Raw genomic sequence first — 56,778 nt, 5'->3', positions numbered from 1 at the left:
TCCCGGCGTGATCTGCGCCGGGCAGGATTGCCGGGGCGCTCGCGCTGCTGGCAGAATGACCCGCTGTGTGCACGCCGCGCACCGCTCTGCCCCAGGGGAGCGATGCAGGAAGCGGCCGGGCAGGTCCGTCGCGTCGGAAACGCGGCCAGAGGCCCAGCACCACGGAGCGGTGCGACTCCTCGCGAGCGTCGCCGCACCGGAACGTCACGGTTCACCATGCAGGGGCTCAGGCCCCTTCGAGAACCCCGTCCGACCTGGGGCGAACGGCAGGAGAGAACGATGCAGAAGCTCGATGCGATCGATCAGGCGCAGCTGCGGGACGACATCCCCGATTTCCGCGCCGGCGACAACGTCAAGGTCCACGTGAAGGTCGTCGAGGGCAACCGCTCCCGCGTGCAGGTCTTCCAGGGCTACGTCATCGCCCGTCAGGGCGACGGCATCCGCGAGACCTTCCGCGTGCGCAAGGTGTCCTTCGGCGTCGGCGTGGAGCGCGTGTTCCCCGTCCACGCCCCTACGATCGACAAGATCGAGGTCGTCACCCGCGGTGACGTCCGCCGCGCGAAGCTGTACTACCTGCGCAACCTCACGGGCAAGAAGGCCCGCATCAAGGAGAAGCGCGACCACTCCTGAGCGTGCCCGGCACCTCGTCGACGCGGCGGCGGCCACTCCTGGTGGCCGCCGCCGCGTGCGTGGTCCTGCTGCTGGTCGTCGCGTTCGGCGTGCGCCAGTTCGTCGCCGCGCCCTTCCGCGTGCCCAGCGGCTCCATGGAGCCGACGCTGCGCTCGGGCGACGTGATCCTCGCCGACCGCACCGGCTCCGCCGCGGTGCATCGCGGCGAGCTCGTCGTCTTCGACGGCTCGGGCTACTTCCCGAAGGACGGCGCGATCTCGCGCTACTGGGTCAAGCGCGTGGTGGCCGTGGGCGGTGACAGCATCCGCTGCTGCGACGACGGCGGACACCTCGTGCTGAACGGCGAGAGACTCGAGGAGCCCTACCTCGCACCCGGCACCGACACGAGCACGGTCCGCTTCGACCTCGAGGTCCCCGAGGGGCGCATGTTCGTCCTGGGCGACAACCGGGCGGACTCCACGGATTCCCGCTTCCTGCTCGGGTCGCCCGGCGGGGGCATGATCCCGACCGATCGCGTGATCGGTGAGGCCAGTCGCATTGTCTGGCCCCTGGGAAGAGCCGGCCGACTCGACCGATAGGATCAGCGCGATGAACGAGAAGGCGCCGACCCCCGGGGACCACGATCCCGAGGACGCGACCGTCCGCGACCAGTCGTCGGAGGGCGCGAGCGCCGGCGGCACGGGGGAGCGCCCTCGCCCCGGCGGGAGCGGCGGCGCGCGCGCCGCACGGCGCCGCGGGTACCGCGGGAGCTGGCTCGACTACGCGGTGACCATGCTGGTCGCCCTGATCATCGCCGTGCTCGTCAAGACCTTCCTCATCCAGCCGTTCTTCATCCCCTCGGACTCGATGAACCCGACGCTGGTCCAGAACGACAAGATCCTGGTCTCGAAGCTGAGCCCCGGGGTCTTCGACCTCCATCGCGGCGACGTCGTCGTCTTCGAGGACACCCAGAACTGGATGGAGAGCGAGACGGGGGCGGACCAGTCCTCCCGCTATCGCCTGCTGACGGTGCTCAGCTGGGTGGGCCTGGCCCCCGATCCCTCCCAGAACCACCTGGTCAAGCGCCTGATCGGCCTGCCCGGTGATCACGTGGAGTGCGTCGAGGGCGGGGACCTCACGGTGAACGGCGAGACCCTCGACGAGCCCTACATCAACCCCCAGACCCCCGCCTGCCAGACCTCCTTCGACGTCACGGTCCCGAAGGACAAGCTCTGGGTCATGGGCGACAACCGCTTCGACTCCGCGGACTCCTCGTACCACTACTCGCAGGGCGAGGAGCCCTACGTCGACGAGGACGACGTCACCGGGCGCGCGGTCGCGATCTTCTGGCCCGTCAGCCGCTGGACCGGACTGGGCGACGGGCGCGACGCCTTCGCCTCCGTCCCCGACCCCTCCTGAGGGCGCCCGTGACCACGCTCGCGTCCTCGCCCGCGGGTCGGCGCCGCGCAGTGGCACCGACCTGGGACACCGAGATCGCCCTCGCTCTCGCGCACGCCGACGCCGCGCCCGACGCGTCGCGCGGCGCCGATTCCGCCGACCCCGCGCGCCCCGTCGTCGTCGCGGGCGTCGACGAGGTGGGCCGGGGTGCGCTCGCGGGCCCGGTGGTCGTCGGCGCCTTCGCCGTCCTCATCGGATCCGACGGTCCGGAGCGCGCGCTGCCCGAGGGCGTCCGCGACTCCAAGGCCCTCACCGCCCGACGGCGCGAAGCCCTCGTCGGCCCCCTCCGGGAGGTCGCGCACGCGCACGCGCTGGGGTGGGCGAGCCCCGAGGAGATCGACGCCCGCGGCATCCTGGCCGCGCTGACCCTCGCCGCGGGCCGCGCGATCACCGGGCTCGGCGTCGCCGCGGACATCGTGCTCATGGACGGAGACGCCGACGTCATCACCCCGGCTCTCGCCGAACGGGCCCCCGACGCGGCGGGCGAGCGGACCGAGGGGCGGACCGTTCCCTCCGTGCAGCTGCGCGTGAAGGCGGACCGCGACTGCATGAGCGTCGCCGCGGCGAGCGTGCTCGCGAAGGTCGCGCGCGACGCGCACATGGTCGAGCTCGACGCCCTCGCGCCCCACTACGGGTGGGCGGGCAACAAAGGGTACGGATCGGCGGCGCACCGCGAGGCGCTGCGCACCCGCGGAGCCCACGCCCAGCACCGCAGGTCCTGGAACCTGGGGCTCCCCGTGAGCGGGGGCGCGAACGTCCAGGAGACGCCGGGCGTCCCTGGCGTACTGTGGTCGGACGCGGGCGAGCAGCCCCGTCCCCGGATCCCGAAGGAGGCGCAGCCGTGAGCACGCAGGACCTCGAGAGCTACGAGTCCGACATGGAGCTGCAGCTCATCCGGGAGTACCGCGACGTGGTGGGGCTGTTCACCTACGTCGTCGAGACCGAGCGCCGCTTCTACCTGTGCAACCAGGTCGACATGCAGGTCCGCACCGCCGGCGGCGAGGTCTTCTACGAGCTCACCCTGGCCGACGTCTGGGTCTGGGACATCTACCGCTCGAGCCGCTTCGTCCGCTCCGTGCGCGTGGTGACCTTCAAGGACGTCAACATCGAGGAGCTCGCGAAGCCCGACATCGCGCTTCCCTGATCCCGGGGGCCGAGGCACGGCCCGCCCTCCGTTCCTCCCCAGTGCCCCGTCATCCACAACGGCGGCCCCGGCCGCGCGCGGGGCGTGCGCGAGCGCCAGGGTGAGGGCATGACACGTCGACCCGCCCCCATCCCGTTCCCCGCCGCCGTCCCTCTGGCCAGGCTCAGCGCCCTCGAGCTCGGGAGGATCGGCGAGCAGGTCGTCGCCGACCACCTCGCCGAGGCCGGCTGGCAGATCGTGGAGCGCAACGCCCGCTTCCGCGCCGGTGAGATCGACATCGTCGCCCTCGAGGGCACCACCCTCGTGTTCGTCGAGGTCAAGACGCGCCGCACCCTGGTGACGGGCGTCCCGCAGGCCGCCGTCACCCCGCTCAAGGTGCGACGCCTGCGCGCGCTCGCCGGCGCGTACCTCATGGAGCACGCCCCGCGGCACCACGAGGTGCGGATCGACGTGGTCGCCGTGCACGTGCTGGGTGCGGGAGGCTGCGAGATCGAGCACCTGCGGTCCGTGTCATGAGCGCCGGGACGACATGCCGGGGCGCGAGGACGGGCGCCGTCGGGCTGCGCGGCGTCACCGGGACACTCGTGGAGGTCGAGGCCGACGTCGCCCAGGGGCTGCCCGCGTTCTCCCTGGTCGGGCTCCCGGACTCGACCACCCTGCAGGCCCGTGAGCGCGTGCGCGCGGCGGCGGGGGCCATCGGCACCCCGCTCGCCCAGCGCCGGATCACCGTGAACCTGAGCCCCGCCTTCATCCACAAGGTGGGCTCGGGGTTCGACCTCGGCATCGCCGTCGCGATCCTCGCCGCCCAGGGCACGCTGAGCCCGGAGGCCGTGGCGGACGTCGTCCACCTCGGCGAGCTCGGTCTGGACGCGACGCTGCGCCCGGTCCCCGGCGTGCTGCCCGCGCTGATCGCCGCGCGGGCGGCGGGCGTGCGCCGCGCCGTGGTCCCCGAGGGGAACGCGCGCGAGGCGCGGCTCGTGGAGGGCATCGAGGTGTTCTCCGCCGCGGACCTGGGGCAGGTCATGCGCCATCACGGGTGCCGGGCGCCCCTGAACCGTCCCGCCCAGAAGGTCCTCACGCCGCGCAGACCGCCCGCGCCCGAGGCGGACGCCGGCGCGCGCCGCCCCGGGCTCGACTTCGCCGACGTCATCGGTCAGGCCCAGGCGCGCCGTGCCGCCGAGGTCGCCGCCGCCGGAGGGCACCACCTGATGCTGCAGGGGCCTCCGGGCACGGGGAAGACGATGATCGCCTCCCGGATCTCCGGGATCCTGCCCGCCCTCGAGGACGAGGACGCTATCGCCCTCAGCGCGATCCGCTCCCTGGACCGCACCTTCGACGCCGGAGGCGGCCTGATCCGCACCGCGCCCTTCGAGAGCCCGCACCACACCGCGAGCGCGCCGAGCGTGATCGGCGGCGGCAGCGGCATCGCCCGCCCCGGCGCGGTCTCCCGCGCCCACGCCGGCGTGCTCTTCCTCGACGAGGCGCCCGAGTTCAACTCCCGCGTGCTCGAGGCGCTGCGCGAGCCCCTCGAGACGGGCGACATCACCCTGCACCGCGCGCTGAGCGTCACCCGCTACCCCGCGCGCTTCCAGCTCGTGCTCGCCGCCAACCCCTGCCCCTGCGGGCTGTCGTGGGGGAAGGGCACCCGCTGCACGTGCACCCCCATGCAGCGCCGCAGCTATCTCCGGAAGATCTCCGGTCCGGTGCTGGACCGGATCGACATGCGCGTGGACGTGGGGCCGGTCGACCCGATGCGACGGGACGCCGGCGCCTCCGAGTCCAGCGCGGAGATCGCCCGGCGCGTCGCCCGCGCTCGCCAGAGCCAGGCGGCGCGCTTCGCCGACGAGCCCTGGCACCTGAACTCCCAGATCCCTGGGCCCGAGCTGCGACGCGCCTACAGCGCCGAGGACCGCGCCGCGGCCATGCTCCAACGCGCCCTCTCCCACGGCCGCCTGACCCTGCGCGGCCACGACCGCGTGCTGCGCGTCGCCTGGACCCTCGCCGACCTCGAGGGCAGCGCGCGTCCCGACACCGACCACGTGGGCCTCGCACTCACCCTGCGCGGGAAGGACCTGTGATGACCTCCATGAGCCCGCGGGACTCCGCGCGCGAAGGGCGCGAGCAGCCGGGCGCACGCCTCGCATCGGACGGCGCAGGCGCGGCGGACGCGTCGTCGCAGGCGGATCGCACGGCCCGCATCACCTGGTCGCTGCTCGCGGAGCCCTCCGACGACGCCGCGCACTCGACCTGCACGGTCCACGGCGTGCGCGAGGGGCTCGAGATCCTCGCGCGCGGGGATCTCGACGCGGTCGAGCACGCCCTGCGGGTCCTGCCGGTCCACGACCCCAGCGCGCCCCGTGCCCAGCGCACCGATCGCCGCGCAGCCGCCGCGGCCGCGCTCTCGCGCTGGAGGGAGCGCGACGGGAGGATCGATGCGCAGGCCGCCCTGGATCGGGCCGTCGGCCTGGGCATGCGCGTGATCGTGCCCGGGGACGACCAATGGCCCACGGGCCTCGAGGATCTCGGGCCCGCCGCCCCGTTCTGCCTGTGGGCTCACGGCCCCGGGGATCCGGGGCGGCTCGCCGACGACCGGGCGATCGCGATGGTCGGCTCGCGCGCCTCGACCCCGTACGGGGAGGACTGCGCCTCGTCGATGGCCGCACAGCTCGCCGCGGAGGGGTCGACGGTGCTCTCGGGCGGGGCCTACGGCATCGACGCCGCGGCGCACCGCGGTGCGCTCGCCGCCGGCGGGCCCACGATCGCCGTCCTCGCCGGGGGCCTCGACCGGCTGTACCCGCGGGGGAACGACCAGCTGCTGCGCGCGATCCGCGAGCGCCACGTGCTTCTCAGCGAGGCCCCGCCCGGGACAGCGCCCACGCGATGGAGGTTCCTCGCCCGCAACCGGGTGATCGCGGCGCTCGCGCGCGTCGTGGTGGTCGTCGAGGCGGCCTGGCGCTCCGGCGCGCTGTCCACCGCGCGGCATGCCGGGACGCTCGAGCCGCCGCGCACCGTCGCCGCGGTGCCCGGGCCGATCACCTCGGCCGCCTCCGCGGGCTGCCATCGGCTCGTGCGCGACGCACAGGCCGTCCTGGTCACCGAGGCGCAGGAGATCCGCGAGCTGCTGCCGGGGTCCGCCCCGGCCGGCGACTCCTCGTTCGCCCAGCAGGACGAGCTGGACTTCCTCGACCCCGCCGACCGGCGCGTGCTGGACGCCGTGCCGCCGCGCTCGCGGATCACGATCGACAGGCTCGCGAGCGAGGTCGGCCGTCGCGAGAGCGAGGTGATGGCGGCCCTGGGGAGGCTCGACGCCCTCGGTCACGTGAGCATCACCGGGCAGAGGGTGGGCAGGCGCTGAGCGATCGTGGGCCTCGGCGGAGCGCCGTCCCGGGGGCGCGCCGCCCGGTCCCGTCGACGGCGCGGTGCCACACTGGGCCCATGGCCACCGGGAGCACCGCGCGCGACGGGGGAGCGGTGCGCGCCGAGGAGGACGATGCCGTGCTCGACGCCTTCGCCGAGCACCTGCGCTTCGAGCGCGGACGCTCCGAGCACACGGTCGTCGCCTACTCCCGCGAGGCCCGCAGCCTGCTCGAGCATCTGCACGAGGTCGAGCGCATCGAGCTCGCGGATCTCGACGTGACGGCCCTGCGCTCCTGGCTCGGCGCCCGCGCCGAGGCGGGCCTCGCGTCCTCGTCCCTCGCCCGGGCGGCCGCGGCCGCCCGCACCTTCACCACCTGGCTCGCGCGCACCGGACGGATCCCGCAGGACATCGGCGGGCGGCTCAAGGCCCCCAAGCGGGGTCGCCATCTGCCCGCCGTGCTCAGCCAGGACCAGACCGAGGAGCTGCTCGAAGCGGCCGAGCACGGGACCGCAGCGCCCCGCCCGCCGGGCAGTGCGACCGACATGGAGGACGAGGAGACGAGAAGGCGGGGCACGGGGAAACAGAGCCCGGACGGGAAGGGCCACGATGGACAGGGCGCCGACGACTCCCAGTGCCTGATCGAGGCGGCGCTGCGCCTGCGCGACGCGGCCGTGCTCGAGCTGCTCTACTCCTCGGGTCTCCGGGTCTCCGAGCTCGTCGCCCTCGACCTGCGCGCGATCGACCACGCGGAGCGCACGGTCCGCGTCCTCGGCAAGGGCTCCAAGGAGCGCATCGTGCCCGTCGGCCTCCCCGCGATCCGCGCGATCGAGGAATGGACCGGCGCGGGCCGCCCCGTGCTCGCCTCCGCGCGCTCGGGCGAGGCGCTGTTCCTCGGGTCCCGCGGCGGGCGCCTCGGCGACCGCGCGGTGCGCACCCTCGTGGACCGCCACGCCCAGGAGGCGGGGATCCACCGCCACATCAGCCCGCACACGCTGCGGCACACCGCCGCCACGCACCTCGTGGAGGGCGGCGCGGACCTGCGCAGCGTCCAGGACTTCCTGGGCCACTCCTCGCTGGGCACCACCCAGATCTACACCCACGTCAGCGCCGAGCGCCTGCGCAGCACCCTGGACCAGGCGCACCCGCGCGCCTGATCCGCCGGTCCTCAGCCCGCGTGCCGGCCGAGCAGCGCGAGCGCCGTCCCCGCCGCCTCCAGGGGCAGCAGGACGCTCGGCTCCGCGCCGCGCAGCAACGGCTCGGGATCCACGTAGTCCGCGCCTCCGCGTCGAGCCCCGAGATGCAGGCACGCCTGCGCGCAGTGGCTCGCACCCTCGCCATCGCCCGGCCCGCCCTCCTGGAGCTCGCCGATCACCTGGCCGGCGCGCACCCGATCGCCCGCCCGCACGTCCGCCGTCACCGGCTCGTAGGTCGACAGCAGCCCGTCGGCGTGCAGGATCGAGACCACGCCCCGACCGGCCACGGAACCGGCGAAGCGGACCGTCCCGTCCTCGACGGCTCGCACCTCGGCACCGCTCGCGACGATGTCCACGCCCCGGTGGCCCGGCCCATAGCGGTGCTCGGGCGCGACGAACGGCGCGATGATCCGGTGCGGGGACGCCATCGGCCACTCCCATCGGGCCTGCGCCGAGGCGTCCGTGCCGGCTCCGCCGCCTCCCGCGGGGTTCCCGGCGGCCCCGGGATCGCCGTGCGCGGGCACCGTCATCTGCAGCGCGGCGACCAGCACCATGCCCATCAGCGCGACCAGGAGGCGCACCGCACCGCGTGGGGCGTGGGCGCCCTGCGGGCCGTCGGGCCGGCGCGCGGTCCGGCGCACGGGAGGCGGACGGAGCGCGGGGAGCGCGGCGCGCACGGGACGCGCGGTGCGCGCGCATCGGATCGGACGGACGGGGCGGCGGGGACGGTGGGCCGGGTGAGGAGCCATCCCCGGATCCTCGCGCCGCGCGCGCCGTCCCGTCGGCCCCGGGGCCCCGGCGGTGGACAACCGGGGGATGGGGAGGATCGGCGGGGTGAACGCCGCGCCGCGCGTGATGCACGGCGCTCCCCGGAGGGTGCCTGCGGGGAGCGCGGTCGGCTAGACTGACGACAGCGTCCGGCATGTCCGGGCGACTTCGCGTGCCCGCATGGTCCATCCGGTCGTCGGTCCTCGCGATCCGCGTCCCCGCCTCCCGGCGGGGGAGGGATCCGGGGAGGTCGGAGGGCCGGGCACCAGGCCCTGCGCCGTCCGGCGGCAGGGGAGAACCGAGAATGCAGGTCCTGCGCGAGGACCGCGGACGCCGCCACGGTGCGCCGCGCGAGCCCAGGGCCGGGAAAGAGACAGACCATGGCAGTCGTCACCATGCGCCAGCTCCTCGAGAGCGGCGTCCACTTCGGACACCAGACCCGTCGCTGGAACCCGAAGGTGAAGCGCTTCGTGTTCGCCGAGCGCAACGGCATCTACATCGTCGACCTGATGCAGACGCTCACCTACATCGACAAGGCGTACGAGTTCGTCCGCGCGACCGTCGCCCACGGCGGCACCATCCTGTTCGTCGGCACGAAGAAGCAGGCGCAGGAGTCCATCCGCGAGCAGGCCACCCGCGTGGGCATGCCCTACGTGAACCAGCGCTGGCTCGGCGGCATGCTCACCAACCTGCAGACGGTCTCGCAGCGCGTGAACCGCCTCAAGGAGCTCGAGCAGATCGACTTCGACGATGTGGCCTCCTCCGGCCGCACCAAGAAGGAGCTGCTGATGATGCGCCGCGAGAAGGACAAGCTCGAGAAGACCCTGGGCGGCATCCGCGACATGGGCCGCACCCCGAGCGCCGTCTGGATCGTGGACACCAACAAGGAGCACCTCGCCGTCGACGAGGCCCAGAAGCTCAACATCCCGGTCGTCGCGATCCTCGACACCAACTGCGACCCCGACGAGATCACCTACCCGATCCCGGGCAACGACGACGCGATCCGCTCCGTCGCCCTGCTGACCCGCGTCGTGGCCGACGCCGTCGCCGCGGGCCTCCAGGACCGCCACGCGAAGTCGGAGAAGGGCGAGAAGAACGTCTCCGCGGTCGACGCGGAGCCGCTCGCCGAGTGGGAGCAGGAGCTGCTCAAGCAGTCCGAGGTCCAGCAGGACGGCGCTCCCGCCGAGGAGTCCGTCACCGCCGAGGCCGAGGGCGTCGCCGGTGCCGAGAAGAACCTCGAGGAGCAGAAGGCCGCCGCGGCCGAGGAGAAGGCCGTCGAGGAGACCCCCGAGGTCCCCACCGCCGACGCCTCCGACGTCGAGGCCTCCGAGGTCCTCGGTGCCGAGGAGGACGCCAAGGCGTCCGCCGGCGAGACCGAGGTCCAGACCGAGCCCTCCGAGTGAGCGCGCTCCCCGGGCAGGGTGCGCCCCTCGCGGCGCACCCTGCCCGGGGGCACCTCCCCACCTCCCCGCACGACCTCTCCCACCAGGAAGAAGGAACACATGGCGAACTACACGGCTGCTGACATCAAGGAGATCCGGGAGTCCACCGGCGCCGGAATGCTCGACGTCAAGAAGGCTCTCGACGAGGCCGAGGGCGACAAGGCCAAGGCCGTCGAGCTGATCCGCGTGAAGGGTCTCAAGGGCATCGCCAAGCGCGAGGGCCGCAGCGCCTCCGAGGGCCTCATCGCCGCGGACATCCGCGACGCCGACGGCGGTCAGGAGGGCACCCTCGTGGAGCTCAACTCCGAGACCGACTTCGTCGCCAAGAACGACAAGTTCGTCGCCCTCGGCGACGAGGCCGTGGCCGCGGCCGTCGAGTCCGGCGCGACCGACCCCGAGCAGCTCGCCGAGACCTCCTTCGGCGAGGCCCTCACCAGCGCCGCCGCGACCATGGGCGAGAAGATCGTCGTGCGCCGCATCGGCCGCGTGAAGGGCGAGGTCGTCACCTCGTACATGCACCGCACCAACAAGGACCTGCCCCCGCAGGTCGGCGTCCTCGTCGCCACCGACGAGGCCGGCGCCGAGGTCGCGCGCGACGTGGCGATGCACATCGCCGCCTACTCGCCCGCGTACCTCACGCGTGACGAGGTGCCCGCGGAGATCGTCGCCGACGAGCGTCGCATCGCCGAGGAGACCGCGAAGAACGAGAACAAGCCCGAGAAGGCCATCCCGAAGATCATCGAGGGACGCCTCAACGGCTACTTCAAGGAGAACGTCCTGCTCGACCAGGCGTTCGCCAAGGACCCCAAGCAGACCGTGGGCAAGGTCCTCGAGGGCGCCGGCGGCACCCTCACGGGCTTCGTCCGCTTCCGCGTCGGCAACTGATCCCGCGCATCTGACGAGCGCCCGGGCCCCGCGCCCGCGTCGCGCCCGAACCCCGGAGGGCCCCGCATCCGCCACGGATGCGGGGCCCTCCGTCGTCGCGGGTGCGGACGTGATCACGTCCGCGCCGATCCATGGGGCCCGCCGCCCCGCGCGCCGGTATCATCGCCCGAGACCTCGACCGGAAGGACCTTCCATGACCCAGGCGTCCGTCACCTCCCAGATCCCGGTTCTCCCGAAGAAGGAGGGCGGCCGCCGCGTCCTCCTCAAGCTCTCGGGCGAAGCCTTCGGCGGCGGCACCGTGGGCGTCGACCCCGATGTCGTCTCCCGCATCGCCGGTGAGATCGCCGAGGGCGTCGCGCAGGGCGTCGAGTGCGCCGTCGTCGTGGGCGGGGGCAACTTCTTCCGCGGCGCCGAGCTCTCCCAGCGCGGCATGGACCGCCGCCGCGCCGACTACATGGGCATGCTCGGCACCGTCATGAACAGCCTCGCCCTCCAGGACTTCCTCGAGCAGAAGGGCGTCTCCACGCGCGTGCAGACGGCCATCGCGATGGGCCAGGTCGCCGAGCCCTACCTGCCGCTGCGCGCCGTGCGCCACCTCGAGAAGGGCCGCGTGGTCATCTTCGGCGCGGGCGCGGGCATGCCGTACTTCTCCACCGACACGGTCGCCGTGCAGCGCGCCCTGGAGATCGGCTGCCAGGAGGTCCTGATGGCCAAGAACGGCGTGGACGGCGTCTACACCGCCGACCCGCACAAGGACCCGACCGCCGAGAAGATCGAGCAGATCACCTACAACGACGCCCTGCAGCGCGGCCTCAAGGTCGTGGACGCCACGGCCTTCAGCCTCTGCATGGACAACGCCCAGCAGATGATGGTGTTCGGCCTGGACACCCCCGGCAGCATCACCCGTGCCATGGTGGGGGACCGCATCGGCACCCTCGTCACCGGCGACTGAGCCCGCGAGGCGGGGCGGACGCCGTCCGACCCGGCCCTCACGCTCCCTCCGCAGGCGTCCCGGCCGCCGCCGGACGCGCACGACGGGGAGCGATGGGGGAGAATGGACAGCGGCCCCGGCGCACGAAGCCGGAGCCGGCACGACCTGAGCCACGAGAAGAGCAGCGAGGAGCGCGACGTGAGCGATGACATCCCCGGCATCCTGAAGGACGCCGAGAGCAAGATGACCAAGACGATCGAGGTCACCAAGGAGGAGTTCTCCACGATCCGCACCGGTCGTGCGAACGCCGCCATGTTCCAGGGCATCACCGTGGAGTACTACGGCGCCCCGACCCCGCTGAACCAGCTCGCCTCGCTGCAGTTCCCCGAGGCCCGCACGGTCATCGTCACCCCCTACGACAAGTCCTCCACGGGCGCGGTCGAGAGCGCTCTGCGCGCCTCCGACCTGGGCGTGAACCCCACGAACAACGGCGACAACCTGCGCATCGTCCTGCCGGCCCTCACCGAGGAGCGCCGCAAGGACTACATCAAGCAGGCCAAGTCCAAGGCGGAGGACGGCCGCGTGGCCGTGCGCGCCAGTCGCGGCACCGCGAAGAAGGCCATCGAGAAGCTGGTCAAGGACAAGGAGGTCGGCGAGGACGAGGGGTCGCGCGCCGAGAAGGACCTCGAGGCGCTCACCAAGAAGTTCATCGAGCAGGTCGACGAGGCGCTCGCGGCCAAGGAGACCGAGCTGGCCACGGTCTGAGCGCCCGCGCTCCCTCGACCGTCCCGCTCGTCCGCGCCGTGGTCCCCGCAGCACCCGATCGCACCGCCCCGTCCCTCCCGGACGGGGCGGTGCCGGGTGCGCCCGGCGCCGAGCCCGCTGCCGGCACCCCGGCGGCGAAGCGGCGCGGACCCGGCCGCGACCTGCGCGCGGCGATCCCCGTCGGCATCGGCCTCGTGGTCGTGCTGCTGGTGTGCCTGTTCGCCGTCCCCGTCGTCTTCCCCGCCTTCATCGCGCTCGCGCTGGTGCTCGCCGTCCTCGAGCTGACCCGTGCGCTCTCCGCCGGGGGCATGCGCGTGCCCGTGATGCCCGTGCTCGTGGGCGTGGTCGGCATGGTCGTCACCACCGAGGTCTTCCGCCTGGACGGACTGGTGGTCGCGACGGCGCTGGCCGTGTGCGTGCTGATCCTCTGGCGGGTCACCGAGTCGATGGGCACCGTCGCGCTCCGCGACGTCGCCGCGGGCGTGTTCACGATCGCCTGGGTGCCCTTCCTGGGCTGCTTCTCGCTGCTGCTCTTCGATCGGCCCGACGGGGCCCTGCTCGTGCTGCTCGCGTTCCTCGTGCCCGTCGCGAACGACACCGGCGGGTTCATCGCCGGGGTGCTCATGGGCAGGCATCCGATGGCCCCGTCGATCAGCCCCAAGAAGAGCTGGGAGGGATTCTTCGGATCCCTCGTGCTGGGCACCGCCGCGGCCGTCGTCTTCCTGGTGTTCGCGGACACCGCGCCCTGGTGGACCGGCCTGGTCATCGGCCCGGTGCTGGTGATCATCTCGACCTGCGGCGATCTCGCCGAGTCCCTGCTCAAGAGGGACCTCGGCATCAAGGACATGGGGCACATGCTGCCCGGCCACGGGGGCGTCCTGGATCGCATCGACTCGATCCTGCTGGCGGCCCCCGCCACATTCATCCTCCTGGAGGTGCTGGTATGACGCACGACCTTCCCGATCCCGCCGTGCCCGCGCCCGGCGCCCGCGATGCGGCCCCGTCGGCCGACGGAACGGGCCTGCCCGACCTCTCCCGCGAGGCGGTCCCGGGCGAGAAGATCGCCCTCGCCCCCGGCCAGTTGCAGCTGCGCCCCACCCGGCGCGGCAAGCCGCCGGCCCACCTCGCGGACCTCACGATGGACGAGCGCATAGCGGCCGTCGAGGAGATGGGCCTGCCCGGCTTCCGCGCCAAGCAGCTGTCCGTGCACTACTTCGAGCACGCGACCGTCGACCCCGAGGCGATGACGGACCTGCCCAAGGACCGCCGCGAGGAGCTCGTCGCACGCTTCTTCCCGCAGCTGCTCACGCTCGTCTCGATGCAGAGCGCCGACAACGGCGCCACCCAGAAGATGCTCTGGCGGCTGTTCGACGGCTCCCTCGTGGAGTCCGTGCTCATGCGCTACACGGGCCGCACCACCCTGTGCATCTCCTCGGAGGCCGGCTGCGGCATGAACTGCCCGTTCTGCGCGACCGGGCAGATGGGGCTGAGCCGCAACCTCTCGGCCGCCGAGATCCTCGAGCAGGTGCGCATCGCCAACGGGAAGCTCGCCGCGGGCGACGTCCCCGGCGGCACCGGCCGCGTGAGCAACATCGTGTTCATGGGCATGGGCGAGCCGCTCGCGAACTACCGGCCGGTCGCGACCGTCTGCAAGCGCCTGAACGCCCCGGCCCCCGAGGGCTTCGGGATGAGCGCCCGCAACATCACCGTCTCGACCGTGGGCCTCGCCCCGGCCGTGCGCAAGCTCGTCAAGGAGGAGATCCCGGTGACGCTCGCGGTCTCCCTGCACGCTCCGGACGACGCCCTGCGCGACGAGCTCGTCCCGATCAACACCCGCTTCGACGTCGACGAGATCCTCAGCGCCGCCCACGAGTACTTCGAGGCCACCGGCCGTCGTGTGAGCATCGAGTACGCGCTGATCCGCGACATCAACGACCAGGAGCATCGTGCCCAGCTGCTCGCCGACCGCCTGATCGACAAGGGCGGGCGGCACTGGGTGCACGTGAACCCGATCCCCCTGAACCCCGTCAAGGGCTCGAAGTGGACCGCCTCGGACCCGATGGTGGAGAAGCGCTTCGTGGAGACCCTGCGGGACAACGGCATCCGCACCACGATCCGCGACACCCGCGGCTCCGACATCGACGGCGCGTGCGGCCAGCTCGCGGCGACCGTCATCGAGTCCGACACCCATCGCGCCGACCGCGAGGCGCGCGTCGCCCGCGTCGAGGCCATCGCCTCCCGTCCCGAGGACGACGAGGGGAACGTGCTCGAGGAAGCGCCCGAGACCATCGGCTGAGCGCCGGGATCCGCCCGGCGCGGCACCAGCTCCCCGCCCCGCCCGCTCGGTACAGTGGGGGAGCGGCATCGACCCTTGGAAGGAACTGCCACGTGAGCACATCGTTCGAGCGCGTCTCCCGCTTCAGCGTCGGCTACGACCCGCATGAGGTGGACGACTTCCTCGCGCGCGCCCGCACCGCCTATGAGCACGGCGGCTCCGGCTTCGACAGCGCCGACGTCACCTCGGCGAGCTTCGGCACCATCCGCGGCGGCTACGACATGCGCACCGTCGACGAGGCCCTGGATCGGCTCTCGGACGCCTTCGCCCTCCAGCAGCGCGACGACGCCATCGCCCGCCAGGGCGAGGACCAGTGGATCTCCCGCCTCACCGAGCGCGCCGAGACCCTCAAGGACCGCCTCGAGCGTCCCGCCGGGGAGCGCTTCGCCCCGGCCGCCCACGGTGAGCGCTCCTACGACCGCACGGATGTCGACGCCCTGTGCGACCAGCTCATCGCCTACTTCACCGAGGGTCTGCCGATGAGCGTGGACGACGTGCGCCGGGCGGCCTTCCGCCGCCGCAAGGGCCAGGACGGCTACCAGGAGGCCGTCGTGGACGTGTACCTCGACCACGTCGCCGACCTCATGGCCTCCGTGCCGTGATCCTGCCCGTCCGGACCCCGTCGGCCGCCTTCGGGGCCCTCCGGATCGAGCGCGTCCCCAGCGGGCGCCCCCTCCCATGACAGTCCTCCTGTACGCGCTCGGGGTGCTGGCCGTCGCCCTGGGCATCGCGGTCTCGATCGCGCTGCACGAGCTGGGGCACCTGATCCCCGCCAAGGCGTTCGGGGTGCGCGTCACCCAGTACATGATCGGCTTCGGGCCGACCATCCTCTCCCGTCGCCGCGGCGAGACCGAGTACGGCGTCAAGGCGATCCCGCTGGGCGGGTACATCCGCATGATCGGCATGTACCCGCCGCGCCGCGACGACGCCCCGGGGACGATCCGCGAGGACTCCACGGGCCTGTTCCAGCAGATGGCGCAGGACGCCCGCGAGTGGGAGGCCGAGCAGTACGACCCGGCCGAGTCCCACCGCACGTTCTCCGCGCTGACCGTGCCGCGCAAGCTCGTCGTCATGCTCGGCGGGCCGACGATGAACCTCCTGATCAGCGCGGTGCTGCTCGGGGTCCTCGTGTGCGGGATCGGCCTGCCGGCCTCGTCGACGACCGTCGAGACCGTCTCCCGCTGCGTGCTCCCGGCCGACGCCCCCGAGGGCACCTCCTGCACGGGGCATCCCGAGGCCCCCGCCCTCGCCGCGGGGATCGAGCCCGGCGATCGGCTGCTGGAGATCGACGGGCACGCGATCGATCAGTGGGCCGACGTCACGAGCGCCGTGCGCGGCGCCGGCGACCGCGAGATCGACGTGGTCGTCGAGCGCGACGGGGAGCGGATCACCCTGCACGCGACACCGATCCTCGACGAGCGGCCCGTGATCGCCGAGGACGGCAGCGCGAAGACCGATGCGCACGGGGACGTGGTCACCGAGGAGGTCGGCTTCCTGGGCGTCGGCCCCGGCCAGGAGCTGCGCCGGCAGTCGCCGCTCGAGGTGCCGGGCATGGTCCTGCAGACCTTCGAGGGGACCGCCCGGATCGTCGTCACGCTGCCCATGCGGCTGATCGACGTCGGGAAGGCCGCCTTCGGCGACGGCGAGCGGGATCCCGACGGTCCCATCGGCGTGGTCGGCGTGAGCAGGCTCGCGGGGGAGGTCGCGAGCGCAGACCAGCCCCGCTTCGACCTCACGGCGAAGGTCTCCACGCTGATCTCGATGCTCGCCTCGCTGAACATGGCCCTGTTCGTGTTCAACCTGATCCCGCTCATGCCCCTGGACGGCGGTCACGTCGCCGGCGCCCTCGTCGAGGGGGTCCGACGGCGGATCGCGCGCTGGCGCGGGAGGCCCGACCCGGGCCCGGTGGACATGTCGCGGCTGCTGCCGCTGACCAATGTGGTCGCGCTGCTCTTCCTCGCGATGACCGTCATGCTGCTGTATGCGGACATCGTGGACCCCATCACCCTGTTCCCGTGAGAGGCTCGGATCCATGTTCTCCCGCGGTCCTCGGCTGCGAGCCCTGAGGCCCACCGGCGTGCAGGGCGCGATCGACCACGTCCTCACGGACCCCCTGGTCAACGCCCTCCCGGGCGCGCGGCTCGTCGACCTCCGCCACAGCCTGAGCGTCGGTCAGGAGTTCAGCATCGCGGGGGAGGAGCGGCACACCGACGGCCTCCTCTGGCACGGAGTGAACGTGTCGCCGGTGAGCGCGAGCCCCCGCTCGATCGGCCTGTTCGCCGAGCATCTCGCCGCGCGTCCCCGCCGCTGCAGCTCGATCGTCGGGGAGCGCTCGGCGGTCGCGTCGCTGTGGGCGCAGCTGGCCCCCGTCTGGGGACGGCAGATCCGCGAGCAGCGCTGGTCCCAGCCGCTGCTCGAGGCGACCGCGGCGCCGTCGCGGCCCCTGCCGCCCTCGGGTCTGCGCCGGGCGGTGCGCGGCGAGGAGGAGATCGTCTTCCCCGCCGCGGTCTCCATGTTCCGCGAGGAGGTCGGCACCGATCCGCTCGCGCACGACGGCGGTCGCGGCTACCGGGCGCGCGTGCGCGACCTCATCACCCTGGGCCGCACGTACGTGGTCGTGCGAGACGGGCGGGTGCTGTTCAAGGCCGACGTGGGCGCGGTGCTGGGTCCCGTCGCCCAGATCCACGGCGTCTGGGTGGACCCCGCGCGCCGCGGGGAGGGGGTGGGCCGCGCCGCCATGCACGACCTCGTCGGCCTGGTCGCCCGGGACCACGCCCCGCGGGTCTCCCTCTACGTCAACGACTTCAACGAGCCCGCGCGCCGCGCGTACGCCGCCGCCGGCTTCACCCAGCGCGGCGAGCTCACCACGATCCTCTTCTGAGCGCGCTCAGGGCCGCGCGATGATCAGGCGCAGGGAGCCGTCGAACGCCTCCGCCTCGCGCAGATGCCCGTGCCGCGCATCCCACGCCCCGGACTCGAGGTCCGCGCCCAGCTCGCGCACGAAGCGCTCGGAGACCTCCGGGCCCACGAAGCTCCACGCCGAGTTCGCCGTGCGGGCGCCCGCATCCAGCAGGGCCTCGGGCCGACCGAAGTAGGCCTCGCCGAAGCCGTCGGTGCAGCCGCGCGGGATCGGCAGCTCCCGCACCTCGACGTCGCCGCCCAGGATCTCGGCGATGCGCGCTGGAGCCGGGTAGCGGGAGGCCTCGGTCGCGATCACCTCCGGCGCGTACTCGGCCAGCCAGAACCTGTCGAGCGCCGCCGGATCGCAGCTCAGCACGACGACGGGCCCGGCGGTCACGCGCCGCATCTCGCGCAGCCCCTTCTCGAGGTCGCCCCACTGATGGACGGTGAAGGAGGCGAGCGCCGCGTCGAAGGCGCCGTCGGCGAACGGGAGGTCCTCGGCGCCCGCCTCGATCGCGGGGGCGAGGTCCGACGGCCGCTGCGCGCGCATGGTGGCGCTCGGCTCGACGGGCGTGACCTCGCGGTCCGTCGGCTCGTAGGACCCTGCGCCCGCGCCCACGTTCACCAGGGTGCGCGCGGTCCCCAGCGCGTCCTCGATCGCCTCCGCGATCCGCGGGTCCGGCCGACGGTAGGTGCGGTAGCCCGCGCCGATCGCCGAGTAGTCGGCGTCCCCGGCGGAGCCGTCGCCGCGGGGCGCCGCGGTGCCAGCGGGAATGGAGGAGCCGGTGGACGTCGAGGGTGCGGGGACGGATGCGGGATCCCAGGGGTGCGTCATGCGCTCATCCTTCACCATCGGCGTCGATCGCCGGCCTGTGGGCGGTCGCGACGAACTGCAGGGCGATCCGGTCGGGGTCCTCCCGCAGACGCCAGCGGTCCCCCTCGCGCACCATGAGATCGGGCCACGGGCACCAGGCCGAGTACGGCGTCTCCTCGAGCGAGTCGAGCACCAGGCCGGCCTCCAGCAGGGCGTTCACGATCTGCGCGAGGGAGTGGTTCCACTGGTGGCTGCGGCTGTGCGCGATCGCGGGGGCATCGGGCGGAGCCTCCACGTAGCTGAACTCCTCGTCCCAGGTCATCGGCTGCTCGCGCTCGAAATAGGGCTGCTCGATGCGCAGCCCGTCGCTCACGTCCTCGCCGATGGCCATGAACATCGGGTGGTCGTCGCGGACGAGGAATCTGCCGCCGGGGCGCAGCAGGGAGGCGATCACCCGCGCCCAGGCGCGCACGTCGGGCAGCCAGCACAGCACCCCGATCGACGTGTACACGAGGTCGAAGTCCCCGCTCACCGCCTCGCGCGCGTCGTACACGTTGGCCTCGACGAGCTCGAGATCGGCGCGGCAGCGCTCGGCGATCCGTGCGGCCCGGGCGAGGGAGGCGGGTGAGAGATCCAGGCCGACGACCCGGCGGGCGCCGAGGCGTGCGAGCCCGACCGTGTCGGTGCCCAGGTGGCACTGCAGGTGGATGACGTCGAGCCCCGTGAGGTCCCCGAGGCGCTCGCGGTCCTGGGCCAGCGCGGGACTGATCGCCGACGGGTCGGCGACGAGCTCCTCGATGCCGTAGCCCGAGGCCTCGTGGAGCGCCGAGCGGTCGTCCCAGTTGGCGCGGTTCTCGGCGAAGTGCTGTGCACGGGGTTCCATGGTCCGACGGTAGCGGGCGGGGGTCGCACGAGCCGAGGGGTTTTCGCCCGGCACGCTCAGAGGTACACGGCCCGCTGCACGTCGTCGCTGTCGATGTTGTCCGCGTCGTACCAGAGGAATCCGGTGTCGATCATCTTCTCGACCTTTTTCCCCGCGAGGGCCTCGATCGCGGTGCGCACGGTGAGGCGACCCATCTGCATCGGGTCCTGGGTGACGGCGCCCGCCATCTCGCCGGAGCGGATCGCCTCGACCTGCGCGCGCCCGGAGTCGAAGCCGATCACGGCCAGGTCGGTGCGCCCGGACTCCTCGACCCCCTTGAGGACGCCGATCGCCGAGCCCTCGTTGGTGCCGAACAGCCCCTTCAGGTCGGGGTGCGCGGTGACCATGGAGCGCGCGATGTCGGCCGACTTCGCCTGGTCGCCCTCGCCGTACTGCACCTCGAGCGCCTCCACCCCGGAGCCGTACTCCTCCAGCCCGGCCAGGAAGCCGTCGCGGCGGTCCGTGCCGGAGAGGGACACCTGGTCGTGGGCGACGATGCCCACCTGCCCCGTGCCGTCGATCAGCTCGCACATGTGCTTGGCGGCCTCCTTCGCGGCCGCGGCGTTGTCGGTGGCGACCGTCGCGAGCGGGATGTCGGAGTCCACACCCGAGTCGAAGGCGACCACCGGGATCCCCTTGGAGTGCGCCTCGTCGAGGGCCAGCGCCGCCGCGCGGGAGTCCAGGGCCGCGAGGCCCAGCGCGTCGGGGTTCCTCGTCACGGCGTTCTGCAGCATCGTGATCTGGGCCTCGACATCGGTCTCCGCGGGCGGACCCTCGAAGGTGAGGACCACGCCGTTCTCGTCGGCCTCCGCGCGGGCGCCGCGACGCACGGCCTGCCAGAACTGGTGCTGGAAGCCCTTGGAGACCAGGGCGATGTGCGTGACGTCCTCGCGCGAGCGGCCGCAGCCCGCCGCCGGCAGCAGCAGGCCCACGCCGCCGAGGGCGAGCAGCGCGCGACGGCTCGGCGCGCGCCGAGCGGCACGCGACCCGCCGACCGTCCCGTCCTCGCCCCCGGTCATGCCGTGCGCTCCGCGCGGCGGCGCAGGCGGTCGATGAATACGGCCACCAGGATCACCGCGCCCAGCAGGACGTCCTGCCATTCCTGCGGGATCGAGAGGATCTGCAGACCGTTGGTGAGCACGGAGATGATGAGCGCGCCGATCATCGTGCCGACGATCGTGCCGCGCCCGCCGGACAGCGAGGTCCCGCCGATGACGACGGCGGCGATCGCGTCGAGCTCGTAGCCCATGCCGGTCGCGGGCTGCGCGGAGCCGAGCCGGGCCGAGATCATGACGCCCGCGAGCCCCGTGAACAGACCTCCCACGATGTAGACGATCATCAGCCACTTCTTCACGGCCACGCCCGCGAGCTCCGCGGCCTCCTGGTTGGAGCCGATCGCGGTCGCATAGCGCCCCAGCAGGGTGCGCGACATGAGCACCGCCGCGATCACGGCGGCGAGGGCCAGCACGAGCACGGCGTTGGGGATCGACGGGATGATCGTCCCGGTCGAGAAGCCCATGTAGGAGGGGGCCTCGAAGTAGATCGGGGCCGCGCCGGAGATCACCAGCGCGAGCCCGGAGGCGACCATCATCATCGCCAGGGTCGCGATGAACGGCGGCAGGTCGAGGATCGCGACGCTCACCCCGTTGATCAGGCCGATGAGGCCGCCGAAGAGGATCGCGAGCACGATCCCGAGCGGGACCGGGATCCCCCAGTTCACGATGAACATGCCGCTCATCACCGCGCACAGCGCCATCCCCGTGCCCACCGACAGGTCGATGCCGGCGGTGGTGATCACGAAGGTCGCGCCCAGGGCGAGCAGACCGATCACCACGGTCGAGTAGAGGATCGTGACGATGTTCCCCCAGGTCGGGAAGATCGTGGGGCTCGCGATGGAGAACGCGAGGAAGATCAGGACGAGGGTCCCGGCGGCCAGCAGCTGCTGGAGGCGGACGCGGCGCGGTCCGCGGGGGCGGCCGGTGCCGGCCTCCTCGCGGGCCGGGGAGGCGGCGAGCGTGCTCATCGGTGTCCTTCCGTGGTGGCGGGCGCGTCGGTGCGCCCGCGCTCAGGGGCGGGGTCGGGATCCGTGGTGCGGGGGTGCGCGGGGGCCTCCTCGACGGCGGCGAGGCGCATGACGGACTCGGGGTCGGCGTCGGCCGCCTCGAGCACGCCGGTGACGCGGCCCTCGGCCATGACGACGACGCGGTGGGCCAGGCGCAGCACCTCGGGCAGCTCGGAGGAGATGACGATCAGGGAGCGGCCCTGCGCGGCGAGCTCCTCGAGAAGCGAGTGGATCTCCTCCTTCGCGCCGACGTCGATGCCGCGGGTGGGCTCGTCGAAGATCAGCACGTCGCTCTCCCGCATCAGCCAGCGGCCGATGACGGCCTTCTGCTGATTGCCTCCCGAGAGGTTCTTGATCGGCTGCTCGAGGTGCGGGGTGCGGATGCGCAGGGCGCTCGCCTGCTCCTCGGCAGCCTGGCGCGCGTCGGCGCGGCGCACGAGGCCCGCGCGCTGGAAGCGGGAGCCGAGCGCTGAGAGCTCCATGTTCGCCAGCACGGAGCTCTCGAGCATGAGGCCCAGACGCTTGCGGTCCTCGGGCAGGTAGCCGATGCCGGCGCGGGCCGCCTGGGCGGGGGAGCGGAAGGCGACGGGCCGCCCGCGCAGACGGACCTCGCCGCGCTGGCGGGGGAGGGACCCGATCAGCGCGCGCGCCGTCTCCGTGCGTCCGGCGCCCATCAGCCCCGCGAAGCCCAGGATCTCGCCCTCGCGCAGCTCGAAGGAGACGTCGTGGACGAGCGGCTCGCTGCGCAGGTGCTCGACGGCGAGGAGGACCGGGCGGTCCTCGCCCTCGGGCGGCGCGTCGCGCGGCGCGTGCGCGCGCCCGGAGGTGTCGACGGGGCGGCCGACCATCTTCGTGACGACCTCGTCGAGGGTCGCGCCGGCCATCGGGAAGTCGTCCACGTACTCGCCGTCGCGGATCACCTGGACGCGGTCGGCGAGACCGCGCAGCTCCTCCATGCGGTGGGAGATGAAGACGACGCCGGTGCGCGGGGTGACGAAGTCGCGGATGAGGGCGTGGAGGGCGGCGGCCTCGGTCTCGTTGAGCGCGGCCGTGGGCTCGTCCATGACCAGAACACGGGCGTCGAAGCTGAGCGCCTTCGCGATCTCGACCATCTGCTGCTGGGCGACCGTGAGGTCCTCGGCGCGGGCCGACGGGTCGAGGTCCATGCCGAGCCGGTCCAGCAGGTCCCGGGTGCGCGCCTCGAGGTCGCGGGGACGGGTGAACAGGCCCGCGGCGGGATGCTCGCGGCGCAGGAAGATGTTCTGCGCCACGGTGAGCGCGGGGATCAGGTTCAGCTCCTGGTGGATGATCGCGAGCCCCTGCCGGGCCGCGTCCAGAGGGCCGCTCACGCGCAGGGGGCGCCCCAGGTAGCGGAACTCGCCGGCGTCGGGGCGATGCACGCCCGTGAGCACCTTCATGAGCGTGGACTTCCCGGCGCCGTTCTCCCCGACCAGGGCGAGCACCTCTCCCGCGTGCAGGTCGAGACGCATGCCGGAGAGCGCACGCACGCCGGGGAACGTCTTCACGGCTCCTCGGACCTCGAGCAGCAGCTCGCCCTCGGGGTCGGAAGCCCTCTGCGGATCCGTCATCGCACACGCACCGTCCGGACATCATCGTCGGAAATCGATTACTCGATGGTAGAGGGCGGCGGGTGCGTCATGTCAACCCGGATCGCGCCGTACCCGGCCGCTGCACCCCTCCGCAGGTCGTGCCGCCCCTCGCCCCGGTTCCACCCCAGGTCGTAGCCCCGATGGCGAGGACGACCCCGGAGGCCGATGCGATGACGGCGGCGCGGCGCGAGGATGGGGACATCCCGGTCGGAGCGGCGAGCCGACGAGCACGAGCACCAGCCGCCGCCCGACCGCAGAACCTCGACGAAGGAGAGAACGATGGCCCACACGTCCATGGGCGTCCGCACCGGCGACGAGACCGGACGGGGCACGGCGAGCCTCGTCATCGGCGTCTGCTCCCTGCTGGCCGGCTGGATCCTCATCGGCCCGATCATCGGCCTGTGGCTGGGCATCTCCTCGCGCGGTCGTGAGCCGCTGGCCCGTGGGCGGGCCGGCTGGGGGATCGCGCTGAACCTGGTCGCGCTGCTCGGCTGGATCGTGCTCGTGGGCATCGTGCTCGTCTCCGGCGTCGGCATGGCGCTGCTCCAGCAGAACTGAGACGAGCGCCGGGCCCCGGACGTGCACCTGGCACGGGTGCGGCTCCTCTACCATGGTGGGGGCTCCTCCCGCCGCCGTGGGGCGCCCACCCCTCCGTTCGAAAGGCCCTCCATGATCCGCATGTCCTCCTCGTTCGTCCGCACCCTGCGCGAGGACCCGTCGGACGCCGAGGTCGCGAGCCACAAGCTGCTGGTGCGCGCCGGGTACATCCGCCGCAGCGCGCCGGGCGTGTACACCTGGCTGCCGCTGGGCCTGCGGGTGATGCGGAAGGTCGAGCAGATCGTGCGCGAGGAGCAGGACGCGATCGGCGGCAACGAGCTGCTGTTCTCCGCGCTGCAGCCCCGCGAGCCCTACGAGGCGACCGGCCGCTGGGAGGAGTACGGGCCCACCCTGTTCCGCCTGAAGGACCGCAAGCAGGCCGACTACCTGCTCGCGCCCACCCACGAGGAGATGTTCACCCTAGCGGTGAAGGACCTGTTCAACTCGTACAAGGACCTCCCGGTCATGCTGTACCAGATCCAGACCAAGTACCGCGACGAGGCGCGTCCGCGCGCCGGCCTGCTGCGCGTGCGCGAGTTCATCATGAAGGACGCCTACTCCTTCGACATCGACGACGCCGGCCTGGACGCCTCCTACTTCAAGCAGCGCGGCGCCTACCAGCGCACCTTCGAGCGCCTGGGCCTGCCCACGGTGATCTGCCAGGCCGACGCCGGCGCCATGGGCGGCTCCCGCTCCGAGGAGTTCCTGCACCCCACGCCGATCGGCGAGGACACCTTCGTGGTCTCCGAGGGCGGCTACGCCGCGAACGTCGAGGCCGTCACGACCGTCGTCCCCGAGGCGCTGCCCGAGGACCGGATCGCGCAGCTGCCCGCCGCGCACGTCGAGGACACCCCGGGCGCCTCGACCATCGCGAAGCTCACGGACTTCTCCAACGAGGCCTTCCCCGGCAAGGGGTACGTCACGGAGTCGGGGGAGTGGACCCGCTTCGAGATGCTCAAGCACCTCGTCTACCTGCTCACCCACCCCGACGGCACGACGGAGCCGCTCGTGATCGCCCTGCCCGGCGATCGCGAGGTCGACGACAAGCGCCTCGAGGTGGCCGTGGCCCCCGCGATCGCGACGGCCTTCACCGAGGAGGACTTCGCGAAGCACCCCGTGCTCAAGAAGGGATACATCGGCCCCGAGGGTCTGGGCCTCGGGGCGCCGTCCAAGATCCGCTATGTCGTCGACCCCCGCGTCGTCCCGGGCACCCGCTGGGTCGCCGGGGCCGGCGCGAAGGACAAGCACGTCTACGACCTCGTCTTCGGCCGCGACTTCACGGCCGACGGCACGATCGAGGCCGCGGAGGTCCGCGATGGCGACCCGGCGCCCGACGGCTCGGGCCCGATGCGCCTGACCCGCGGCATGGAGATGGGGCACATCTTCCAGCTGGGACGGAAGTACGCCGAGGCGCTCGACCTGCGCGTGCTCGACGAGAACGGCAAGTCGGCCGTGGTGACCATGGGCTCCTACGGCATCGGCGTCACGCGCGCGGTCGCCGCGATCGCCGAGCTGCACCACGACGAGAAGGGCCTGACCTGGCCGCGCGCCGTCGCCCCGGCCGACGTCCACGTGCTCGCGACCGGCAAGGACCAGAGCGTCTTCGACGAGGCCGACCGGATCGCGCGCGATCTCGAGGCCCAGGGCCTCGAGGTGCTCTACGACGATCGCCCGAAGGTCTCGCCGGGCGTGAAGTTCAAGGACTCGGAGCTGCTGGGCCTGCCCACCACGGTCGTCGTCGGGCGCGGGCTCGCCGAGGGCAAGGTCGAGATCCGCGATCGCGCGAGCGGCGAGGTCGCCGAGGTCTCCCCGCAGGAGGTCGTGGATCTCGTGGTCCGCGCCGTCCGCGCCTGAACCGCGCGAGCGGTCCTCGGGGAGGCGGACGCCGCCGTTCAGCCCTCCGGATCGAGGGTCGGCAGCGCCGAGAGGGACGAGCGCAGTGACGCCAGCAGCACCGCCTGGTCCAGGGCGGCCGCGATCGAGAGCGATCGGCGCTCGAAGGGCGCGGCGCCGGTGAGGATCACGTGGTCCTCGACGAGGGTGAGGGCGAGCGCCTCGGGCTCGTCCTTCCGCAGCTCCTGCGTGACGCCGCCGCCCGGCAGCGGGTACACGGCCGCGCGCAGCACCTCTTTCGCGCCGTCCTCGCGGGCGAAGGCGCCGAGCTGCTCGGCGCGCTCGCGGTCGGCATCGCTCTGGGCGATGAGGGCTGAGCGCTTCTTCCCGCTCTCGGCGGCCGCGAGCACCTCGCGCACGTATCCCGCGTACCACTCGTCCTCCTGCGCCCGCTCGAGCGAGGAGTGGTAGTCGACCTCCGCTCCGATCGACGGCGGGTCGGACTCCGGCACGTCGCGCGCGGGCTCGATCTTCTCGGCCGACGGGGGAGCGGTGGGCTCCTCGGTGCCCGCGATCCGCGCGAGCCTCTGCGCCGCCCAGGCCGCGAAGACGCCGGTCGCGAGCATGGGGCGCGCGAGGGAGCCGGAGACCTGCCGGGCCGCGTCGGTGGTGATATCGCGGATCGCCACGAGCAGGTCCGAGAGCCCCTGCAGGTCGGTCGGCGCGGCATCGCCGCCACCGCCGTCGCCCGCGCCTCCGTCGCTGCCGCCGTCTCCGTCGTCGCCGCCCCCGTCGCTCGACGCGGAGCTCTCGTCCTCCGCCTCGGCCCCGGTGAGCATGGCCTCGCGCTGCTGCCCGAAGGCCTCCTGCACGCCGCTCACGAGGTCGCGCGAGCGCTCGTCGGCCCCGATCCGCGCGCCGAGGCCCGTCTCGAGCAGGGCCAGCAGGTCGCGGCGGTAGAGGTCGTCGATGCCCTCCGGAGGCGGGGTGTACACGGCGGGCTGGCCGACCCTCACGCCGTCGCAGCCGGACAGGGCGAGCGCGCCGAGCGAGAGCCCGCCCAGCAGGACCGCACGACGGCGGGGCCGGGGACGGGGGAGCTCGGCACGCATGAGCCCGATTCTGCCATCACCGGGCGGCTCCTCCGCCATCGCGCCGCTCCGCCGCGGTCGTGCTGCTCCGCGACCGCCGCGCGGCATCCCGCGCGAGCACCCCGCCGCTCGGGCGTGCGCCTCGCCACGTGCGCGCGGTCCGGGACCTCCCTCGCGGGCGCGACCCGCGTGCGCGGACTAGAGTGGTGTCCCCGCAGGACGCACAGCAGAACACAGGAGAAGAGGTGGGAGCCATTACCTCCGAGCAGACCATCGGACGTGTCCAGGACGCCGCATCGCAGATCCTCTCCCGCCACGACCTCGTGCTCGAGGACGCCGCCGTCCACGAGCGCCAGGGCACCACCGAGGTCACGCTCGTCGTCGATCTCCCCGAGGACCGCACCGGAAGCGCGGACCTCGACGCGGTCGCGGAGGCGTCCCGCGAGATCTCCGAGCTGCTGGACGAGGACGAGTCGATCCTCGGCCCCGGCCCGAGCCTGCTCGAGGTCACCACCCCCGGCGCCGAGCGCACGCTCACGCAGCCCCGCCACTTCCGCCGCTCCCGCGGCCGTCTGCTCACGACCACGCTGGCCGACGGCACCGGGACGGGCGAGAAGAGCCTGCGCGCCCGGCTGCTCGCCGTCGCCGAGGACGGGTCGCTCACGCTGCATCCCGAGCCCGGCGTCGACGATCGCGGACGCCCCCGGAAGCTCCCGGCGGGAACCCCGGAGTTCCTCACCGTGCCCCTCTCGGACGTCGTCTCGGCGCGCGTCGAGGTCGAGTTCACCCCGCCGCCGGACCAGGCGCAGCTGGACGAGCTCGCCGCCCGCGCCGCCGCGGCCGTGCCCGCTCGGCAGGCCGACCACGCCGCCCCCGAGGGCGGCACCACCCGCCCCTCATCCGCCGCTGACGATTCGGAGCGCTGACATGGACATCGACATGGGAGCCCTGCGGGCCCTGGAGCGCGAGCGGGAGATCCCCGTGGACGTGCTCCTGGACGCGATCCGCCAGGCGCTGCACGCCGCCTACCTGCACACCGACCACCCGGTGAAGGACTCCGAGGTCACGATCGACGAGCGCACCGGAGCCGTCGCCGTGCTCGCCCGCGAGCGCGACGCCGAGGGCGAGCTCGTCGAGGAGTGGGACGACACCCCCGAGAACTTCGGCCGTGTCGCCGCCTCGACCGCTCGCCAGGTGATCTTCCAGCGCATCCGTCAGCTCGAGGACGATGCGGTGCTGGGCGAGTACGCCGACCGCACCGAGGACATCGTCTCGGGGATCGTCCAGCAGGGCCGCGACCCGCGCATGGTGATGGTCGACCTCGGCACCGTCGAGGCAGTGCTGCCCCCGCACGAGCGCGTGCCCGGCGAGGACTACTCGCACGGCCGCCGCATCCGCGCCTACGTCGTGGAGACCCGCCGCGGTCCCAAGGGGCCCCAGATCACGCTCTCGCGCTCGCACCCGAACTTCGTGCGGCGCCTGTTCGCGCTCGAGGTCCCGGAGGTCGCCGACGGCACCGTCGAGATCGTGGGACTCGCCCGCGAGGCGGGCCACCGCACCAAGATGGCCGTGCGCGCGACCGTGCCCGGGGTGAACCCCAAGGGTGCGTGCATCGGCCCGATGGGCGCGCGCGTCCGCTCGGTGATGAACGAGCTGAACGGCGAGAAGATCGACATCGTCGACTTCGACGAGGACCCCACCGTCTTCGTCGCCCATGCGCTCTCGCCCTCGCGCGTCACCTCGGTCGCCGTCACCGACGAGGTGGGCCGCGCCGTCCGCGCGATCGTGCCCGACGGCCAGTTCTCCCTGGCCATCGGCAAGGAGGGGCAGAACGCCCGGCTCGCCGCGAAGCTCACCGGCTGGAAGATCGACATCCGCTCGGACGCCGCCCCGGAGCAGCCCGTCGTCGCGCAGGCCGCCCCCTCGGACGAGGCGCCGTCGGACTCCGCCGCAACGGATGATCCCCCTGCCGCCGAGGGGACCGCCGCCGAGTCCGCGCCGGGCGGGGAATCCTCGCAGCTGTAACGCACGCCTCGCGGATGCCGGGCTCCGCGAGCAGGTCGGCTACACTGGTCAGGCTGTGTGCGCGCGAACTGGAGGCCCTGTGGAGAACCGTTCCACGAGCCATCGGCCCGAGCGCACGTGCGTGGGCTGCCGCACGGTGGCCCCGCGCGACCAGCTGGTGCGCCTCGTCATGGAGCAGGCCCCCGAGGGGGTCGCCCCCCGAGTGCGTGCGGATCCCTCGGGATCCGCACCGGGTCGGGGAGCGTGGCTCCACGCCGACGCATCATGCCTCGACCTCGCCCTGAAGCGGGGCGGCTTCGCCCGGTCCTTCCGCGGCGCGGTCGACACCGGGCTCCTCGCCCGGGATCTCGAGGCCTCTTACCCACTCGCCTTCCAGGGGAACAGGTAGAAGAACCAATGGACATCCGATGAGTACTCGGTCATGAGCACCCACAGGAACTAATGGTCCGCGCCCTTCTGTCGGCCGGACCGAGACAGGAGAATTGTGGCTAAGGTCCGCGTCCACGAGCTCGCCAAGGAGCTCGGACAGCCGAGCAAGGTCGTTCTGCAGAAGCTGCAGGACATGGGCGAATTCGTCCGTTCCGCCTCCTCGACCATCGAAGCACCCGTCGCGCGCAGGCTGCGCGAGGCGTTCCCGGCCTCCGAGGCCGGCAGCGAGAAGAAGAAGCCGGCTGCGAAGCCCGGCGCCGCCAAGCCGGCTCCCGCCAAGCCCGGCGCCTCCCCGAAGGCCGCCGCCAAGGACGATGCCGCCGCGCCGGCCCCGTCGGCCCCGTCGGCCGAGAAGCCCACGCCGGCCCCGAAGCCCTCGCAGGCGGAGCCGGAGAGCGCCGAGGCGCCCGCGGCGAAGCCCTCGAGCGCTCCCTCCAAGCCCACCGCGCCGACGCCCCGCACCGCCGCGGCGAAGCAGGAGGACGCCGCCGAGAGCGCCGCGCAGAGCGAGCAGTCCCACGCGGACGACGCGGACGGCCAGGAGTCGTCCGGCTCGGCCGCGCCCAAGCCCGGCGCCGCCCCCAAGCCCGGCGGCGCCCGCCCCGGCAACAACCCGTTCGCGACCTCCCAGGGGATGCCGCGTCCCGGCCGTCCGCGCCCGCAGCGCGATGGCGGCGGCGGCGGCAACCGCCCCGGCGGCCCGCGTCCCGGCAACAACCCCTTCGCGACCGCGCAGGGCATGCCCCGTCCCGGCGGGCCGCGCCCGCAGGGCCGCGGCGGCGCCGGCGCCGGCTCCGGCGGGGACCAGGGCTCGCGCCCGCCCCGTGAGGGCGGCGCGCGCTCCGGCGCTCCCCGTCCCGGCATGCCCACCCCGGGCATCATGCGCCAGCACTCCCACGGCGGCCTCGCCGACGCCCAGAAGCCGGGCGGCGGCGGTCGCGGCGGCCGTGGCGGCGGTCCCCGCAGCGGCGGCGGCCCCGGCGGCGGTCCCGGAGGCGGCGGCGGTCCCCGCAGCGGCTTCGGCGGCCCGCGCGGTCGCGGCGGTCGCGGCGCCACCCAGGGCGCCTTCGGACGCGGCGGCAAGCCCGCGCGCTCGCGCAAGTCGAAGCGCGCGAAGCGCCAGGAGTTCGAGCAGATGCAGGCGCCCGCACCGGGCGGCGTGTCGATCCCGCGCGGGAACGGCACGGCCATCCGGCTGCGCCGCGGCGCCTCGCTCAGCGACTTCGCCGACCGCATCGAGGTGAACCCCGCGTCCCTGATCACCGTCCTCTTCGCGATGGGCGAGATGGCCACGGCCACCCAGTCCCTCGACGAGGACACCTTCCACCTGCTGGGGGAGGAGCTCGGCTACAAGATCGAGATCGTCTCCCCGGAGGACGAGGAGCGCGAGCTGCTCGAGCAGTTCGACATCGATCTCGATGCCGAGCTCGCCGAGGAGGACGACGAGGATCGTCTGCCCCGCTCGCCCGTGGTCACGGTCATGGGTCACGTCGACCACGGCAAGACCCGCCTGCTGGACTCGATCCGCAACGCGAAGGTCCAGGCCGGCGAGGCCGGCGGGATCACCCAGCACATCGGCGCCTACCAGGTCGAGGTGGAGCACGAGAGCGAGGACGGTCCCGAGGACCGCGCGATCACCTTCATCGACACCCCGGGCCACGAGGCCTTCACGGCCATGCGTGCCCGCGGCGCCGACGTCACCGACATCGCGATCCTCGTGGTCGCGGCCGATGACGGTGTGATGCCGCAGACCATCGAGGCGCTCAACCACGCCCAGGCGGCGGACGTGCCGATCGTGGTCGCGGTCAACAAGATCGACAAGCCGGACGCGAACCCGGACAAGGTGCGCCAGCAGCTGACCGAGTACAACCTGATCGCCGAGGAGTACGGCGGCGAGACCATGTTCGTCGACGTCTCCGCCCGCGAGGGTCAGAACATCGACAAGCTCCTGGACGCCGTCCTGCTCACCGCGGACGCCGCCCTGGACCTGCGCGCCAACCCGGACAAGCAGGCCCGCGGCATCGCGATCGAGGCCAACCTGGACCGCGGTCGCGGCCCGGTGGCCACGGTCCTGGTGCAGCAGGGCACGCTCCACGTGGGCGACGCGATCGTCTGCGGCACCGGCCACGGCCGCGTGCGAGCGATGCTCGACGAGCACGGCCAGAACGTCGAGGAGGCGGGTCCGGCCCGCCCGGTGCAGGTGCTCGGTCTGACCTCCGTGCCCGGCGCCGGCGACTCCTTCCTGGTCGCGGCCGACGAGCGCACCGCCCGTCAGATCGCCGAGAAGCGCGAGGCCGCCAAGCGCGCCGCCGCACTGTCGAAGGCCCGCAAGCGGATCAGCCTCGAGGACATCACCAAGTCGATGGCCGAGGGCAAGGTCGAGACTCTCAACCTCATCCTCAAGGGCGACGCGGCGGGCTCCGTCGAGGCGCTCGAGGAGGCCCTGCTGGGCATCGAGATCGACGACCAGGTGCAGCTGCGGATCATCGACCGCGGCGTCGGCGCGATCACGATGAACAACATCAACCTCGCCGTCGCCTCCGACGCTGTGATCATCGGCTTCAACGTGCGCGCCGAGGGCCAGAACGCCGAGTACGCGGACCGCGAGGGCGTGGAGATCAAGTACTACTCCGTGATCTACCGCGCCATCGAGGAGATCGAGCAGGCCCTGCAGGGCATGCTCAAGCCCGAGTACGAGGAGGTCGACACGGGGTCGGCGGAGATCCGCGAGATCTTCCGCTCCTCGAAGTTCGGCAACATCGCCGGTTCGATCGTGCGCAGCGGCGAGATCCGCCGCGGTGCGAAGGCCCGCATCACCCGCGGCGGAGTGGTCATCACCGAGGGACTCGAGATCGCCGGTCTGCGTCGCTTCAAGGACGACGTGACCGAGGTCCGCGAGGGCTTCGAGTGCGGCATCAACCTGGGGCGCTTCAACGACCTCCAGACCGATGACCTGATCACCACCTACGAGATGCGCGAGAAGCCTCGCGAGAACACCTCGAAGTGACAGCGCGCGTCGGGCGCCCCGGTCGATCCGGGGCGCCCGACGCGTCCCTGCATCCCGGCGGCGCACGGCCCGCTCCGGCGGTGCGTGCTCGGCCGGGGCCCCGCAGGCCGACAGGGAGGGAATCGAGGCCATGACCGAGAGCCTGCTCGTGCTGCGCGCCCCGTCGGCGAACCGCGTGTTCACCGCGTCGGCCGGCCCTCTCGCCGTGCGCGAGGCCCGCTGGGTGCTCGGCGCCCATCTCGGCGCGCCGGTGGACGTGCACGAGCGCGAGATCGCGGGCGTCGACTACCTCGAGATCCGGACGGCCGCCCAGGAGGAGGCCTCGGGCTCGGTCGTGGACGGCTTCCTGCGTCCGCTCGTCGCGCAGCTCTCCTCGACCTTCGCGGCCTTCGAGGCGTCGCAGCCCGACGCTGCAGCGGCGTCGGCAGCCGTGGAGCCGGTCGGCTCTGCCCTCCCTTTGCTGCGCCCGACGCCCCTGCCCGGGGCCATGCGCCACGGCAGCGAGCTCGAGACCACCCTGCGGTACCCGGGGAAGACGAACGAGCAGTTCACCGCGCTGCTGCTGAACCTCGCCGCCGCCCTGTCGAGCCGCCGCGGGGGAGTGCTGCGCGGAGATCTCGCGGTGCTGGACCCGACGTGCGGCCGTGGCACGACGCTCAGCCGCGCCCTGCGTCTCGGCCTCAGCCCCACCGGTGCCGACATCGACGCCAAGGACATCGGCGCCTACCGCACCTTCCTCACCACGTGGGCGAAGCAGCAGCACCTCCCGCACACCCAGAGCTCGGGCCGCCTGGGGCTCCGCTCCCCGGCCGGCGGCCGCGGCGCGGGCTCGCGCTGGGATCTCGAGCTCGCCGCGGACCGGCAGGCGCAGCGCGCGGGCGAGGTCCAGAAGCTCCACCTGCTGACCTGCGACACCACGCGGCTCGGCGAGGTGCTCCCGGATCGTTCCGTCGACGCCCTCGTGGCGGACCTGCCCTACGGCGTCCAGCACGGCGCCCGCACCGAGGGCTGGCAGCGCTCCCCGCTGGACCTGCTCGAGCAGGCGATCCCCGCATGGCGCGCGCTGCTGCGCACCGGCGGCGGCATGGCGCTCGCGCTGAACCGCCGCACGGCCCCCTACGAGCGCGTGCATGAGATCCTCGGATCCCACGGGCTCACCGTGCTCAGCGGCGACGGCGCGTTCCGCCATCGCGTCGACCAGGCCATCGACCGCGACGTGGTCCTCGCCGTCCCCGACGACCATCCCCAGCTGGGCCTCCTGCGCGCCCTCGCCGCCTCCGCCGACGAGCCCACCTCCGTATCGGCCGCGGCGGCCACAGACCCCGAAGCCACCACGACAGACCCGCCCGCCCGTGCCGAGGCGCACGAGCCCCGCGAAAGGACCCGCCATGAGTGAGAACAGCCCCCGCGCCCGGCGCCTTGCCGACCGCATCCAGCAGATCGTCGCGACCATGCTCGACACCCGCGTGAAGGACCCCCGCCTGGGCTTCATCACGATCACCGAGGTGCGAGTGACCGGCGACCTCCAGCACGCCACGATCTTCTACACCGTCTTCGGGGACGACGAGGAGCGCGTCGGCACCGCCGCCGCCCTCCAGAGCGCCACCGGGATGCTGCGCCGCGAGGTCGGCCGCCAGACCGGCGTGCGCCTGACGCCGACCCTCGAGTTCGTCGAGGACGCGCTCCCCGAGAACGCCCGCACGATCGAGGACCTCCTGGTCCAGGCCAGGTCCCGCGACGCCGATCTCGCCCGCCAGCAGGAGGGCGCGTCCTTCGCGGGGGAGGAGGATCCGTACCGCAAGCCCCGCGATGAGGACGAGGACGCCGCGGACCTCGAGGACGGCGCCGCGGAGGACTCCGCGGACGAGGACGCCGCGGGCGACGCGCGCGCGTGATGGCGCGCGGCCCGCAGGACCTCGCGGCCCTTCCCCACGGCGTGCTGCTCGTGGACAAGGCGCCCGAGCGCACGAGCCATGACGTGGTCGCGCGCGTGCGCTGGCTGCTGGGCACGAAGAAGGTCGGTCACGCCGGCACCCTCGACCCGATGGCCACCGGGCTGCTGATCCTGGGCGTCGGCCAGGGGACACGTCTGCTCACCCACCTCGTGGGGCTCGACAAGACATACACGGCGACGATCCGCCTGGGCCGCGCCACCACGACCGACGACCGCGAGGGCGAGGAGATCGGCGAGCTCGTCCCCGCCGCCGGTCTCGCACCGGACCGGATCGAGGAGAGCCTGGACGCCCTGCGAGGGGAGATCCAGCAGGTGCCCTCGACTGTCAGCGCCATCAAGGTCGACGGCAAGCGCGCCTACGCCCGCGCTCGCGCGGGGGAGGACGTGACGCTCTCCGCGCGTCCCGTGACGATCAGCGATCTCACCGTGCTCGCCCTGCGCGAGGCGGATCCCTTCCTCGATCTCGACGTGACCGTGACCTGCAGCTCCGGTACCTACGTGCGGGCGCTCGCCCGGGACCTCGGCGCCGCGCTGGGCGTGGGCGGGCACCTCACCGCACTGAGGCGCACTCGCGTGGGACCTTTCGCCGTCCAGGACGCGGTGCACGTTCCCGCCCGCGGCGAGGGCGACGACGTGGAGCTCCCGCTGAGGGGCCTCGGCGAGACCGCCGCGCGCGTGATGCCCACCGTCCGACTGGACGAGGAGAGCTCGACGGCTCTCGGCCAGGGCAAGCGCGTGAGCGCGCCGATGCGCTCGGACGGGCCGGACGGGGGAGTGCTCGCGGCGCTCGACCCACAGGGCCGCCTGGTCGCCGTCGTCGAGACCGAGGGCGAGCGTCTGCGTCCCGTTCTCGTCGTCCCCCCGGAGGCGCGCAGCTAGCGGGAGAGTGTCATCGGGCGCACTCACCCGGGCCGGACACTGCTTCCAGCGCCGGCCGTGCGTCCACCAGCACAGCAGAAGGGCCCCGCCTGTCGGCGGGGCCCTTCTGTCGTCTCGGCGGGCATCGGTCCGATGCGCCGCCGGTGCCTCGATGAGGGGACCGGGTCAGGGTCTCCGGATCAGCGGTGCACCTCGACCCGGGTGCCGATCGACGCCCAGTCGTACAGCCACTTGGCGTCCGAGACGCGCATGTTGATGCAGCCGTGCGAGCCGGAGTACCCGAAGGACGAGCGCCACGGCGCGCCGTGGAAGGCGTATCCGCGGTACCAGTACTGCACCCAGGGGACGTCCTTGGTGTTGTAGTACTCGGGGTCCTGCTGGTCCTTGTAGGCGCCGTTGGTCATGTCCTGCTTGTCGTAGCGCAGGTAGATCTTGTACGAGCCGGTGACGGTCCCGTGGCCGTTGGCCCCGTCGCCGTCGACGATCGAGCGCGGGCCCCACACGGGGGTGTCGCCCTGGTAGGCGGTCACGGTCTTGTCCGAGAGGTTGACGTCGATCCACTTCTCGCCGGTCGGCTTGTCGGCGGCGGCGTCATCGTCGTCCTTGGACTTGTCATCGTCCTTCGACTTCTCGTCGTCCTTGGACTTGTCGTCGTCCTTCGAGTCCGAGTCCTCGTCGTCCTTCGACTCGGGGGCCTTGGCCTTGGTCATCTCGGCCTCGACCTTCTTGGTCTCGAAGGACGCCTCGAGCGGGCTCGTCCCCGTCATCGCGGCGACGAGCTTCTCGGTGACGGCATCGGTGTTGGTGATCTCCACGCCGTCGGTCTTCTCGGCGATGGTCTTGACGACCTTGCCGTCGGTGTCGACCTGCTCGATGCCGTCCTTCTTCTCGACGCTGTCCTCGTCGGCGCGTGCGGAGACCCACTCGCGCACGGCGTCCTCGTCGACCCCGATCTTCAGGTCCTTGCCCTTGTCGTCGGTCGTGACGGAGAGCCAGCCGGAGCGGCGGTCCTTGGAGACCGAGTGGGTCGCCCCGTCGGGGCCCGTGATCGACATCGGCTGGTCCAGCATCTTCGTGATCTGGTCCTTGACCTTGTCGGCCTTGTCCGTCGAGATCTTCGGGGCGGTCTCCGTGACCTTCTGCGTGAGGGTGAAGCTCTCGAGCTTCGAGGCGTCCTTCGTGAGGGCGGAGACGAACGCGTCGGTCTCCACGCCCTGGCCGTTCTTCGCCTTGGCGACGTTCCAGGTCCCGGCGTCCTCGTCGTAGGACACCTTCGCGTCCACGGCGGCGGTGCGGTCCTTCGGGATCTGCTTCGTGGCGAAGTCGGCGGCAGCCTTCTCGTCGACGGACACCACCGGATCGATGCCGCGGGAACCGGAGAGCGTCGAGGAGACGACCTCGCCGATCGAACCGTCGTGGGCGACTGCCTCCTGCCCGGTCTTCTTCGCGTCGACGTCGACGCCGAGATCGGCCAGGGACGCCGTAGTGGTCTGGCCGTCGGTGTCGACGGTGACCTCCGTGTCCTCGGCCTTCTTCTGTACGAGCGCGGAGATCTCCTCGGCGCTCTTGCCGGACACGTCCTGTCCCAGCACGGTCGTGCCCGGGAGGGCCTTGCCCTCGAAGTTCTTGGCGTACGCGAACGCGCCGCCCGTGAGGACGACCGCCAGCACGGCCAGGATCGCGATCACGATCAGCAGGACACGTCGGCGTCCGCCGCCGGACCGGCCCACATCGGTGGTGTCGGTGAGGTGCGACATATGGTCTCGCTCATCTCTTCGCTGCGGTTCCGGTTCCCCCTCGTCACGGGACCGCCCGCAGAAGGTCCACGGGTCCGCATTCGTACCCTTCACCATACATCAGACTCCGCGGTCGAGCCGAGGGGACGGGAGTCACAGACGCGTCACAGTCGGCCGGGGCGCGCGACGACCCTCCTGTTCCTGCCCGCGCCTGCCCGCTCCAGCGCGTGCGTTCCCCGCGACGGCCGGCCGGGCCGTCGTTCCGGGAGGCCCATGCGGCGCTACAGTGTTCCCCGTCCTCCCGCCCGCGCCCCCGGACACCGGCTCCGGCGCGGGACCGGGCCCCGTCGGAAGGATCCCCACCGTGACCCGTGCGCAGATCTGGCACTCCCTCGAGGAAGTGCCCGCCGACCTCGGCGCGAGCGCGGTGACCATCGGGAACTTCGACGGCGTCCACCTGGGGCACCGCTATGTGCTCGACGCGCTGCGGGAGAACGCCGCTGCCCGTTCGCTGGAGCCGGTCGCGCTGACCTTCTGGCCGCATCCGCGCCACGTCATGCACACCCCGGGCGACCCCGCCCTCGTCACCGCGCACGAGGACCGTGATCGCCTGCTGCTCCTGGCCGGCATGAGCGGCGTCCTCGACCTCGAGTTCACCTGGGACTTCGCCCAGTACAGCGCCGAGGACTTCGTGCGCGTCTTCCTCGTCGAGGGCCTGGGCATGCGCTGCATCGTCACGGGTGCGGACACCCGGTTCGGCCGCGGGAACACCGGCGACGTCGAGACCCTGCGCGCACTGGGGGAGAAGCACGGCTTCGAGGTCGTCGTGCTGCCCGATCTGCCGTTCGACGGGGAGCGGATCTCGTCCTCGGCGATCCGTGCGGCGCTGCTGGGCGGGGACATGCCCGAGGCGACCGCCATGCTGGGCCGCTTCCACACGGTGTCCGACACCGTCCACCACGGCTTCAAGCGCGGTCGCGAGCTGGGGTTCCCCACCGCGAACCTCGGGCCGCGCCCCCACGGCCTCGTGCCGCAGGACGGCGTCTACGCGGGCTTCCTCACCGTGGTCGAGCAGGCGAGCGAGCACCGTGGGATCGAGCCCCTCGTCGGCGCGGTCACGACGATCTCCATCGGCACCAACCCGACCTTCCACGAGGGCAGCGACGACTCCCCGCGGATGGTGGAGGCGTACGTCCACGGCGACGACACCCTCGACCTGTACGGGGACACCGTGCGCCTCGAGTTCGTCGAGCGCCAGCGGCCCACCCTGCGCTTCTCCTCGGTCGACGCGCTCGTGGCCCAGATGGAGATCGACAAGGACGTGACTCGCCGCACTCTGGACGGAGTGCAGCCCGACGTCCTCCACCGCCGCTGATAAACTCTCACCGCCGTCATATCGGCCGCGGAGGACTCCGCGCGCCCGCACGGCGCGTCCAGGCTCGTGAAGCCGGTGACGTGCCCGGAGTGCAGCAGAGCCCGACACACAGAGCCCGGGAGAACAGGCCCCGGTGCGCCGCGCAACGACCGAGGGAGAAGCCGACATGGCCTTCGACTCCGCCACCAAGCAGGAGATCATCAAGGAATACGCGACCGCTGAGGGCGACACCGGTTCGCCCGAGGTCCAGATCGCGCTCCTGACCCACCGCATCACCTACCTGACCGAGCACCTCAAGGAGCACAAGCACGACCACCACACCCGTCGTGGTCTGATGCTCCTGGTCGGCCAGCGCCGCCGTCTGCTCAAGTACCTGCAGAACGTCGACATCGAGCGTTACCGTGCGCTGATCCAGCGCCTCGGCATCCGCCGGTGACACCCGCCGCCGCTCGTCCCCACGGGGCGGGCGGCGGTTCGCATCCGGCCCCGCGACACGTGCGCGGGGCACGACCCGCGAGGCCGCGCCCGGAGCGCCGGCCCGCACGACCCACCAGCCCCTCGACCGTGGGCACGGTCCTCGGCAGAGACCTTCGGGAACCCCGATCCACCCGGATCAGGAGGCTCCCCGCGGGCCCCTGACGATGGCCGCGTCCGGCGAGGGGCACCGATCCCATCGAAGGAGATCCCCATGGCCATGGAAGGCCCCGACATCACGGCGACCACCGCCGTCATCGACAACGGCAGCTACGGCACCCGCGAGGTGCGCTTCGAGACCGGAAGGCTGGCCCAGCAGGCCGCCGGCGCCGTCTCGGTGTACCTCGACGACGACACGATGGTGCTCTCGGCCACCGCCGTCTCCAACAAGCCGAAGGACAACTTCGACTTCTTCCCGCTCACGGTCGACGTCGAGGAGCGGATGTACGCCGCGGGCCGCATCCCCGGCTCGTTCTTCCGCCGCGAGGGCCGCCCGGGCACCGACGCGATCCTCGCCTGCCGCCTCACCGACCGCCCGCTGCGCCCGGCCTTCGTCAAGGGCCTGCGCAACGAGGTCCAGGTCGTCCTCACCGTCATGGCCGTCAACCCCGACGACGCGTACGACGTGGTCGGCATCAACGGCGCCTCCGCCTCCACCCAGATCTCGGGCCTGCCCTTCAACGGCCCGATCGGCGGCGTGCGCGTGGCCCTCATGCCCAGCGCCGAGGGTGGCCAGTGGGTCGCGTTCCCGACCTTCAGCCAGCTCGACGAGGCCGTGTTCTCCATGGTCGTCGCCGGTCGCATCGTCGGCGACGATGTCGCGATCATGATGGTCGAGGCCGAGGCCACCGACAACGCCTGGTCCATGATCAAGGACCAGGGCGCGATCGCCCCCACCGAGGAGGTCGTGGCCGAGGGCCTCGAGGCCTCCAAGGTCTTCATCCGCACGCTGTGTGAGGCCCAGCAGGAGCTGGCCGACACCGCCGCGAAGCCGGTGCGCGAGTTCCCGCTCTTCCTGGACTACCAGGACGACGCCTACGAGCTCGTCGAGAAGGCCGCCTCCGACCGCCTTCGCGAGGTCATGAGCATCGCCGGCAAGCAGGAGCGCGAGGAGTCGACCGACGCGCTCGCCGCCGAGGTCGTCTCGGAGCTCGGCGCCGAGGGCGCAGCGCTCGAGGGCCGCGAGAAGGAGATCTCCGGCGCCTTCCGCGCGCTCACCAAGAAGGTCGTGCGCCAGAAGATCCTCACCGAGGGCGTGCGCATCGACGGCCGCGGCCTGCGCGACATCCGCCAGCTCTCGGCCGAGGTCGAGGTGCTCCCGCGCGTGCACGGCTCCGCCCTGTTCCAGCGCGGCGAGACCCAGATCATGGGCGTGACCACGCTGAACATGCTCAAGATGGAGCAGCAGATCGACTCGCTCTCGCCGGTGAACCGCAAGCGCTACATCCACCACTACAACTTCCCGCCCTTCTCGACCGGCGAGACCGGCCGCGTGGGCTCCCCGAAGCGCCGCGAGATCGGCCACGGCATGCTCGCCGAGCGCGCCCTGGTCCCGGTCCTCCCGGGCCGCGAGGAGTTCCCCTACGCGATCCGCCAGGTCTCCGAGGCGCTGGGCTCCAACGGCTCGACCTCGATGGGCTCCGTGTGCGCCTCGACGCTGTCGATGCTCAACGCCGGCGTGCCGCTCAAGGCGCCCGTCGCGGGCATCGCCATGGGCCTCGTCTCCGACACCGTGGGCGGCGAGACCAAGTACGCGGCCCTCACCGACATCCTCGGTGCGGAGGACGCCTTCGGCGACATGGACTTCAAGGTCGCCGGCACCAACGAGTTCGTCACCGCGATCCAGCTCGACACCAAGCTCGACGGCATCCCGGCCTCCGTGCTCGCCGCCGCGCTGTCCCAGGCCCGCGAGGCACGCCTGCACATCCTGGGCGTCCTCAACGAGGCCATCGACGTGCCGGACGAGATGAGCCCGAACGCCCCGCGCGTGCTCGCGGTGACCATCCCCGTCGACAAGATCGGCGCGGTCATCGGCCCCAAGGGCCAGATGATCAACCAGATCCAGGACGACACCGGCGCCGACATCACCATCGAGGACGACGGCACCGTCTACATCGGCGCGACCGACGGCCCGTCGGCCGAGGCCGCCCGGGCGACGATCAACGCGATCGCCAACCCGATGGTCCCCGAGGTCGGCGAGCGCTACCTCGGCACCGTGGTGCGCGTGGTCGACTTCGGCGCCTTCGTCTCGCTGACCCCCGGCAAGGACGGTCTGCTGCACGTCACCCAGCTGCGCAAGCTGAACGACGGCAAGCGCGTGGACAACGTCGAGGACGTCGCGAAGGTCGGCCAGAAGATCGAGGTCGAGATCCGCGAGATCGACGCGCGCGGCAAGATCAGCCTCGCGATCGCCGAGGACGACGCCGAGGAAACGGGGTCCGACGAGGGCTCCGAGAAGGCGTCCGACTCCGAGTGAGCCCGACCGACCGCGTGAACGCGTGACCGCCGCGGGCGGCACCCCTCGACGGGGTGCCGCCCGCGCTCGCTCTCCATCCCCTCGCACCCGACCCTGGGAGGACCCTCCGGTGCCGATCGACCTGACCACTGACGCCGCCGCGCGCGACCAGCTCCTCGAACCCGGGGGAGACGGTCCGCTCGTGCGGCGCACGATCCTCCCCGGCGGCGTCCGCCTGCTCACGGAGACCGACCGCTCGGTGCGCAGCGCGACGCTCGGCCTCTGGCTGCCCGTGGGCTCGCGGGACGAGACCCCCGCCCACGCCGGCTCCACCCACGCGCTCGAGCACCTCCTGTTCAAGGGCACCGCCAGGCGCAGCGCCCTGGACATCGCGACGGCCTTCGACGAGGTCGGCGGCGAGTCCAACGCGGTCACCGCGAAGGAGCACACCGTGTACCACGGGCGCGTGCGCAGCGCTGACCTGCCGCTCGCCCTGGACGTGCTCACCGACATGGTCACCTCCTCGCAGCTCGCGCCCGAGGCCCTCGAGACCGAGCGCGAGGTGATCCTCGAGGAGCTCGCGATGGCGCAGGACGACCCCACCGACTCCGGGTACGAGGAGTTCCTCGCCCAGGTGCTCGGGCCCGACACCCCGATGGGACGCCCCGTCGGGGGCACCCTCGAGACCGTCAGCGCCCTCACCGACGCCGACGTGCGCGCGCACTTCGCCGCCCATTACAGGCCTCAGAACCTCGTGGTCACCGCCGTCGGCGACCTCGATCACGACGAGCTCGCCGGGCGCCTCGCCGACCGCCTGGCCGCGGGCGGCTGGGACCTCCCGGAGGGCGTCGCTCCGTCGGAGCGTCGACCCGCCCTCGAGCGCTCGCTGCCCGCCGCCGGCGCGACGCCCGGACCGGCATCGGCCGTCGTCCCGCACCGCATCGTGCGCCCCCTCGAGCAGACCCACATCTACCTGGGCGGGCCGTCGATCTGCGCGAGCAGCGAGGACCGCCACACGATGAACGTGCTGATGGCGATCCTCGGCGGCGGCATGTCCTCGCGGCTGTTCCAGCACATCCGCGAGGAGCGCGGGCTGGTCTACACCGTCTACTCCTTCAGCGCCGCCTACCGCGACGCGGGCCTGTTCGGCATGTACGCCGCCTGCCGGCCCGCGCGCGCCGAGCAGGTCGTCGAGCTCATGGGGGCCGAGATCGAGCAGATGCGCGACCACGGCGTCACCGACGAGGAGATGCGCCGCGCGCTCGGGCAGATCACGGGCGCTCTCGCCCTCGGTCTCGAGGACACCGCGTCGCGGATGGGGCGCCTGGGCAGCCTCGAGCTCGTCCAGGGCCGCTACTCGACCGTTGACGAGGCCCTCGAGAAGATGGCCGGCGTGACCGCCCAGGACGTGCGGGATCTCGCCGCGCGCCTCGCCGGGTCGTTCACCACCCGCGTCGACGTCGGCCCCGAGGCGGGCTGAGCCGCCGGCTCCGCCCCGCACACCGCATCCCCACCGCCCTCCCGGAAGGAACCCACCATGTCGCAGAGCATCCGCGTCGCCGTCCTCGGTGCCCAGGGTCGCATGGGCAGCGCCGCCTGCACGGCGATCGAGGAGGCCGACGGCCTCGAGCTCGTCGCCCGCATCGGCAGCTCCGACCCGCTCGACGCCGCGGCCGATGCCGGCGCGCAGGTCGTCGTCGACCTCACCGTCCCCGCCGTCACCAAGCGCAACGTGCTCTGGGCGATCGAGCACGGGATCCACGCCGTGGTCGGCGCGACCGGCTGGGACGAGGACTCCCTCGCCGAGGTCCGCGCCGCGCTCGGCGAGCACCCGAGCACCGGCGTGCTCATCGCCCCGAACTTCGCGATCGGCGCCGTCCTGGTGATGCGCTTCGCCGAGGCCGCGGCCCGCTACTACGAGAGCGCCGAGGTCATCGAGATGCACCACCCCGAGAAGCTCGACGCCCCCTCGGGCACCGCCCGCCACACCGCCGCCGCGATCGCCCGCGGCCGCGAGGCCGGGGGACTGGGGGACGTGCCCGACGCGACGCAGAAGGACGAGCTCGGTGCGCGGGGCGCGGTCGTCGACGGCATCCACGTGCATGCCGTCCGCCAGCGCGGCCTCGTCGCCCACGAGGTCGTCCAGTTCGGCGGGGTCGGCGAGCAGCTCGAGCTGCGCCACGACTCCTTCGACCGCGTGTCCTTCATGCCCGGCGTGCTGCTGGGCGTGCGCGAGGTCGGCTCCCGCCCCGGGCTCACCGTGGGCCTCGACGGCTACATGGACCTCGGCTGAGCATGCGCGCGAAGATCGGTGTCGCCCTGCTGCTGCTGGTCACGGCGGCCTACTGCTGGGGCCTGCTCTGGATCGCGACCGGCTTCGCGCGCGCAGGCGGCGTGATCGGCTGGGGGCTGGCAGCGGGCCTCGTCGTGCTGCTCGTCCTCACCGTGTGGGTGACCTGGCGCGAGGTCCTGTTCGGGCTGCGCGCGGGACGGCTCGCCCGGCTCTACGGCGCGGCGCGATTCGAGCCCCGGGTCGGTGGAGGGGCAGACGGCGCCGGGGCGGACAGCGCCGGGGCCGACAGCGCCGGGGCAGGCGTCGTCGGGGCCGACAACGCCCAGGCTCGCGCCGAGCAGGACCCCGTCGCCCAGCGCGATGCGCGCAGGGCCGCGGCCCGCGCCGAGTTCGAGGCGGCTCGCGACGCCGTCCAGGACGGTGGCGAGGACGACTGGCGGGCCTGGTACCGCCTGGGCCTGGCCTACTCCGCGAACCGGGACACCCGGGACGCCCGCGCCGCCGTGCGTCGGGCGATCGCCGTGGAGGCCGGGCGCGGGATCTGATCAGCCCCAGCCGAGCGCCCGGCAGAGCGCCGCGACCACGGCGGCCGCGATCACGACCACCAGGAAGGGCGCGCGCAGGGCGAGCAGGAGCGCGGCGACCGCGAGCGCGGGCAGCCGGGCGTCGGCCATCAGCTGCTGGCCGTCGGCCGCCGCCTGGGTCGCGACCAGCGCGCCGAGCAGCGCGACGGGCAGGAGTGAGGTGACCCGCGCGATGCGCGGCTCCTCGAGGACCCCCGGCGGCACCTGGTAGCCGATCCACTTCTGCGCGAACGACAGCACCGCCGCCGCGATCACGCCCGCCCACAGCCAGCTCATGCGCGCTCACCGTCCTCGTCCGATGCGTCGGCCGGAGAGTTCTCGGCCGTCCCGGTGGTCCGGTCGCCGTCGGCCCGATCCCCGTCGTCCCCCGAGCGGCGCGGCAGCAGCCCGGCGACCACGGCGACCAGCGCCGCGGCGAGCACCGGCAGGCCGGCGGGCAGGACGGGCGTCGCGATCAGCGCGATGAAGGCCGCGGCGACCGCGACGGCCACCACGTCCTTCGAGACCAGGCGCGGCCACAGCAGCCCCAGGAACGCCGCGGCGGCCGCGGCATCCAGGCCCCAGGCGCCCGGATCGCCCACGCTCTGCCCGATCAAGGCCCCCACCAGGGAGAACAGGTTCCAGAACACGTAGACCGCGATCCCCGTCGCCCAGAACCCGGCGCGCTTGGCGGCCGGGGGACCGGCGGTCGCGGCCACGGCCGCGGACTCGTCGATCGTGAGCAGGGAGCGCGCGGCGCCCTTCGCCCCGCCGCGCGGCAGCGTCGGCGCGAGCACGAGGCCGTAGAGGGTGTTGCGGATGCCCAGCAGCACGGCGGCCAGCGCCGCGCCGAGGGCGCTCCCGCCCCCTCCGATCACGCCCACGAAGGCGAACTGGCTGCCGCCGGTGAACATGATCGCCGAGAGCACCATCGCCTGCCACACGTCGAGTCCCGAGGCGGTCGCGAGCGCCCCGAAGGAGATCCCGTACAGGCCGGTCGCGACCCCCACCGACAGGCCCTTGCGACGGGCGGCCGAGACGGCGAGGGACACCGACGCGGCATCCGGTGACGGAGCGTGGCCGGCGCTCTGCGCGGCGGGGGCGCGGTCGCTCGGATCGTGCATGCTCATGACCCGTCCACAGTAACCGGGGAGTTTCCCGCATGCGCAGGTCGCGCGGGGTATGAGACCGTGGGAGGCATGAACGAAGCCTCCGCCGCGGGCGCCCCCGGGAAGGGCGCTCAGGCCCCTCAGGACCCCTTCCCCCTGGATGTCGACGCCCTCCTGCTCGACATGGACGGGACCCTCGTCGATTCGGGCCCCTCGGTGGAGCGCGCGTGGACGAAGCTGTTCGAGGAGCACGGCTCGAACCGGACCTTCGACCACACCCTCCACGGCATGCCCGCCCGCGGGGTGCTCGCCGACGTCTTCCCCGACATGCCGGCCGACGAGATCGAGGCGGCCCATGCGCGCGTCGAGGACCTGGAGGTCGAGGACGCCAAGCGGATCTCGATCCTCCCGGGCACGGCCCGGCTGATCGGCGAGCTGCAGTCCGCCGCCGAACAGCTCGGCCGGCCCACCTGGACGATCGTGACCTCCTGCACGCGGCGCCTGTTCGAGGCCCGCTGGGCGATCACCGACCTGCCCTACCCCGAGGAGACCCTCGTCACCGCCGACCAGGTGAGCCGCGGCAAGCCGGACCCGGAGCCCTACGTCCTCGGCGCCGAGCGCCTGGGCGCGGATCCCTCCCGGGCGCTAGTGATCGAGGACTCCCTGGGAGGCCTCGCCTCCGCCCGCGCCGCGGGGAGCCCGGCGATCGCGGTGACCACGACCACCCTCGCGCACGAGCTCGCGCCCCATGCCCAGGCGCTGCTGACCTCCCTGGACGACGTCGCCGTCGAGGTGCACGAGGGACACCTGCGCGTCGTCCGCCGCTGAGGGCGTCCCCGCCTGCCGGCTCCAGTACGATGCCGAGCATGCGTTCCGCTCTCACCGTGGCCGCCGGCCGTGCCGCGCGCCGCCTGGCCAGACTCCGCGGCGGGGGCCGCGGCGGCAGTGCCTTCCCCGGTCTCGTGGTCGAGAGGATCGACCCCGGCTTCCTCGCACGCACCCTCGAGGGGCTGCCGCTCGGCGTGGTCGTCGTCTCGGGCACCAATGGGAAGACGACCACCACGAAGATCCTCGTGGAGCTGCTGCGCTCCCAGGGCCTGCGGGTGTTCACCAATCCCACCGGCTCGAACTTCGTCCGCGGCGTGGCGGCGGCCCTGCTCACCGAGGTCGACGCCCGCGGCCGCCTCGCCGCCGACATCGCCGTGCTCGAGCTCGACGAGGCCCACGCCGTGCACTTCGTGCGCCAGGTGCGTCCGCGCGCGAGCCTGCTGCTGAACGTCATGCGCGACCAGCTCGACCGCTTCGGGGAGATCGACCACACCGCCGACCTCCTGCACACCGTCGCGAAGGCCAGCACGGAGCTCGTCGTCCTCAACGGCGACGACCCGCGCCTGTCCGCGCCGCGCTTCACCGACGACCTGGGCGCTCGCGTCGAGCGCTTCGGCATCGGGGAGGGGCTGCGCCGCGTCTTCCTCTCGGACGACGACCTGCGCCGCGAGGACGCCGGCGGCGCGATGCTCGAGGACGCGGGCCTCGGCGCCGGCCCCGCCGACGGCGCGCGGACACCCGCCACGCGGCTCGAGGCCATCGACGGGCGCAGCGCCCGCATCCTCGTCGACGGCGAGGAGCACGAGGTCGAGTTCGTGCTGCCCGGCGTGCACAACATGCTCAACGCCACCGGCGCCCTGGCGCTCGCCTCCTCCCTGCTCGGGGCCGACGCGGATCTCCCGGCCCTGCTGCGGGCCCTCGCGCACGTGCGCGCTGCCTTCGGCCGCGGCGAGATGCTCGAGGTCGACGGCGTCCCCCTCGAGCTGGCCCTCGTGAAGAACCCCGCCGGCTTCCGGATGAGCTTGCTCAGCGCCGGCACGGACCCGGCGGAGACCATGATCGCGATCAACGACGAGTACGCCGACGGCCGCGACATGTCCTGGCTCTGGGACGTCGACTTCAGCGCCCTGCGCGCGAGCGGCGTGCACGTGGTCAGCGGCGTGCGCGCCTACGACATGGCCCTGCGCCTGCGCTACGACGAGGTGCTCGTCGATGGCGTCGAGACGGACCTCGGGCCGGCCCTGCGGTCTCTGATCGACGCCGCCCGCGCGAGCGGCCGGCCGATGCGCATCTTCTGCACCTACACCGCGATGCTCGCCGTGCGCGCGCAGCTCTCGCGGATCACCCACGTGGAGACGGTCCTGTGAGCACGAACGAGCACCCCGCCCCGTCGGCCCCGCGCAGCGCGGGGACCGGCCCGGACCTCACCCCCGTCCCGACGCCGCACCGGCAGGCCGCGCGCGAGGACGCCCCGGCGCTGCGGATCCTGCAGCTCTACCCCTCCGAGATGAACATCTACGGCGACTGGGGGAACACCCTCACGCTGATCCGGCGGGCCCAGTGGAGCGGCTTCGAGGTCGAGCTGCTGGCCCACGAGGTCGGCGACCGGCTCCCCGCGGACGTGGACCTCGTGGTCGCGGGCGGCGGCCAGGACTCCGGCCAGGTGCGCATCGCCGCCGACCTCCTCTCCCACGGCCCCGCGATCCGCGAGTGGGCCGAGCAGGACGTCCCCATGCTCGCCGTCTGCGGCTCCTACCAGCTGTTCGGGCACGTGTTCGTGCCCGCGACCGGCGACACGGCCGACGAGCCGCTGACCGGCATCTCCCTGCTGGACGTCGAGACCCGCGGCAGCACCACCCGCCTGATCGGCAACCTCACCATCGAGACCGAGCGCTTCGGACCCGTCGTCGGCTACGAGAACCACTCCGGGCTGACCACTCTCGGGGCGGACTGCACGGCGCTGGGCTCCGTGCGCGCCTTCGGCCAGGAGGGCTCGCGCGCCGGCGGGAACAACGGGGCCGACGGCACCGAGGGCGCCGTGCACCGCGAGGTCGTCGGCACCTACCTGCACGGCTCCGTCCTCCCGAAGAACCCGGCGCTCGCCGACCACCTGCTCGCCGCGGCCGTGCGCCACCGGGTGGGGGAGGACGCGTACACCGCGCCCGACCTGGAGGGGATCGTCACCCAGCGCGCCCGCGACATCGCCATGTCCCGGCCTCGCTGAGGCCTCCGGCTCGACTACCCTGGGGAACCATGAGCGACAGCGAGAGCGACATCGTCTTCCGGTCCGACATGACCGTCCAGCTGGTGCGGTCGGCGGCGCAGGACGGCGACGTCGTCTTCGCGGCCCGCGTCTCGACCCAGGGGGAGAAGACCCTGGCCACCGCGGGCGAGGACGCGAGCGATCGCGACAAGGGCCTGATCCGGTTCCTCATGCGCGACCGCCACGGCAGCCCCTTCGAGCACAACAGCTTCACCTTCTACGTCGAGGCGCCGATCTTCGTCTTCCGCGAGTTCATGCGCCACCGCATGGCCTCCTACAACGAGGAGTCCGGCCGCTACCGGAAGATGCGACCGGTGTTCTACGTGCCCGGCCCCGAGCGCAACCTCCAGCAGGTCGGCAAGCCCGGCGCCTACACCTTCGAGCCCGGCACCCCCGAGCAGCACGCGCTCGTCACCGAGACCGTGCGCGCGCAGTCGACCTCCGCCTACGAGGGCTACCGCCGGATGCTCGACGCGGGCGTGGCCCGCGAGGTCGCACGTACCGTGCTCCCGCTGAACCTGTACTCCTCGATGTACGTCACCGTGAACGCGCGCAGCATGATGAACTTCCTGAGCCTGCGCACCCAGCGCCCCGACTCGGCGTTCCCCTCCTTCCCGCAGCGCGAGATCGAGATGGTCGCCGAGCTCATGGAGCAGCACTTCGCCGAGAAGATGCCGCTCACCCACGCCGCCTTCGAGGCGGGCGGCCGCGTCGCCCCCTGACGCGCCCGCCCGACGACCCGCATCCCCATCAGGCAGTCCCACCAGCCAGGCAGTCCCACCAGGAGGACAGATGACCGTCCAGCCCGCACCGGCAGCACGGCCCTTCGGCACCGTCGGCACCGCGATGGTCACCCCCTTCAGCGAGGACGGTGAGAAGCTCGACCTGGAGGCGGCGCAGGCCGTCGCCGCGCACCTCGTCGCGCACGGCAACGACTGCCTCGTGCTCAACGGGACGACGGGCGAATCGCCCACCACGAGCGACGCCGAGAAGGTCGCGCTGGTCAGGGCCGTGCGCGAGGCCGTCGGCCCCGGGATCACGCTGCTCGCGGGCGTCGGCAGCAACGACACCCGCCACAGCATCGAGCTCGCCCGCGCCCACGCAGACCTCGACCTGCAGGGGGTGCTCGTCGTCACGCCCTACTACTCCAAGCCCTCCCAGGAAGGGATCATCGCGCACACCGAGCAGGTCGCCGACGCGACCGAGCTGCCGGTGCTGCTCTACGACATCCCCGGCCGCAGCGGCGTCCCGCTCGCGCACGAGACGCTCCTGCGCCTCGCCCAGCACGAGCGGATCCTCGCGGTCAAGGACGCCAAGGGCGACCTCCAGCAGGCCGCTCTGATCACCGCCCAGTCCGACCTCGTGTACTACTCGGGGGAGGACGCCCTGAACCTCGCCTGGCTCGCCGTCGGAGCGGCCGGCATCGTCTCGGTCGTCGGCCACGTCGCCGGTGATCTCGAGGCGCAGATGGTCGCCGCCGTCCAGGCCGGCGACCTCCCCGCTGCCCAGCAGCTCAACCGCCGCCTGGCCCCCGTGGTCGAGGCGGTCATGACCCGCATGCCCGGCGCGGTCGCCGCGAAGACGGCCCTGGTGCTCCAGGGCGTCCTCCCGCACGCGACCGTCCGCGGCCCCCTCGCCCCTGCGAGCGCACCCCAGATGGCCGAGCTCAGAGAATCGCTCGCCGCCGTCGAGGGGATCCCGCCGCTCGTCTGAACACCGGAAGGACCCATGACACTCACCACTCCCTTCAGCGAGCGGCTCCAGCAGCCCCGCAAGCCCTCCAAGGACACCCTGCGGATCATCCCGCTGGGCGGCCTCGGCGACGTGGGCCGCAACATGACCGTCTTCGACTACAACGGGCGTCTGCTCGTCGTCGACTGCGGCGTGCTGTTCCCCGAGGAGTCCCAGCCCGGCGTGGACCTGATCCTGCCGGACTTCCAGTACCTCGAGGACCGCCTCGACGACATCGCGGCGATCGTCCTCACCCACGGCCACGAGGACCACATCGGCGCCGTCCCCTACCTGCTGCGCCTGAAGCCCGACATCCCCGTCGTCGGCAGCCAGCTCACCCTCGCGTTCATCGAGGCCAAGCTGCGCGAGCACCGCATCAAGCCGTACACCCTCGCCGTCAAGGAGGGGGACAGCGAGAGCTTCGGCCCCTTCGACTGCGAGTTCGTCGCCGTCAACCACTCGATCCCCGACGCGCTCGCCGTGTACATCCAGACGCCCGCCGGGACCGTGCTGCACACCGGCGACTTCAAGATGGACCAGCTGCCGCTCGACGGCCGCATCACCGACCTGCGCGCCTTCGCGCGCCTGGGCGAGAAGGGCGTCGACCTGTTCATGGTCGACTCCACGAACGCCGGGGTCCCGGGCTTCACGACCGCCGAGCGGGAGATCGGCCCGGTCATCGACTCGATCTTCGCGCGCTCGCGCCAGAAGATCGTCGTGGCCTCGTTCTCGAGCCACGTCCACCGCGTCCAGCAGGTCCTCGACGCCGCCGCCAAGCACGGCCGCAAGGTCGCCTTCGTCGGCCGCTCGATGGTGCGCAACATGGGCATCGCCTCGGACATGGGCTACCTCGACGTGCCGCCGAACACCCTCGTGGACGTCAAGAAGATCGACTCCCTGCCCGACGAGAAGGTCGTGCTCATGTGCACCGGAAGCCAGGGCGAGCCGATGGCGGCGCTGGGCCGGATCGCGAACAGCGACCACCGCGTCTCGGTGGGCCCCGGGGACGTCGTGATCCTCGCGAGCTCCCTGATCCCCGGCAACGAGAACGCCGTCTTCCGGATCGTCAACGGCCTGATGGCCCTCGGCGCCGAGGTGGTCCACCAGGGCAGCGCCCGCGTGCACGTCTCCGGGCACGCGAGCTCCGGGGAGCTCCTGTACTGCTACAACATCGTGCGTCCGAAGAACGTGATGCCCGTGCACGGCGAGGTCCGCCACCTCATCGCCAACGGTCGCATCGCCGAGTCCTCGGGCGTGCCCGCCGACCACGTGGTCCTCGCGCACGACGGCTCCGTGGTCGACCTCAAGGACGGGCACGCGAAGGTCGTGGGCGAGATCCCCAACGGCTACGTGTACGTGGACGGATCCAGCATCGGCGAGATCTCCGAGGCGGACCTCAAGGATCGCCGCATCCTCGCCGATGAGGGCTTCATCTCCCTGTTCACCGTGGTCAGCTCCGAGACCGGCGAGATCCTCGCGGGCCCGGAGATCCACGCCCGCGGCGTCGCGGAGGACACGGCCGTCTTCGAGAAGATCCGGCCCGACATCGTCAAGGCCCTCGAGAAGGCCCTCGCCGAGCAGACCGGGAAGCGCGACACGCACCAGCTGCAGCAGGTCATGCGGCGCGTCGTGGGCCGTTACGTGGGCCAGCGCCTGCGCCGCCGCCCGATGATCATCCCGGTGGTCGTCGAGGCCTGATCAGGCCGGCGCACTCCGCGCCCGACGTCCCGGATCCCGCTCGCTCCGAGCGGGATCCGGGACGTCTCCGTGTCGCCGCACCCGGGTCCGACGGGGGCGAGAGGGTAGATTGGCCCCATGGCGACACGTACGTCTTCCCCCGCACGTGCGTCGAAGGGCTCGTCCCGGACCTCGTCCTCCCGCTCCTCGCAAGGAGCCGGCGCGGCCGCCCACGATCCGTCGACGCTCCCGCTCCCGGTGCGCGCAGTCCGCGCCGGGTACCTCGGCATCGCCCGCGCGATCGGCGGATTCATCCGCGCGATCGGCGTGGCCCGCTGGGAGGTCCCCTTCGACCAGCGCCGTGACGGCTATGCCCTGTTCCTGCTGCTGATCGCGGCCCTCGTGGCGACCCGCGAGTGGTTCCGCGCGCCCGGCGCGCTGTTCGACGGCGTGCACGCGGTGGTCGGCGGGACCTTCGGCATCGCCTCCGTCGCGGTCCCGCTGCTCGCGATCGGCTGGGCGCTGCGCATGTTCCGGCGCCCCGACTTCGTGCGCGCGAACACGCGCATCGCCCTGGGCGTCGCCCTGCTGATGGTCGCGTTCTCCGCGATCGCCTCGATCCACGCGCGCATGCCCGCTCCGTCCGACGGGATCGACGCGCTGGCCTCCGGCGGCGGAGTCCTCGGCTACCTGGGCGCCGCGCCCCTCGAGGCGCTCGTGCCGGCACCCGTGGTGATCGTCGTCTACGTCCTCGTGGCACTGTTCGCGGTGCTCGTGCTCACGGCCACGCCCCTCGAGGCGCTGCCCTCGCGGGTGCGCGGCGTCTACGCGACCCTCGTCGGCCACAGCGAGGAGGAGGACGCCGAGCGCGAGAGCTTCGGACTGCGCCCCCGCCGCTCCGCCGCGGCGCCCGCGGCGCCCGCGGCGACCGCGGCGACCGAGGAGCAGGCGGAGGCCGCGCCCAAGCCCCGTCGACGCCGCACCAAGAAGGAGATCGCCGAGGACGCCGAGCGCGACCACGACGAGTTCGGCTACGCGGGCGACGAGGGCTTCTCCGGCGCCGTGCAGGGAGACGAGGACGCCGCCGGCGGCCGACGCTCCCGCGGTGCCCGCACCCGCAAGGGCTCCCGCGCCGCGGACGGCGCCGAGGGCGATGACAGCACCGAGGTCTTCGACGTCGTCGCCGACGAGAACGCCCGCGCCAAAGGATTCCCCGGGAGGACCGCGACCCTCCCGGCCGGCGGCGCCGGGGCCGACGGGCGCACCGCGCCGATGCCGGCCTCCGGTGCGCGCGGCCAGAAGGGCGCACGCGGCCAGGACGCCCAGGGCGCGCAGGACGGCCGGGGCCCGCAGAGCCGTACGACCCCCGCGACGTCCGCAGCCTCGAAGGAGGCGCAGGAGGAGCGTCCCGAGATCATCCTCCCGCCCAGCGGCGACCTTCCGCGCGCAGGGGAGCAGCTCGAGCTCGCGGGAGACGTCGTCTACACCCTCCCGGACTCGTCCTTCCTGCTCGAGGGCCCGCCCGCGAAGTCCCGCTCCGAGGCCAACGACCGCGTGGTCGAGGCCCTCGGCGAGGTCTTCGCCCAGTTCAACGTCAACGCGGAGGTCGTCGGCTTCTCCCGCGGCCCGACGGTCACCCGCTACGAGGTCGAGCTCGCGCCCGGCACGAAGGTCGAGAAGGTCACCGCTCTCGACAAGAACATCTCCTATGCGGTCGCGAGCTCGGACGTGCGGATCCTCTCGCCGATCCCGGGCAAGAAGGCCATCGGCATCGAGATCCCGAACACCGACCGCGAGACCGTCGCCCTCGGCGACGTGCTGCGCAGCCCCGTCGCGACGCGCAACGAGCACCCGATGGTGATGGGCGTGGGCAAGGACGTCGAGGGCGGCTACGTCGTCGCGAACCTCGCGAAGATGCCGCACATGCTGGTCGCGGGCGCGACCGGCTCCGGCAAGTCGAGCCTCGTCAACGCGATGATCACCTCGATCCTCATGCGCGCCACCCCGGAGGAGGTGCGCATGGTGCTCGTGGACCCCAAGCGCGTGGAGCTCACGATCTACGAGGGCATCCCGCACCTCATCACGCCGATCATCACCAACCCGAAGAAGGCCGCCGAGGCCCTCGAGTGGGTCGTCAAGGAGATGGACGCCCGCTACGACGACCTCGCGACCTTCGGCTTCAAGCACATCGACGACTTCAACAAGGCCGTGCGCGCCGGGGAGGTCGAGGTGCCCGCGGGCAGCGAGCGACGCCTCTCCCCGTACCCGTACCTGCTGGTCGTCGTCGACGAGCTCGCGGACCTGATGATGGTCGCCCCGCGCGACGTCGAGGCCTCGATCCAGCGCATCACCCAGCTCGCGCGCGCCGCCGGCATCCACCTGGTGCTCGCGACCCAGCGCCCGAGCGTCGACGTGGTCACCGGCATCATCAAGGCGAACGTGCCCAGCCGCCTGGCCTTCTCCACGTCCTCCCTGCAGGACTCCCGCGTGATCCTGGATTCGCCCGGGGCCGAGAAGCTCATCGGCCAGGGCGACGCCCTGTTCCACCCGATGGGCAAGGCCAAGGCCATGCGCGCCCAGGTCGCCTGGGTCAACGAGTCGGAGATCCACAAGGTCGTCGACCACGTCAAGAAGCAGATGAAGCCCCACTACCGCGAGGACGTCACCGTCGCCGCGGCCAAGAAGCAGATCGACGACGACATCGGCGACGATCTCGAGGTGCTGCTGCAGGCCGCCGAGCTCGTGGTGACCACGCAGTTCGGCTCGACCTCAATGCTGCAGCGCAAGCTGCGCGTCGGCTTCGCCAAGGCCGGGCGCCTCATGGACCTGCTCGAGTCCCGCGAGATCGTCGGCCCGTCGATCGGCTCGAAGTCCCGCGACGTGCTCGTCGGCCCCGACGACCTCGCCGGCGCGATCGCCCGCATCAAGGGCGAGGACGACACCGGGTCCGCGGGCCGCGCCCCCTCGGACTCCGACGCCCCCTTCGACTCCAGCACCGACGTGGGCGACGAGGCCGGGTACTCCGGCGATGAGTACGACGGCGCCGGCTACGGCGCGGCCGACGAGGGCGACGACGGCTTCGGGGACGCTCCCGCGCGCCCCGGCGGGCCCGCCGCCGCCGGCTCGGCGCAGGGCGGCGCCCCTGACCGCTACGGCCAGGACCCGCTCGCCCACGACGCGGGCGACGTCGCGACCGACTACTACGACGACTACGACTCCGCGGAGGGAGAGAGCGAGGACGCCTGGCAGCTCACCGGCAGGTGAGCCGTCGGCGCCCGAGCGATCGACACCGCGAGTCCCGACCGGGCGTCACCGACGCCGACCGAGGAGCAGGCATGAACGCCCCGCAGACCCACCCGGACGCCCCGCCCGTCCCGCTGTGGAACATCGCGAACATCCTCACGATGATCCGCTGCGTGATGGTGCCGGTGTTCATCGTCGTCGCCGCCTTCTACCCGGACGTCATCTCCGGCCGCCTCGTGATCACGGCGATCTTCGTGGTCGCGATGATCACGGACTTCCTCGACGGGCACCTCGCCCGCAGCCGGAACCTCATCACCGACTTCGGGAAGATCGTCGACCCGATCGCGGACAAGGCCATGACCGGCGCCGCGTTCGTCATGCTCTCGGTCTGGGAGTACATCCCCTGGTGGATGACGATCCTGATCCTGCTGCGCGAGTTCGGCATCACGATCATGCGCTTCACGATCCTGAAGTACGGGGCGCTGCCGGCGAACCTCGCGGGCAAGACGAAGACGATGATGCAGACGATCGCGATCACCTTCTGCCTGCTGCCCTTCGAGCTCTGGTGGGGTCCTGCGCGTTGGATCGGAGTCGCCCTGGTGGTGATCGCCCTGGTCCTCACCGTCTACTCGGGCCTGGTGAACCTCAAGGACGGCCTGCGGCTGCGCCGCGAGGCCCTCTCCTCGACCTCCCGCCGATGAGCGGGTCCCCGGACACCGCCCGGGCCGTGATCGCTCTCGCGACCGAGGCCGGGCTGCAGCTCGCGACCGCGGAGTCGCTCACCGCCGGGGCGGTCGTCGCGCGCCTCGTGGACGTGCCCGGCGCGAGCGCGTGCGTCGCCGGGGGAGCGGCCTGCTACAGCTACGGGGCCAAGCACCGCGTGCTGGGGGTCGACGACGCCGAGCTCGAGCGCACCGGCGCCGTCACGGTGGAGGTCGCCCGGGCCATGGCGCGCGGCGCGCTCGCCCTCTACGACGCCGATCTCGCCGTGTCGACCACAGGGGTCGCCGGTCCGGGGGCCGACGACCGCGGCGTCCCCGCGGGGACCGTCCACCTCGCCGTCGCGGTCCGCCACGGCGCGGAGCGCGGTGCCCGGGAGCCCCGGATCGCCCTCGAGCGTGAGCTGCATCTCGCCGGATCCCGCGCCGGGATCCGCGAGGAGAGCGTCGCCGTCGCGCTCGACCTGCTGCGCACCGAGCTCGAACGGATGGCGCAGGCCCCCTTCTGACCTCCGGCGATGCGCCGCCGGTGCGCCCGGAACGCAGCCGTCGGCCCGTCCGCACAGCGTCATGAGGGGCAACGCACTGGGTTCTCCGAGGGAGCCGACCGTAGGATCGGGAACACCCGGAGCGGTCGGGACGTTGCACTCACCGTGATGAGCACGATGAATCCCACCCGCGCACGGCGCCCCGGACACCCGGCGCCCGCTCGCGCGACCACCCGTCCCGGGACCCTGCGCGCGGGAGCGCAGCTCCCCGCCGGGGCGCTCCGCACCCCCCGTGGGGACACGCACGCACACGCGGAGGCGGCCACCGCCGCTCCCGCGCACACGAAGGGAGGCCGACCCGTGATCCTCTTCCGCCAGGAGCTCGGCGACGTCCTGCGCGAGACCCGGCGCTCCCAGGGTCGAACCCTCCGGCAGGTCTCCTCGGACGCCCGCGTCTCGCTGGGCTACCTCAGCGAGATCGAGCGCGGCCAGAAGGAGGCCTCGAGCGAGCTGCTCTCCTCGGTCACCGAGGCGCTCGGCATGCCCCTCTCCTTCGTCCTGCGCGAGGTCTCCGACCGCATCGCAGTGGCCGAGGGCATGAGCATCCCCGACACCATCCCCGAGGGTCTGGCCGACGGCACCGAGAGCCTCGTCGGCGCCGCCTGACGTGCGCCGCAGCGAGTACACGCAGCTGGCGGACCACGTCTTCGGCCGCACTCTCGCGACCACGTACACGCAGGAGATCGCCCTCGCGAGGCTCGGTCACCGCACCCCCGCCCAGGCGATCGCCCAGGGCGAGGACGTGCGCGCGG

53 protein-coding genes and 1 pseudogene (1 of these 54 running past the window's edge) are annotated in these 56,778 nt (G+C 72.8%); 44 read left to right on the top strand and 10 right to left on the bottom strand.

Going from position 1 to position 56,778, the window contains the following annotated elements; translation table 11 throughout:
• Positions 1-279: 279 nt before the first annotated feature.
• The 9 genes from rplS (at position 280) to M4486_RS08560 (ending at position 7,723) form a co-directional block, all read left to right on the top strand.
• Positions 280-630, top strand: a complete 351-nt coding sequence (rplS, locus tag M4486_RS08600; RefSeq protein WP_152353606.1) for a 50S ribosomal protein L19 — start codon at positions 280-282, stop codon at positions 628-630.
• Between the two features lie 2 nt (positions 631-632).
• On the top strand, positions 633-1,208 hold the full coding sequence (gene lepB / locus M4486_RS08595) for a signal peptidase I (protein WP_249480753.1): 576 nt from the start codon (positions 633-635) through the stop codon (positions 1,206-1,208).
• Between the two features lie 10 nt (positions 1,209-1,218).
• Entirely contained in the window at positions 1,219-2,028 is an 810-nt protein-coding gene (gene lepB / locus M4486_RS08590) for a signal peptidase I (protein ID WP_249480752.1), read from the top strand.
• 8 nt (positions 2,029-2,036) lie between these two features.
• Positions 2,037-2,912 carry a ribonuclease HII gene (rnhB, locus tag M4486_RS08585; RefSeq protein WP_249480751.1) on the top strand — a complete coding sequence of 292 codons (876 nt, stop codon included), beginning with the start codon at positions 2,037-2,039 and terminating at the stop codon, positions 2,910-2,912.
• Positions 2,909-3,211: a DUF2469 domain-containing protein gene (locus M4486_RS08580; protein WP_109275318.1), complete on the top strand. Its 303-nt coding sequence runs from the start codon at positions 2,909-2,911 to the stop codon at positions 3,209-3,211. Before rnhB ends, M4486_RS08580 begins: the two co-directional genes overlap by 4 nt.
• A 108-nt stretch (positions 3,212-3,319) precedes the next feature.
• The gene (locus tag M4486_RS08575; protein ID WP_249480750.1) at positions 3,320-3,727 is read left to right on the top strand and encodes a YraN family protein; all 408 of its coding nucleotides are present in this window, start codon (positions 3,320-3,322) and stop codon (positions 3,725-3,727) included.
• Positions 3,724-5,289, top strand: coding sequence for a YifB family Mg chelatase-like AAA ATPase (locus tag M4486_RS08570; RefSeq protein WP_249480749.1), 1,566 nt, complete (start codon positions 3,724-3,726; stop codon positions 5,287-5,289). Before M4486_RS08575 ends, M4486_RS08570 begins: the two co-directional genes overlap by 4 nt.
• On the top strand, positions 5,289-6,566 hold the full coding sequence (gene dprA / locus M4486_RS08565) for a DNA-processing protein DprA (RefSeq protein WP_249480748.1): 1,278 nt from the start codon (positions 5,289-5,291) through the stop codon (positions 6,564-6,566). Before M4486_RS08570 ends, dprA begins: the two co-directional genes overlap by 1 nt.
• Before the next feature lie 80 nt (positions 6,567-6,646).
• Positions 6,647-7,723, top strand: a complete 1,077-nt coding sequence (locus tag M4486_RS08560) for a tyrosine recombinase XerC (protein ID WP_249480747.1) — start codon at positions 6,647-6,649, stop codon at positions 7,721-7,723.
• 11 nt (positions 7,724-7,734) lie between these two features.
• On the opposite strand, the gene M4486_RS08555 is transcribed toward M4486_RS08560, so the two are convergent.
• Positions 7,735-8,511 carry a murein hydrolase activator EnvC family protein gene (locus tag M4486_RS08555; RefSeq protein ID WP_249480746.1) on the bottom strand — a complete coding sequence of 259 codons (777 nt, stop codon included), beginning with the start codon at positions 8,509-8,511 and terminating at the stop codon, positions 7,735-7,737.
• A 399-nt stretch (positions 8,512-8,910) separates the two neighbouring features.
• On the opposite strand from M4486_RS08555, the gene rpsB reads away from it, so the two are divergent.
• The 9 genes from rpsB to M4486_RS08510 all read left to right on the top strand — a co-directional run bounded on the left by rpsB (position 8,911) and on the right by M4486_RS08510 (position 17,769).
• Complete coding sequence (gene rpsB, locus M4486_RS08550; RefSeq protein WP_200503596.1) at positions 8,911-9,933, top strand: 30S ribosomal protein S2; 1,023 nt, start codon at positions 8,911-8,913, stop codon at positions 9,931-9,933.
• A 99-nt stretch (positions 9,934-10,032) separates the two neighbouring features.
• On the top strand, positions 10,033-10,857 hold the full coding sequence (gene tsf, locus M4486_RS08545) for a translation elongation factor Ts (RefSeq protein WP_249480745.1): 825 nt from the start codon (positions 10,033-10,035) through the stop codon (positions 10,855-10,857).
• Positions 10,858-11,050: 193 nt separating this feature from the next.
• The gene (gene pyrH / locus M4486_RS08540; RefSeq protein ID WP_249480744.1) at positions 11,051-11,809 is read left to right on the top strand and encodes a UMP kinase; all 759 of its coding nucleotides are present in this window, start codon (positions 11,051-11,053) and stop codon (positions 11,807-11,809) included.
• Between the two features lie 177 nt (positions 11,810-11,986).
• Positions 11,987-12,553 carry a ribosome recycling factor gene (gene frr, locus M4486_RS08535; protein WP_152353597.1) on the top strand — a complete coding sequence of 189 codons (567 nt, stop codon included), beginning with the start codon at positions 11,987-11,989 and terminating at the stop codon, positions 12,551-12,553.
• Between the two features lie 38 nt (positions 12,554-12,591).
• Complete coding sequence (locus M4486_RS08530) at positions 12,592-13,500, top strand: phosphatidate cytidylyltransferase (protein WP_249480743.1); 909 nt, start codon at positions 12,592-12,594, stop codon at positions 13,498-13,500.
• Entirely contained in the window at positions 13,497-14,849 is a 1,353-nt protein-coding gene (gene rlmN, locus M4486_RS08525; protein WP_249480742.1) for a dual-specificity RNA methyltransferase RlmN, read from the top strand. The genes M4486_RS08530 and rlmN overlap by 4 nt, the downstream gene beginning before the upstream one ends.
• Positions 14,850-14,941: 92 nt before the next feature.
• Positions 14,942-15,490: a DivIVA domain-containing protein gene (locus M4486_RS08520; protein WP_249480741.1), complete on the top strand. Its 549-nt coding sequence runs from the start codon at positions 14,942-14,944 to the stop codon at positions 15,488-15,490.
• A gap of 76 nt (positions 15,491-15,566) precedes the next feature.
• Positions 15,567-16,907, top strand: a complete 1,341-nt coding sequence (locus M4486_RS08515) for a M50 family metallopeptidase (RefSeq protein ID WP_249480740.1) — start codon at positions 15,567-15,569, stop codon at positions 16,905-16,907.
• A 13-nt stretch (positions 16,908-16,920) separates the two neighbouring features.
• Positions 16,921-17,769: a GNAT family N-acetyltransferase gene (locus tag M4486_RS08510; RefSeq protein WP_249480739.1), complete on the top strand. Its 849-nt coding sequence runs from the start codon at positions 16,921-16,923 to the stop codon at positions 17,767-17,769.
• A gap of 6 nt (positions 17,770-17,775) precedes the next feature.
• Here the strand turns inward: M4486_RS08510 and M4486_RS08505 are convergent, their stop codons facing one another.
• Genes M4486_RS08505 through M4486_RS08485 form a run of 5 tightly spaced genes read right to left on the bottom strand, consistent with a single transcriptional unit; the run spans position 17,776 to position 23,176 of the window.
• Positions 17,776-18,624 (bottom strand): class I SAM-dependent methyltransferase, encoded by an 849-nt coding sequence (locus M4486_RS08505; RefSeq protein WP_249480738.1) that lies wholly within the window; start codon positions 18,622-18,624, stop codon positions 17,776-17,778.
• A 4-nt stretch (positions 18,625-18,628) separates the two neighbouring features.
• Positions 18,629-19,486, bottom strand: a complete 858-nt coding sequence (locus M4486_RS08500) for a class I SAM-dependent methyltransferase (protein ID WP_249480737.1) — start codon at positions 19,484-19,486, stop codon at positions 18,629-18,631.
• Positions 19,487-19,542: 56 nt separating this feature from the next.
• Entirely contained in the window at positions 19,543-20,544 is a 1,002-nt protein-coding gene (locus tag M4486_RS08495; protein WP_249480736.1) for an ABC transporter substrate-binding protein, read from the bottom strand.
• On the bottom strand, positions 20,541-21,548 hold the full coding sequence (locus M4486_RS08490; RefSeq protein WP_249480735.1) for an ABC transporter permease: 1,008 nt from the start codon (positions 21,546-21,548) through the stop codon (positions 20,541-20,543). The genes M4486_RS08495 and M4486_RS08490 overlap by 4 nt, the downstream gene beginning before the upstream one ends.
• Positions 21,545-23,176: a sugar ABC transporter ATP-binding protein gene (locus tag M4486_RS08485; protein ID WP_249480734.1), complete on the bottom strand. Its 1,632-nt coding sequence runs from the start codon at positions 23,174-23,176 to the stop codon at positions 21,545-21,547. The genes M4486_RS08490 and M4486_RS08485 overlap by 4 nt, the downstream gene beginning before the upstream one ends.
• Before the next feature lie 300 nt (positions 23,177-23,476).
• Here M4486_RS08485 and M4486_RS08480 point away from each other — a divergent pair, with 300 nt between their 5' ends.
• Both M4486_RS08480 and M4486_RS08475 read left to right on the top strand, forming a co-directional pair.
• Positions 23,477-23,755, top strand: a complete 279-nt coding sequence (locus M4486_RS08480) for a hypothetical protein (RefSeq protein ID WP_249480733.1) — start codon at positions 23,477-23,479, stop codon at positions 23,753-23,755.
• Positions 23,756-23,866: 111 nt separating this feature from the next.
• A complete protein-coding gene (locus M4486_RS08475; protein ID WP_249480732.1) occupies positions 23,867-25,648 on the top strand; it encodes a proline--tRNA ligase in 1,782 nt (593 codons plus the stop codon).
• A gap of 38 nt (positions 25,649-25,686) precedes the next feature.
• Here M4486_RS08475 and M4486_RS08470 read toward each other — a convergent pair whose 3' ends face one another.
• On the bottom strand, positions 25,687-26,739 hold the full coding sequence (locus M4486_RS08470; RefSeq protein ID WP_249480731.1) for a DUF4439 domain-containing protein: 1,053 nt from the start codon (positions 26,737-26,739) through the stop codon (positions 25,687-25,689).
• Between the two features lie 224 nt (positions 26,740-26,963).
• Between M4486_RS08470 and M4486_RS08465 the strand changes: the two genes are divergently transcribed.
• The 7 genes and pseudogenes from M4486_RS08465 to truB all read left to right on the top strand — a co-directional run bounded on the left by M4486_RS08465 (position 26,964) and on the right by truB (position 35,012).
• The gene (locus M4486_RS08465; RefSeq protein ID WP_249480730.1) at positions 26,964-27,644 is read left to right on the top strand and encodes a ribosome maturation factor RimP; all 681 of its coding nucleotides are present in this window, start codon (positions 26,964-26,966) and stop codon (positions 27,642-27,644) included.
• 1 nt (position 27,645) lies between these two features.
• A pseudogene (gene nusA, locus M4486_RS08460) lies at positions 27,646-28,575 on the top strand (transcription termination factor NusA); the annotation flags it as partial.
• A 100-nt stretch (positions 28,576-28,675) separates the two neighbouring features.
• Positions 28,676-29,131: a YlxR family protein gene (locus tag M4486_RS19815; RefSeq protein WP_283257968.1), complete on the top strand. Its 456-nt coding sequence runs from the start codon at positions 28,676-28,678 to the stop codon at positions 29,129-29,131.
• 96 nt (positions 29,132-29,227) lie between these two features.
• Positions 29,228-32,179 carry a translation initiation factor IF-2 gene (gene infB / locus M4486_RS08450; RefSeq protein ID WP_249480728.1) on the top strand — a complete coding sequence of 984 codons (2,952 nt, stop codon included), beginning with the start codon at positions 29,228-29,230 and terminating at the stop codon, positions 32,177-32,179.
• 130 nt (positions 32,180-32,309) lie between these two features.
• Positions 32,310-33,575: a TRM11 family SAM-dependent methyltransferase gene (locus tag M4486_RS08445; RefSeq protein WP_249480727.1), complete on the top strand. Its 1,266-nt coding sequence runs from the start codon at positions 32,310-32,312 to the stop codon at positions 33,573-33,575.
• Positions 33,568-34,074, top strand: coding sequence for a 30S ribosome-binding factor RbfA (gene rbfA / locus M4486_RS08440; protein WP_249480726.1), 507 nt, complete (start codon positions 33,568-33,570; stop codon positions 34,072-34,074). The genes M4486_RS08445 and rbfA overlap by 8 nt, the downstream gene beginning before the upstream one ends.
• On the top strand, positions 34,074-35,012 hold the full coding sequence (gene truB / locus M4486_RS08435; RefSeq protein WP_249480725.1) for a tRNA pseudouridine(55) synthase TruB: 939 nt from the start codon (positions 34,074-34,076) through the stop codon (positions 35,010-35,012). Before rbfA ends, truB begins: the two co-directional genes overlap by 1 nt.
• Positions 35,013-35,191: 179 nt before the next feature.
• Here the strand turns inward: truB and M4486_RS08430 are convergent, their stop codons facing one another.
• Positions 35,192-36,769 carry a L,D-transpeptidase family protein gene (locus M4486_RS08430; RefSeq protein ID WP_249480724.1) on the bottom strand — a complete coding sequence of 526 codons (1,578 nt, stop codon included), beginning with the start codon at positions 36,767-36,769 and terminating at the stop codon, positions 35,192-35,194.
• Positions 36,770-37,112: 343 nt separating this feature from the next.
• On the opposite strand from M4486_RS08430, the gene M4486_RS08425 reads away from it, so the two are divergent.
• The 6 genes from M4486_RS08425 to M4486_RS08400 all read left to right on the top strand — a co-directional run bounded on the left by M4486_RS08425 (position 37,113) and on the right by M4486_RS08400 (position 43,890).
• The gene (locus M4486_RS08425; RefSeq protein WP_249480723.1) at positions 37,113-38,123 is read left to right on the top strand and encodes a bifunctional riboflavin kinase/FAD synthetase; all 1,011 of its coding nucleotides are present in this window, start codon (positions 37,113-37,115) and stop codon (positions 38,121-38,123) included.
• A gap of 166 nt (positions 38,124-38,289) precedes the next feature.
• On the top strand, positions 38,290-38,559 hold the full coding sequence (gene rpsO / locus M4486_RS08420) for a 30S ribosomal protein S15 (RefSeq protein ID WP_152353576.1): 270 nt from the start codon (positions 38,290-38,292) through the stop codon (positions 38,557-38,559).
• 258 nt (positions 38,560-38,817) lie between these two features.
• A complete protein-coding gene (locus M4486_RS08415; protein ID WP_249481101.1) occupies positions 38,818-41,073 on the top strand; it encodes a polyribonucleotide nucleotidyltransferase in 2,256 nt (751 codons plus the stop codon).
• Between the two features lie 109 nt (positions 41,074-41,182).
• Complete coding sequence (locus M4486_RS08410) at positions 41,183-42,532, top strand: M16 family metallopeptidase (protein WP_249480722.1); 1,350 nt, start codon at positions 41,183-41,185, stop codon at positions 42,530-42,532.
• 57 nt (positions 42,533-42,589) lie between these two features.
• Positions 42,590-43,345, top strand: a complete 756-nt coding sequence (gene dapB, locus M4486_RS08405; RefSeq protein WP_249480721.1) for a 4-hydroxy-tetrahydrodipicolinate reductase — start codon at positions 42,590-42,592, stop codon at positions 43,343-43,345.
• A gap of 2 nt (positions 43,346-43,347) precedes the next feature.
• The gene (locus M4486_RS08400; RefSeq protein ID WP_249480720.1) at positions 43,348-43,890 is read left to right on the top strand and encodes a hypothetical protein; all 543 of its coding nucleotides are present in this window, start codon (positions 43,348-43,350) and stop codon (positions 43,888-43,890) included.
• On the opposite strand, the gene M4486_RS08395 is transcribed toward M4486_RS08400, so the two are convergent.
• Positions 43,891-44,205: an AzlD domain-containing protein gene (locus tag M4486_RS08395; protein WP_249480719.1), complete on the bottom strand. Its 315-nt coding sequence runs from the start codon at positions 44,203-44,205 to the stop codon at positions 43,891-43,893.
• On the bottom strand, positions 44,202-45,038 hold the full coding sequence (locus M4486_RS08390) for an AzlC family ABC transporter permease (RefSeq protein WP_249480718.1): 837 nt from the start codon (positions 45,036-45,038) through the stop codon (positions 44,202-44,204). The genes M4486_RS08395 and M4486_RS08390 overlap by 4 nt, the downstream gene beginning before the upstream one ends.
• A gap of 69 nt (positions 45,039-45,107) precedes the next feature.
• Here M4486_RS08390 and M4486_RS08385 point away from each other — a divergent pair, with 69 nt between their 5' ends.
• The 11 genes from M4486_RS08385 to M4486_RS08335 all read left to right on the top strand — a co-directional run.
• Complete coding sequence (locus tag M4486_RS08385; protein WP_249480717.1) at positions 45,108-45,845, top strand: HAD-IA family hydrolase; 738 nt, start codon at positions 45,108-45,110, stop codon at positions 45,843-45,845.
• A 29-nt stretch (positions 45,846-45,874) separates the two neighbouring features.
• Positions 45,875-47,212 carry a DUF1727 domain-containing protein gene (locus tag M4486_RS08380; protein WP_429798332.1) on the top strand — a complete coding sequence of 446 codons (1,338 nt, stop codon included), beginning with the start codon at positions 45,875-45,877 and terminating at the stop codon, positions 47,210-47,212.
• A gap of 110 nt (positions 47,213-47,322) precedes the next feature.
• On the top strand, positions 47,323-48,069 hold the full coding sequence (locus M4486_RS08375; RefSeq protein ID WP_429798342.1) for a type 1 glutamine amidotransferase: 747 nt from the start codon (positions 47,323-47,325) through the stop codon (positions 48,067-48,069).
• A gap of 29 nt (positions 48,070-48,098) precedes the next feature.
• On the top strand, positions 48,099-48,830 hold the full coding sequence (thyX, locus tag M4486_RS08370) for an FAD-dependent thymidylate synthase (protein ID WP_249480714.1): 732 nt from the start codon (positions 48,099-48,101) through the stop codon (positions 48,828-48,830).
• Positions 48,831-48,900: 70 nt separating this feature from the next.
• Positions 48,901-49,821 (top strand): 4-hydroxy-tetrahydrodipicolinate synthase, encoded by a 921-nt coding sequence (dapA, locus tag M4486_RS08365; protein ID WP_249480713.1) that lies wholly within the window; start codon positions 48,901-48,903, stop codon positions 49,819-49,821.
• A 15-nt stretch (positions 49,822-49,836) separates the two neighbouring features.
• Positions 49,837-51,537: a ribonuclease J gene (locus M4486_RS08360; RefSeq protein ID WP_249480712.1), complete on the top strand. Its 1,701-nt coding sequence runs from the start codon at positions 49,837-49,839 to the stop codon at positions 51,535-51,537.
• Between the two features lie 237 nt (positions 51,538-51,774).
• Entirely contained in the window at positions 51,775-54,780 is a 3,006-nt protein-coding gene (locus tag M4486_RS08355) for an FtsK/SpoIIIE family DNA translocase (RefSeq protein WP_429798341.1), read from the top strand.
• Positions 54,781-54,851: 71 nt separating this feature from the next.
• Positions 54,852-55,460: a CDP-diacylglycerol--glycerol-3-phosphate 3-phosphatidyltransferase gene (pgsA, locus tag M4486_RS08350; protein ID WP_249480710.1), complete on the top strand. Its 609-nt coding sequence runs from the start codon at positions 54,852-54,854 to the stop codon at positions 55,458-55,460.
• Positions 55,457-55,987: a CinA family protein gene (locus M4486_RS08345; protein WP_249480709.1), complete on the top strand. Its 531-nt coding sequence runs from the start codon at positions 55,457-55,459 to the stop codon at positions 55,985-55,987. The genes pgsA and M4486_RS08345 overlap by 4 nt, the downstream gene beginning before the upstream one ends.
• A gap of 339 nt (positions 55,988-56,326) precedes the next feature.
• The gene (locus tag M4486_RS08340) at positions 56,327-56,632 is read left to right on the top strand and encodes a helix-turn-helix domain-containing protein (RefSeq protein WP_152353562.1); all 306 of its coding nucleotides are present in this window, start codon (positions 56,327-56,329) and stop codon (positions 56,630-56,632) included.
• 1 nt (position 56,633) lies between these two features.
• Positions 56,634-56,778, top strand: partial view of a DUF3046 domain-containing protein gene (locus tag M4486_RS08335; protein ID WP_249480708.1) — the 5' portion only. 80 nt of this gene lie beyond the right edge of the window; only the first 145 of its 225 coding nucleotides appear in the window; it begins with the start codon at positions 56,634-56,636; the stop codon falls past the right edge of the window.

Origin of the sequence: Brachybacterium kimchii, assembly GCF_023373525.1 — a bacterium.
Lineage (GTDB): Bacteria > Actinomycetota > Actinomycetes > Actinomycetales > Dermabacteraceae > Brachybacterium > Brachybacterium kimchii.
The sequence above is the reverse complement of the archived record's forward strand: the minus strand, read 5'-3'. Positions and strand labels throughout refer to the sequence as shown.

Bases quoted from the DNA above. Each gene is read 5' to 3' on its own strand.
- dapA (WP_249480713.1), top strand. From the start codon at position 48,901: ATGACCGTCCAGCCCGCACCGGCAGCACGGCCCTTCGGCACCGTCGGC.
- dapB (WP_249480721.1), top strand. From the start codon at position 42,590: ATGTCGCAGAGCATCCGCGTCGCCGTCCTCGGTGCCCAGGGTCGCATG.
- M4486_RS08395 (WP_249480719.1), bottom strand. From the start codon at position 44,205: ATGAGCTGGCTGTGGGCGGGCGTGATCGCGGCGGCGGTGCTGTCGTTC.
- M4486_RS08345 (WP_249480709.1), top strand. From the start codon at position 55,457: ATGAGCGGGTCCCCGGACACCGCCCGGGCCGTGATCGCTCTCGCGACC.
- M4486_RS08400 (WP_249480720.1), top strand. From the start codon at position 43,348: ATGCGCGCGAAGATCGGTGTCGCCCTGCTGCTGCTGGTCACGGCGGCC.
- M4486_RS08430 (WP_249480724.1), bottom strand. From the start codon at position 36,769: ATGTCGCACCTCACCGACACCACCGATGTGGGCCGGTCCGGCGGCGGA.
- M4486_RS08575 (WP_249480750.1), top strand. From the start codon at position 3,320: ATGACACGTCGACCCGCCCCCATCCCGTTCCCCGCCGCCGTCCCTCTG.
- M4486_RS08360 (WP_249480712.1), top strand. From the start codon at position 49,837: ATGACACTCACCACTCCCTTCAGCGAGCGGCTCCAGCAGCCCCGCAAG.
- rpsB (WP_200503596.1), top strand. From the start codon at position 8,911: ATGGCAGTCGTCACCATGCGCCAGCTCCTCGAGAGCGGCGTCCACTTC.
- rpsO (WP_152353576.1), top strand. From the start codon at position 38,290: ATGGCCTTCGACTCCGCCACCAAGCAGGAGATCATCAAGGAATACGCG.
- rplS (WP_152353606.1), top strand. From the start codon at position 280: ATGCAGAAGCTCGATGCGATCGATCAGGCGCAGCTGCGGGACGACATC.
- thyX (WP_249480714.1), top strand. From the start codon at position 48,099: ATGAGCGACAGCGAGAGCGACATCGTCTTCCGGTCCGACATGACCGTC.
- M4486_RS08390 (WP_249480718.1), bottom strand. From the start codon at position 45,038: ATGAGCATGCACGATCCGAGCGACCGCGCCCCCGCCGCGCAGAGCGCC.
- M4486_RS08500 (WP_249480737.1), bottom strand. From the start codon at position 19,486: ATGGAACCCCGTGCACAGCACTTCGCCGAGAACCGCGCCAACTGGGAC.
- dprA (WP_249480748.1), top strand. From the start codon at position 5,289: ATGACCTCCATGAGCCCGCGGGACTCCGCGCGCGAAGGGCGCGAGCAG.
- rbfA (WP_249480726.1), top strand. From the start codon at position 33,568: ATGAGTGAGAACAGCCCCCGCGCCCGGCGCCTTGCCGACCGCATCCAG.
- truB (WP_249480725.1), top strand. From the start codon at position 34,074: ATGGCGCGCGGCCCGCAGGACCTCGCGGCCCTTCCCCACGGCGTGCTG.
- M4486_RS08480 (WP_249480733.1), top strand. From the start codon at position 23,477: ATGGCCCACACGTCCATGGGCGTCCGCACCGGCGACGAGACCGGACGG.
- M4486_RS08380 (WP_429798332.1), top strand. From the start codon at position 45,875: ATGCCGAGCATGCGTTCCGCTCTCACCGTGGCCGCCGGCCGTGCCGCG.
- M4486_RS08570 (WP_249480749.1), top strand. From the start codon at position 3,724: ATGAGCGCCGGGACGACATGCCGGGGCGCGAGGACGGGCGCCGTCGGG.
- M4486_RS08475 (WP_249480732.1), top strand. From the start codon at position 23,867: ATGATCCGCATGTCCTCCTCGTTCGTCCGCACCCTGCGCGAGGACCCG.
- M4486_RS19815 (WP_283257968.1), top strand. From the start codon at position 28,676: ATGATCCCCCTGCCGCCGAGGGGACCGCCGCCGAGTCCGCGCCGGGCG.
- pyrH (WP_249480744.1), top strand. From the start codon at position 11,051: ATGACCCAGGCGTCCGTCACCTCCCAGATCCCGGTTCTCCCGAAGAAG.
- M4486_RS08515 (WP_249480740.1), top strand. From the start codon at position 15,567: ATGACAGTCCTCCTGTACGCGCTCGGGGTGCTGGCCGTCGCCCTGGGC.
- M4486_RS08505 (WP_249480738.1), bottom strand. From the start codon at position 18,624: ATGACGCACCCCTGGGATCCCGCATCCGTCCCCGCACCCTCGACGTCC.
- M4486_RS08485 (WP_249480734.1), bottom strand. From the start codon at position 23,176: ATGACGGATCCGCAGAGGGCTTCCGACCCCGAGGGCGAGCTGCTGCTC.
- M4486_RS08470 (WP_249480731.1), bottom strand. From the start codon at position 26,739: ATGCGTGCCGAGCTCCCCCGTCCCCGGCCCCGCCGTCGTGCGGTCCTG.
- M4486_RS08445 (WP_249480727.1), top strand. From the start codon at position 32,310: ATGACCGAGAGCCTGCTCGTGCTGCGCGCCCCGTCGGCGAACCGCGTG.
- M4486_RS08510 (WP_249480739.1), top strand. From the start codon at position 16,921: ATGTTCTCCCGCGGTCCTCGGCTGCGAGCCCTGAGGCCCACCGGCGTG.
- M4486_RS08555 (WP_249480746.1), bottom strand. From the start codon at position 8,511: ATGGCTCCTCACCCGGCCCACCGTCCCCGCCGCCCCGTCCGTCCGATC.
- tsf (WP_249480745.1), top strand. From the start codon at position 10,033: ATGGCGAACTACACGGCTGCTGACATCAAGGAGATCCGGGAGTCCACC.
- M4486_RS08490 (WP_249480735.1), bottom strand. From the start codon at position 21,548: ATGAGCACGCTCGCCGCCTCCCCGGCCCGCGAGGAGGCCGGCACCGGC.
- M4486_RS08495 (WP_249480736.1), bottom strand. From the start codon at position 20,544: ATGACCGGGGGCGAGGACGGGACGGTCGGCGGGTCGCGTGCCGCTCGG.
- rlmN (WP_249480742.1), top strand. From the start codon at position 13,497: ATGACGCACGACCTTCCCGATCCCGCCGTGCCCGCGCCCGGCGCCCGC.
- M4486_RS08385 (WP_249480717.1), top strand. From the start codon at position 45,108: ATGAACGAAGCCTCCGCCGCGGGCGCCCCCGGGAAGGGCGCTCAGGCC.
- M4486_RS08415 (WP_249481101.1), top strand. From the start codon at position 38,818: ATGGAAGGCCCCGACATCACGGCGACCACCGCCGTCATCGACAACGGC.
- pgsA (WP_249480710.1), top strand. From the start codon at position 54,852: ATGAACGCCCCGCAGACCCACCCGGACGCCCCGCCCGTCCCGCTGTGG.
- M4486_RS08560 (WP_249480747.1), top strand. From the start codon at position 6,647: ATGGCCACCGGGAGCACCGCGCGCGACGGGGGAGCGGTGCGCGCCGAG.
- lepB (WP_249480752.1), top strand. From the start codon at position 1,219: ATGAACGAGAAGGCGCCGACCCCCGGGGACCACGATCCCGAGGACGCG.